Genomic DNA, 56,242 nt, shown 5'->3' on the forward strand with positions numbered 1-56,242 from the left:
GCCTTCGTTCCCGGTCTCGGGGCCGAAGGCACACTTTCGGCCAACGCCATCACCTCGGGAACGCCTGAAAATCCGATCGTCGATTTCAAACTCGACTGGAAGGATGCCGCGACCAGCCACACCAAGGCTGCCGGCCTCTCCCGCCTGGCGCTGGCGGCGACGGGAAAATATGCCGGTGACCGGCTCGATTTCGATGCCGACCTCAGCGGCAGCGGCGGCATCGCGCTGAAGGCGGCCGGCAATCTTTCGATCGCCGGCACCTCGATCCGCGCGGTCGACGTGACGGCGAATGCCACCAATGTCCCGGCCGGCATCGCCAACGGCTTTGTGCCCGGTCTTGGCGCCGAAGGCGCTGTCACGGCGACCGCAAAGGCGACCGGCGCACTATCGGCGCCGTCGGTCGATTTCAAGGTCGACTGGAAGAACGCCGCGACGAGCCAGACAAAGGGCGCCGGCCTTTCGCCGTTCACCATCGGCGCATCGGGCAAACTTGCCGGCAACCGGCTGACGATCGATACCAACCTTGCCGGCGACGCCGGCATGTCGCTGAAGGGCGGCGGCAGCGTCGTGATCACAGGCAACCGCGCCCTCGACATGCGCTTCAACGGCAATCTGCCCTTCGCCGTGCTCGGCGCGCCGCTGGCGCAGCAGGGCCTCGTCGCCGACGGCGTCGCCACCGTCAACCTGGAGATCGGCGGGACGGCCGCGGCACCGGTCATCAACGGCACCGTCGCGACCAATGGCGCGAAACTCGTCGACGTCCGGCGCAATCTCGCCGTCAACAATCTCGCGGCGACGATCAGCTTCAACGGCAATCAGGCGGTGATCTCGCGCCTCAGCGGAAGCCTTGGCGGCGGCGGCACGATTTCGGCTAGCGGCACCATCGGCATTCAGCCGGCCGGCGGTTTTCCGGCCGATATTTCGATCAAGCTCGACAAGGCGGTCTATGTCGATGGAACGCTTGTCGTCTCCACCGTCAACGGCACGGTCGTCCTGCGCGGGCCGATCATGAATTCGACGTTGAGCGGCAAGCTTCGGCTGGACAAGACCTCGATCACCGTCCCGGAAAAATTGCCGACCTCCCTCAGGGAAATCGATATCCGTCACAAGAACGCGCCGCGGGCCGTGCTTGCGCAACTGCGCGACGACGGCGAGCGGAAACCCTCCGAGAAATCCTCCACGATCACGCTGGATCTCGAAATCGACGCACCGTCGCATATCTTCGCACGCGGCCGCGGCATCGATGCCGAGCTCGGCGGCAAGGTGACGATCCGCGGCACCGCGGCAGCGCCGATCGTCACCGGCGGCTTCACCATGCGCCGCGGCCGCCTGACCATTCTCAACCGCCGCCTGGATTTCACCGACAAGAGCCGGATCACCTTTGCCGGCGACCTGACGCCGGCGCTCGATATGGAAGCCACCTCAACCTCCGGCTCGACGACGCTCACCGTCGACGTCGCGGGCCTCGCCACCGACCCGGCAATCACCTTTTCCTCTTCGCCGCAGCTGCCGCAGGACGAGGTGCTGGCGCAGTTGATCTTCGGCCAATCGATGTCGAAGCTCTCGCCGGTGCAGATCGCCCAGCTCGCAGACGCCGTCAGCCAGCTGGCCGGCAACCGCTCGACCTCGCTTTTCGAAGGCCTGCGCAACCAGCTCGGCGTCGACGATCTCGACATCAGCACCGATTCCAAGGGCCAGACGAGCGTCAGCGTCGGCCGCTATCTCAACGACCGCACCTATTTCGAATTGCAGCAGGGCGGCGCAGCCGGCGCCAAGGCGATCATCAACCTCGACGTCGGCCGCGGCGTCAAGCTGCGCGGTGCTGCCGGTGGCAATGGTGCCGGCGAAGCGGGCGTCGTCTACGAACGGGAATATTGAGCCGGCTTAATTCAAGAAAAAGACGCGTTTTCCAGGGCTGACCGGTACGGAGGAGTTCCCTTCCCAACCCCTCCCCACAAGGGGGAGGGGCTTAGATGCCGCGCCCGACCTGTTCCACTTCACTGTGTCATCCGCGAAAAGGTTGCTGCTTAGCGCCATACACGGTGCGCCAACTTAGCCCCTCCCCCTTGTGGGGAGGGGTTGGGGAGGGGACTTCATGCAGGCCTTTAAAAGCCAGTCTTGCTCGTCTTCAGCAGAATATTGCTCTCGGTCGAATTGATGCCGTTGATCAGCCGGATGCGGCGCAGCGTTTCGTCGAAGGCGGCAAGATCGCGATCCTCGAGTTCGGCGACGAAATCCCATTTGCCGTTGGTGCTGTGAAGGGCGCGGACTTGCGGCAGGCCGCGCAGCTGATCGGCCACCCTGTCGGCGAGTTTGCCGAGCACCTCGATCATGACGATGGCGCGCACGCCGGCCGACCGCGTCTCATGACCGGTGCGGATGGTGAAACCGACGATGGTGCCGCCGGCGACCAGCCGGTCGATTCGGGCGGCAACCGTGGCCCGTGAGGCGCCCGTCATCGCCGCGAGCGAGGAGACGGAAATCCGGGCATTGTGGCGAAGTGCACTCAGAAGCTCGGTGTCGAGATCGTCCACGATGATCACTTTGTCAAAATAGGTTTATCAATTTGCGCAATCATAATCCATTTCTGACACTTTTCCATCTTTTTGCCGCCAGGCCTTTATCCCACTATCGGCCAAAACAGGCCTAACCGCGGAGCCCTCGCATGAATGCCCAATCGCGATCTGTCACCCTCATCGGCGCGCCGCTGGAAGAAGGCTCCGGCCGCAGGGGCGCTGCCATGGGCCCGGCAGCGCTGCGCATCGCCGGCGTCGACCAGACGCTGATCGAGCTCGGCCATGACGTTGCCGATCTCGGCGATCTCCGGATCGTGCCGGCGATGGACCTGCCGAACCATCCGAAAGCTCATAATCTCAGAATCGTCGGCGCCTTCACCCGTGCGCTCGAAAGCAGCGTCTACGACGTCGCCGCCTCCGGCCGTTTCCCGCTGATACTCGGCGGTGACCACAGCCTTTCCATGGGCAGCGTCTCCGGCATGGCCCGATATGCCGCCGGCAAGGGCCGGCCGCTTTTCGTGCTCTGGCTCGATGCCCATGCCGATTTCAATTCTCCCGCCACCTCGCCCTCCGGCAATATCCACGGCATGCCGGTCGCCTTCTTCTGCGGCGAGGCGGAGTTCGCCGAAATCCTGCCGAAAGACCGTCCCTTCGTCGACCCGAAGCATGTCTTTCAGGTCGGCATCCGTTCGGTCGATGCGCGTGAGCGCGAGGAAATCCACGAGCATGGCGTCAACGTCTTCGATATGCGGGCGATCGACGAACAGGGCATCGGCGCCATCATGCGTGAGATCCTCGAAGCCGTCGCCCGGGCCAACGGCCTGCTGCATGTCAGCCTCGACCTCGATTTCCTCGATCCCGACATTGCCCCGGGCGTCGGCACGACGGTGCCCGGCGGCGCGACCTTCCGCGAGGCGCATCTGGTGATGGAAATGCTGTCCGACAGCGGCCTCGTTTCATCGCTCGATCTCGTCGAACTCAATCCGTTTCTCGATGATCGCGGCAAGAGCGCCCGCGTCCTGGTGGAACTGACGGCAAGCCTCTTCGGCCGCCGTATCTTCGATCGCCCAACCCGCGCCGCATAGACGGCACGCGCCGCCTGGAACTCACTTGTCGGCATCATGATCTAGAGGGGGAAGAACCATGAACACTTCGGAAAAACTGATCGCCACCGAACAGCGGCTCGGCGCCAACAACTACAAGCCGCTCGACGTGGTGCTGACACGTGGCGAAGGTGTTCATGTCTGGGATACCGACGGCAATCGTTATCTCGATTGCCTGTCGGCCTATTCCGCCGTCAACCAGGGCCATTGCCATCCGAAGATCCTTGCCGCCATGGTCGAGCAGGCGGGCAGGCTGACGCTTACCTCCCGCGCCTTTCGCAACGACCAGCTCGCCTACCTCTATGAGGAGCTCGCGGCTCTCACCGGCTCGCACAAGATCCTGCCGATGAACTCAGGCGCCGAGGCGGTGGAGACCGCCATCAAGGCGGTGCGCAAATGGGGATACGAGGTCAAGGGCGTGCCGGAAGGCAAGGCGGAGATCATCGTCTGCGCCGATAATTTCCATGGCCGGACGCTGAGCATCATCAGTTTCTCCACCGATCCCGACGCCCGCACCGGCTTCGGCCCCTACACGCCGGGCTTTCGAACCATTCCCTTCGGCGATGCCGAGGCCTTCGAGGCGGCCATCAACAGCAATACGGTCGCCGCGCTGATCGAGCCGATCCAGGGCGAAGCCGGCGTCATCATCCCGCCGGCCGGCTATTTCACCCGCATCCGCGAGCTTTGCACTGATAACAACGTCACCCTCATCCTCGACGAGATCCAGACCGGTCTCGGCCGCACCGGCAAGCTGCTGGCCGAAGAGCATGAAGGCATCGAGGCCGATGTGACGCTGATCGGCAAGGCACTGTCCGGCGGCTTCTATCCGGTCTCGGCCGTGCTATCGAATTCCGAGGTACTGGGGGTGCTGAAGCCCGGCCAGCACGGCTCCACCTTCGGCGGCAACCCGCTCGCCTGCGCAGTGGCGCGCACCGCGTTGAAAGTGCTGACGGAAGAGGGCATGATCGAGAACGCCGCCGATATGGGCGACTATTTTCTCGAAGGCCTCAGGTCGATCCGGTCGAACATCGTCCGGGACGTGCGCGGCCGCGGCCTGATGATGGCCGTCGAATTGGAACCCGAAGCCGGCGGCGCGCGGCAATATTGCCATGCGCTGAAGGAACGCGGCCTGCTCGCCAAAGATACGCACGACCATACGATTCGCCTCGCTCCGCCACTGGTCATCACGAGGGAGCAGGTGGATTGGGCGGTCTCGCAGATCGAAAAAACGATAGGCTAAAGCAAATCGGGGCTGAAAACCGTCGCAAATCCGGTTCCCGATTTAGATTTGGGCAACACTCTTCCGCTAATGTCGTCATTAACCGTAACGATGCTTGGCCGAGCGCAAAGCCATCGCGTGGTATGAAGGCAAAGCTCGTCCGCGCCAATGGTGGCGCGCCCGCTTCTGCCCTGGCTTACGACAGTTGGGAAGAATTCTATGACCACGATCAATTCCACGAGCTTCAGCGGCGATACGCTCGAAATCATTGCCTTCCGCCTGCATGATCAGGAATTCTGCGTCAAGACCACGACCATCCGCGAAATTCGCGGCTGGGCGCCGTCGACGCCGATCCCGCATGCGCCGGCCGATGTCATCGGCGTCATGAACCTGCGCGGCTCGGTGATCCCGATTATCGATCTTGCCTACAAGCTCGGCATGAAGAGCACGGTCGCCAACGAACGCAGCGCCATTGTCGTCGCCGAAGTTCACAGCATGGTCATCGGCATGCTCGTCGACCGTGTCTCGGATATTCTCACCATCTCCTCCAGCCAGGTCCAGCCGGTGCCTGAGGTGACCGCCTCCTTCGACCGCGCCTATTGCGAAGGCATCATCGCCTCGGAAAATGGCATGATCTGCTTCCTGAACCTCGCCAAGATGTTCAAGGAAAACGAGACGGATGAACTGGCGGCCTGATCGCCATCAAGACAATTCGAAGAGTTGAAAACCGCCCGTCCCGGGCGGTTTTTTGTGCGCCCCAGGTAATCGCGGCGTTCATTATCTCATCCTATTATTAGCGATAGCTTTTATACGTAATATTAACCACGCTCCCTCAATATGGTGACCAGCATACGGATGGTGAGTTTTCGGTACATGGGAGTGATAACCGGCTATCGGTCCTTCCCGGCACCGGCACACCACGTCCGCCCCTCGCTTCTCCGGCCGAAACAGCGAAAGCTGTGCATCTCAAAGGGACAGGAATGTTTGGTCTAGCTTCCGATTCGAAATACATTCTTGACGCCATCTCGAAATCGCAGGCGATCATCGAATTTGACCTCAGCGGCAATATCCTGACGGCGAACGAGAATTTCTGCAACGCGCTGGGATACAGCCTGAGCGAAATCATCGGCAAGCACCACAGCATCTTCTGCGAGCCGGCCTATACCGCAACCGCGGAGTACCGCGAATTCTGGGCGCGGCTCGGACGCGGGCAATATGATGCCGGCGCATACAAGCGTCTTGGCAAGGGCAATCGCGAGATATGGATCCGGGCTTCCTATAATCCTGTTTCAAAAGGTGGAAAGCCGTTCAAGGTCGTGAAATTCGCGTCCGACATCACCGCCACCAAGAAGAAATCGATCGAGGATTCCGGCAAATTGGAAGCGATCTCGCGCTCGCAGGCGGTGATCGAATTCAAACCCAACGGCGAGATCCTGACGGCAAACGAGAACTTCTGCCAGGCCATGGGATATTCCCTGGCCGAGATCACCGGCAAGCATCACAGCATCTTCTGCGATCCGGCCTATACCCGCACCGAGGAGTATGGCAGCTTCTGGCGGCGCCTTGCCAATGGCGAGTTCATCGCCAACGAATTCGTCCGTTTCGGTAAGGGCGGCCGTGAAATCTGGATCCAGGCGGCTTATAACCCGATCGTCGATGCCGACGGCAAAGTCTACAAGGTCGTGAAGTTCGCGACCGATGTCACCCAGCGCATGAGCGCGATTTCCCAGCTTGGCGATGCGCTGCGCCATCTTTCCGAAGGCGATCTGACAAGGACGGTGGACACGCCCTTCGTTCCGTCGATGGAGCAGTTGCGCCACGATTTCAACACCACGATCAACGGTCTTGCCAAGACGATGAAAACGATCGGTGAGAATACCGGCGCAATCGCCGCCGGCTCGCGGGAAATCGGCGCATCGGCCGATTCCTTCTCCACGCGGACGGAACAGCAAGCCGCATCCATCGAAGAAACCGCAGCCGCGCTCGAGGAGATCACCACCACCGTCAACGATTCCAGCCGCCGCGCCCATGAGGCGGGCCGCCTCGTCGCCGTGACGAAGCAGGGCGCCGAGCAATCGGGCGTCGTGGTCCGCAACGCCGTTGCCGCCATGGATCAGATCGAGCAGTCCTCTCGCGAGATCACCAACATCATCGGCGTCATCGACGAAATCGCTTTCCAAACCAATCTGCTGGCGCTGAATGCCGGCGTCGAGGCGGCGCGTGCCGGCGAAGCCGGCAAGGGTTTCGCCGTGGTCGCCCAGGAGGTCAGAGAACTCGCCCAGCGTTCCGCCAAGGCGGCCAAGGAGATCAAGGCACTGATCAATACGTCGAGTGATCTCGTTAAAAACGGCGTCGGCCTCGTCGGCCAGACCGGTAAGGCGCTCGAGGAGATCGTCGCCCAAGTCGGCGATATCGACGGCAATGTCTCCGCCATCGTCGAAGCCTCTCGGGAACAGGCAACCGGCCTCAAGGAAATCAACCAGGCGGTCAATACGCTGGATCAGGCAACCCAGCAGAATGCCGCCATGGTCGAGGAGAGTACCGCCGCCAGCCATAGCCTGGCAAAGGAAGCCGAAACGCTGCGGGTCCTGCTGACACGATTCCGCCTACCCGGTCAGACCCTGACTCAGGCCGGGCCGCAGACCGCCGGCAGGCTGGAAGCAAGGCAGACAGGCTCGCCGGCGCTGCATCTGATTTCGCGGGTCGCCAAGGCCAACGGCGCGACTGCTGCAGCCGCACAGAGCTGGGAAGAGTTTTGATGCCAGCCTTCCGGCACATTGCCATTTTAAGCTGCCGCCGCACGGCGGCACTTGATCTTACTGCCCGGCATACGCGGTAAGGAGCGCCCAAGCAGGCCCATTCGCAAGACAGCTTGCCCCTGCTCCCTTCCTGCATGAACCGATCAATACTACCTGGCCTGATTTGCTTCCGGCTCGGGCTTACGGATCATCGGAGCGGCCTGCAGCACAAGGGCATCCAGGCCGTTTTCCTCCTTTTCGAGAATTTCGAACAATTGCCGCCGCATCCGCGGCTCCCAAAATTTGTTGATATGGGTAGCAACGCCCTGCACGGCTTCATCTGCCGGCTGGCTCTTGAAAAAGGTGGCGATCTGGTTTGCCATATAGACGAGCTTGGCCTTGGTATCATGCGACATCGGCAATGCTTTCGGGCGAGATGCGGTGCGGGTGGGTGAAAATCTCGAAATCCTCGCCGCGCACCAGCGCGACGAGCGTCATGCCGGCCGCCTCGGCCGTGCGGATGGCGAGAGCGGTCGGCGCCGAAATGGCGATCAGCACGGGAGAACCAAGGATCGCCGCCTTCTGGACCATCTCGACCGAGAGCCGGCTGGTGACAGCGAGGGCCCCGCTCCCGCCGCTTTCGCCGGCACGGATGACGGCGCCGCAGAGTTTATCCAGCGCATTGTGCCGGCCGACATCTTCACGCACGGCAAGCAATCCCTTGGCGGGAACGTAGAAGCCGGCGCCATGCACCGCCCGCGTCTCCCGATGCAGCGGCTGCGCCTCGTTCAGCAGCGAAACGGCCCGGACGATGTCGGCATGCGACAGCGCCAGCGGCGATGCCGAGACATCCGGCACCGGCCGCACCGCCTGCTCGATCGATTCGATGCCGCACAGGCCGCAGCCGACCGGCCCCGCCATGCTGCGGCGGCGGGCCCGCAGCCGGTCGGCGACGTCGTCGACAAGGCTCACCTGCACATCGATCCCCTGCTCAGCCGCGACGACCTCGACGCCGGATATCTCCGCCGGCGCTGTGATGATTCCTTCGGTCAGGCTGAATCCGACGGCAAAATCCTCAAGATCATCGGGCGTTGCCATCATCACCGCATGCGAGCTGCCGCCATAGGAAAAGGCAATCGGCACTTCCTCCGGCACGATGCGAGAGCCGGAGTGCATGAGGCCGTTGCGGCGGGCGGTTTCAGGAGCATGGGCGGTGGTCTGGAAGGTCATGATGCAAATCTCTTCTTGCCAAACCACTCCCGCATTTTCACTCCGCTGCCTCGAGCTTGCCGGCGATGCGGCGCGATTGCCGTGCCTGCTCGTCATACTCACGCTGCCATTCGCTCGGTCCGTTGGAGGGCGACACCTGCACCGCTGTCACCTTGTATTCAGGGCAGTTCGTCGCCCAGTCGGAGAAGTCGGTGGTGATGACGTTTGCCTGCGTATTGGGGTGATGGAAGGTCGTATAGACGACCCCCGGCGCAACACGATCGGTAATCAGGGATCTCAGCGTCGTGTCCCCGGAGCGGCTGCCGAGCTTCACCCAGTCGCCGTCGCGAATGCCGCGCTGTTCGGCATCGTGCGGATGGATTTCCAGCCGGTCTTCCGCGTGCCAGACGACATTCTCGGTGCGGCGCGTCTGCGCCCCGACATTGTACTGACTGAGCGTGCGGCCGGTGGTCAGCAGCAGCGGGAAGCGCGGGCCGGTGCGCTCGTCGGTCGCCACATATTCGGTGCGGATGAACTTGCCCTTGCCACGCACGAAACCGTCGACATGCATGATCGGCGAGCCGAGCGGGCTCTGTTCGTTGCAGGGCCACTGCACCGAGCCGATCTTGTCGAGATAATCGTAGGTTACGAGCGCGAAACTCGGGGTCGTCGCGGCGATCTCGTCCATGATCTCCGACGGATGCCTGTAGTTCCAGTCGAGCCCCATCGCCTGGGCAAGTTTCTGCGTCACCTCCCAGTCGCCATAACCGTTGCGCGGCGACATTACCTTGCGCACGCGGTTGATGCGGCGCTCGGCGTTGGTGAAGGTGCCGTCTTTTTCGAGGAAGGTCGAGCCCGGCAGGAAGACATGGGCGTAGTTGGCGGTCTCGTTGAGGAACAGGTCCTGCACGACGACGCATTCCATCGCCGCAAGGCCTGCCGCGACATGTTTCGTATCGGGGTCGGACTGGAGAATGTCCTCGCCCTGGACATACAGACCCTTGAAGGAGCCGTCGACCGCCGCATCCAGCATGTTGGGAATGCGCAGGCCCGGCTCGTTGTTGAGCTTCACGCCCCAGAGCTTTTCGAAAATATCGCGCGTCGCATCGTCGGAAATGTGCCGGTAGCCCGGCAGTTCGTGCGGGAAGGAACCCATGTCGCACGAGCCCTGCACATTGTTCTGGCCGCGCAGCGGGTTCACGCCGACGCCGGGACGGCCGATATTGCCGGTCGCCATCGCCAGATTGGCGATCGCGATAACCGTAGTCGAGCCCTGGCTGTGTTCGGTGACGCCGAGACCGTAATAGATCGCGCCGTTGCCGCCCTTGGCATAGAGCCTTGCCGCGCCGCGCAAATCCGCCGCCGGTACGCCGGTGAAAATCTCGGTCTGTTCGGGGCTGTGCTGCGGCTCGGCGACGAAGCCGGCCCAATCCTCGAACTCCGACCAGTCGCAGCGCTCGCGGATGAATTTCTCGTCAAAAAGCCCTTCGGTGACGATCACATGCGCCAGCGCCGTCATGACAGCGACATTGGTGCCGGGCTGCAGCGGTAGGTGATAGGAGGCCTCGACATGCGGCGAGCGGACGATATCGGTGCGGCGCGGATCGATGACGATGAGCTTGGCGCCCTGGCGCAGCCGCTTCTTCAGCCGCGAGCCGAACACCGGATGGCCGTCGGTCGGATTGGCGCCGATGATAACGACGACGTCGGACTGTTCGACGCTGTCGAAATTCTGCGTGCCGGCCGAGGTGCCGAATGTCTGGCCGAGACCGTAGCCGGTCGGCGAATGGCAGACGCGGGCGCAGGTATCGACATTGTTGTTGCCGAAGCCGGCGCGGATCAGCTTCTGCACCAGGTAGGTTTCTTCATTGGTGCAGCGCGAGGAGGTGATGCCGCCGATCGCCTCGCGGCCATATTGATACTGGATGCGGCGGAACTCCGACGCTACATGCGCGAAGGCCTCGTCCCAGCTCACCTCCCGCCAGGGATCGCTGACCTTTTCGCGGATCATCGGGTTGAGGATGCGGTCCTTGTGGGTGGAATAGCCGTAAGCGAAGCGGCCCTTGACGCAGGAATGGCCGCGATTGGCCTGGCCGTCCTTCCACGGCACCATGCGCACCAGCTCCTCGCCGCGCATTTCCGCCTTGAAGGAACAGCCGACGCCGCAATAGGCGCAGGTGGTGACGGCCGAATGCTCGGGCTGGCCGATCTCTATCACCGACTTCTCCGTCAGCGTCGCCGTCGGGCAGGCCTGGACGCAGGCCCCGCAGGAGACACATTCGGAATCGATGAAGGCTTCATGCGCACCCGATGAAACCTTGGAGCCGAAACCACGCCCCTCGATCGTCAACGCGAAGGTGCCCTGCACCTCCTCGCAGGCGCGCACGCAGCGCGAACAGACGATGCATTTGGAAGGATCAAAGGTGAAATAGGGATTGGACTCGTCCTTCGGCGCCCATTTCAGATTGATCTCGCCATTGTTGCGCGCCCTGACATGATTGTCGCCGTCATAGCCGTAGCGCACGTCGCGCAGGCCGACGGCGCCCGCCATGTCCTGCAATTCGCAATCGCCGTTGGCTGCACAGGTCAGACAGTCGAGCGGGTGGTCGGAAATATAAAGCTCCATCACGCCGCGGCGGATATCCTTCAGCCGTCCTGTCTGCGTATGCACGACCATGTTGGCCGCCACCGGCGTCGTGCAGGAGGCCGGCGTACCGTTGCGGCCCTCGATCTCGACGAGACAGAGCCGGCAGGAGCCGAAGGCGTCGATCATGTCGGTGGCGCAGAGCTTCGGCACCTCGATGCCAGCCTCCATCGAAGCGCGCATGATCGAGGTGCCCTCCGGCACGCTGATCTGCTGCCCATCGATGGTGACCGTCACCATCACCTCGGATGTCGAAGCGGGAGTGCCGTAGTCGATTTCATGGATGAGAGACATGGTCGGCCTCCTGTCTGGAAGTGAAAATGAGCAATTCGGAGGGAGCTGACGGGTAGAAAGCCATCATTCCGCAGCCTCCACCATCGGCGCCGGCGAAAAATCCTCCGGGAAATGCGTCATGGCGCTCATGACCGGATAGGGCGTGAAACCGCCGAGCGCGCAGAGCGAGCCGAATTTCATCGTATTGCAGAGATCGGTGAGCAGCGCCCGGTTCTTCTCCGGCTCGATGCCATGGGCGATCTTGTCGGCCGTCTCGACGCCGCGCGTCGAGCCGATGCGGCAGGGCGTGCACTTGCCGCAGCTTTCGACGGCGCAGAATTCCATGGCGAAACGCGCCTGCTTCAGCATGTCGGCGGTGTCATCGAAGACGACGATGCCGGCATGGCCGATCAGCCCGTCTTTGGCAGCGAAGGCTTCGTAATCGAACGGCGTGTCGAACAGTGCCCGCGGGAAATAGGCCCCGAGCGGCCCACCGACCTGCACGGCCTTGACCGGCCGCCCCGTCGCGCTGCCGCCGCCGATCCTGTCGACGATATCGCCGAGCGAAAGACCGAAGGCCGTTTCGTAAAGACCGCCATATCTGATATTGCCGGCGATCTGCAGCGGGATGGTGCCGCGCGAGCGGCCCATGCCGAAATCGCGATAGAAGGCCGCCCCCTTCTCCATGATCACGGGCACGGAAGCGAGCGAGATCACGTTGTTGATGACGGTCGGACAGTCAAACAGCCCCTTATGCGCCGGCAGCGGCGGCTTGGCGCGCACGACGCCGCGCTTGCCTTCGAGGCTGTTCAGCAGGGCCGTCTCCTCGCCACAGACATAGGCACCGGCGCCGGTGCGCACCTCGATATCGAAAGCGCGGCCCGAGCCGAGCACCGACGGGCCGAGAATCCCTGCCTGGCGCGCGATGCCGACCGCCTCGCTCATCGCAGCGATCGCATGCGGATATTCCGAACGCGTGTAGATGAAGCCCTTCGTGGCGCCGGTGGCAAGTCCTGATATCGCCATGCCCTCGATCAGCACGAAGGGATCACCCTCCATGATCATCCGGTCGGCAAAGGTGCCGCTGTCGCCCTCATCGGCATTGCAGACGATATATTTGCGGTCCCCGGGCGCATCGAGGACGGTCTTCCACTTGATGCCTGTGGGGAAACCCGCGCCGCCGCGGCCGCGCAGGCCGGAATCGGTGACTTCCTTGACGATGTCGCCAGGCGCCATCGAGACGGCGCGGCGAAGACCGGCAAGACCGCCATGCGCTTCGTAATCGGCCAGCGACAGCGGATCGGTGATGCCGCAACGGGCAAAGGTCAGGCGGGTCTGTTCCTTCAGGAACGGGAGGTCTTCAACCTCCCCGAGACAGAGCGGGTGATCGCCGCCATTCGCCATCCCGGCATCGAACAATGCGGGCACGTCCCTCGCCTTCACCGGCCCGTAGCCGATCCGCTTGCCTGCGACCTCGACTTCGACGAGCGGTTCCAGCCAGAACATTCCGCGCGAGCCGTTGCGCACGATCTCGGCATCGAGGCCGCGGGCGGCGATCTCCTGGGCAATCGCCTTTGCCACCTTTTCGGCCCCGAGCGCCAGCGCTGCGGCGTCGCGCGGAACATATATCCTGACCGTCATCGGCGTGCCTCCGCGACGAGTTCCGCCGCCATCTGATCGTCGATCCGGCCATAGACTTCGCCATCGAGCATGGCCGCCGGCGCGCAGGCGCAAAGCCCGAGACAGTAGACCGGCTCCAGCGTCACGCCGCCATCAAGCGTCGTCTGATGAAAATCGATACCGAGCAGCGTTTTAACCCGCTCGGCCATTGCATCGCCGCCCATCGACTGACAGGCTTCGGCGCGACAGAGCTTCAACACATGCCGGCCGGCGGGGTGGTCGCGATAATCGTGATAGAAGGTCACCACGCCATGCACCTCGGCGCGGGAGAGGTTCAATTCCTCCGCAATCACCGGCAGGGCCTCCTGCGGCACATAGCCGAACTCTTCCTGAACCTCGTGCAGAATGGGAAGCAGCGGCCCTTCGAGAAAGCGAAGATCGGCGATGATGGCACGGGTGCGCGCTGTGATATCGCCTTCGGCGATATGAATGGTCATAAGGCAGCCCTCCCAGCCGCTTGCTCGTTTCAGGAATGGCGGACTCCCCAGCCGAGCACCATTCCTCTAACAAGCATCTCAGGGAAGCCGCTGGGGATCAATAAAGCTATTCTGTGGATCGATAGGTTTTTTCTATCACAGCTCTTCATCCCGCACGAGCACCCGCGCTTCGTGCAGCAGGGCCGAGACGAGCGGCGTAAAGGGCTCGCGATAGGGCGCGACAAGGCCGACCAGATGGTGCGCCTCCGGCTCGACGATCGGAATCATCCGGATTTCCACGGGAAATCCAAAGGATTTCGCGACGTTGCGCGGCATAATGCTTGCCCAGCGTCCGGTCCTGACATGCGAAAACAACACGATCATCGAGTTGGATTCGAGCGTCGGATGCACCGTGGCGCCAGCTTCCGTCAGATGCCGGTTGATGATGCGGCGGTTCTGCATGTCGGCCGTCAATAGGCAAAGCCGAAGATCCCCGACCTCCTTCCAGGTCACGTTGTCGCGATCGGACAGCGGGCTGCCCGCAGCCGTGATCAGATGGTAACGCTCGGCATAGAGCGGAACGCTGGTGACACGGCCGAGCGGTTCGTTTTCGAGATAGGTGATGCCGGCATCGATTTCGAGGTTTTCGAGCATGCTCAGCACCTGCAGCGAATTGCGTGAGACGATCGAGAAGGTGACGCCGGGATGCCGCTCCTGAAACGGCGTGGTGATGCGCGACAGCATGGCGAGCGCCGTCGGAATGGCGGCGAGACGGATATGGCCGGAAAGACCGCGGCGCGCCGCGCGCATCTCCTCGCGCATGGTGCGGGCGTCGCCGACGATGCGGCGAGCCCATTCCAGCACGCGCTGCCCCTCCGGCGTCAACCCCTGAAACCGCGAACCGCGCTGCACCAACATGACGCCGAGCTGATCCTCGAGCTGCCGGATGGCCGCGGAGAGCGTCGGCTGCGAGATCCCGCATTCCTCGGCGGCGCGGCCGAAGTGTTTTTCATTGGCAAGGGCGATGAAGAATTCCAGCTTGTCGATCATCCGGTCTCCCGCTGCATCCAGCGTCCGGCCTCATCTTCGACATAGCAGCCGCGCTTCGCAAGGGATGGTCGCTAACAGTTTTCTGCAATCGGAAATAGATCGAACAGCGATTCGAGGAAGGCCAGCACGCTGACATTGCCGATGCTGTAGTAAACCATCCTGCCCTGACGGCGGGTATTGACCAGGCCTTCGAGCCGCAAACGCGCGAGTTGCTGCGAGACCATCGCCTGCTGGATGCCGAGAATATTTTCGATTTCACCGACCGTCCGCTCCTGTTTCGCCAGTATGCAGAGGATCAGAAGTCGGGTGTGATGCGCCAAAGCTTTCAGCAGATCGCTCGCTTCATGGGCTTTTCCAGCGAGTATGTGCAAGTCCTGGCCGGTCATCCCCGGCTCCGGTTTGGGCAACGGCATTCGATATCTCGGAAGGGAGGCGATGTGGTAGATCAGCACAATAGCATATTCCCACAACCGAATTGGTCAATAGTGATGAAATGCCAAAAAAGGTCCAAGTAAATCAGCAGATAAGCTGGCCGCCATTGATCTCGAGGACTTGGCCCGTAATGTATCCGGAGAGAGAAGGAGCCGCCAGGAACAGATAGGCGGGCGCGCAATCCTCCGACGTGCCGAGCCGCTGCAGCGGGATGGATTTCCGGGTCTGCTCGAGCTTTTCCCTGGAGGAATAGCGCTCGTGGAAATCCGTCTCGATCGTTCCCGGCGAGACGCAGTTGACGCGGATGCCGTCCGGGGCAAGCTCGCGGGCAAGCGCCTTGGAATAGGTGGCGACGAACGCCTTCGAGGCCGAATAGATCGAGGAACCGGGGCTGCCGCCGGTCAGCGCCGAGATCGAAACGGTGTTGACGACGGCAGCACCCTCGGCCGCCTTCAATGCCGGCAGCAAAGCGCGCGTCAGCGCCACCACCGATGTCTGGTTGAGCCGGATGACCGCCTCATATTCCGCGTCTGTCAGCGTGGCAGCCGGGAAACGGCCGAGCATCGTGCCGGCATTGTTGACGAGCACATGCACCTTGTCGAAGAAAGCGAGAACATCTTCGGCAAATTGCGCCGCCCCGCCGGCGGCGGAGAAATCGGCATGCAGCAGCAGCGCCCGTCTTTCCGATTCGGCCGTCAGCAGGAAATCCGGCAGGTCCCGCCCCGGCTTGCGCCCGGTATGGACGATGACCTTCGCGCCGCAATCCAGAAACTGCCGAGCGACTTCGAGGCCGATGCCGCGGCCGGCGCCGGTGACGACGACATTGCGATTTTCGAACAGTCTGGGATGAAACACGAAGCCGTCCTCCTCGGTTGCGTCACTCGCCCTTAACATATGAGCACCGCGACCGAAAGAAAGGCAGGCAGCGATCTTTCCGGCAGCTCGGTCTTTCCCGAAGAGACGCGGCCTCTCCCTGAAGCGACTGGTTCTCCCGAAGGCTAGTTTTCGGTCTCCAGCAGCCGCGCACCCGGTCCTTCCTTGCCGAGCCGGTCGCACGGATTGCGCAGCGGACAGCTTTCGATCGACAGACAGCCGCAGCCGATGCAGCCGGCCAGGCGGTCGCGCAACAGGCTCAGCCGACTGATTCGTGCGTCGAGATCGTCCTTCCATCGTGCCGACAGCGTCTGCCAGTCGGCGGCCGTCGGCGTGCGCCCCTGCGGCAGGGACTGGAACGCCGCCTGGATTTCCGCAAGCGGAATGCCGACCCGCTGCGCCACCTTGATGATCCCGAGGCGGCGAAGCACGTCGCGCCCGTAGCGCCGCTGGTTGCCGCGGGAGCGGATGCTCGAGATCAAACCCTTGGTCTCGTAGAAATGCAGCGCCGAGACGGCCAGGCCGCTGCGCTCCGCCACCTCGCCGACTGTCAGGAGCTTGCCGGGCGGCGCTGCCGGAATCCTATCCATCGCCTCTTGACCTCAATATTAGTTGAGGTTTTATAACCCTTGCGCCTGCAATCGTAAAGCCCGATCGGACGCCCGCCGGCGCACGCCGATATCGCCGCCTGAGACAGCAAGCTGCGGTCCCGTTCCCGGCAGGTACGGGCCCACCGAGGAACACCCGGGCGGGACCTCCGCTCGGGTGTTTCCCTTCATAAGATCCATTCCAACCGAGCGGACGGGTTTGCAATTTTGCGGTTGCGGGACGAAAACCCGGGTGATAGTTTCCGCCGAAATACAGGGGAGCTCCGTATTGCCGGGGCTGAGATGCGAGGTGCAAGCCTCTGGACCCTTCAAAGCTGATCTGGGTAATGCCAGCGGAGCGAGGTTCAGATGTTCTCAGACGCAGAAGTGTCACTCTATCCGATGCCGGACAATGTCGTCGGCATCATTCTCGATGCCGTCAAGGCGCTCGATCCCTATCGCGACCGGCTGCGCATCGAGGCCGAAATCAAACGCTGATGACACTGCCACGACCTTTGGATTCGCGCCTTGCCGCGCTCAGCGCCGCCCTGTACCGGGCAATGCCCGCCTTGCTCGCGGGCCTTGCCTTTCTGGCGGCATGGGAACTCTATGTCGGTCTTTCCGGCATCAAGCCCTCCATCTTGCCGGCGCCTTCGCGCATCGTCCTCCAGGGCTGGCTGAACCGCGCGGCGCTGACATCAAACACCTGGCCGACGCTCGGCGCCACGCTTGGCGGTTTTGCCCTGTCGCTGGCCTTCGCCTTCGCCGCTTCGATCCTCATGGACTTTGCGCCTTTCATGCGCCGGGCCTTGCTGCCGATCTTCATCGCCAGCCAGACCCTGCCGCTGGTGGCGATCGCGCCGCTTGTCGTCCTCTGGTTCGGTTTCGGCCTCCTGCCGAAGATACTGCTGGTGGCGCTCGTCACCTTTTTCCCGCTGCTCGTCGCCCTGCTGCAGGGCTATGAATCGACCGACCGCGACATCGCCGAACTCCTGAACTCGATGAAGGCGAGCCGCTGGCGCATCTTCCGCCTGGCGCGGCTTCCCTCCGCGCTGCCCTATTTCTTCGCCGGCTTGAGAATCTCGATCACCTATGCCGTCGTCGGCGCGATCTTTGCCGAATATGCCGGCGCCGCCAGCGGCCTCGGCATCTATATTCTCAACGCCAAGAACAATTTCCGTCCCGATCTCGTGCTTGCCGCCGTCGTCGTCAGCGCCGTGCTGACCCTCTGCCTCTTCGGCCTGACGCTGTTGATAGAGCGCCTCCTGATGCCCTGGCCGCCATCCGGGGAGCGGCGCCGATGAGCGACAAAATGGTTGAACTGCGCAATATCGCGAAATCTTTCGACGGCATGCAGGTGCTGGGCGATATATCGCTGAGCGTCGCAAACGGCGAGTTCGTTTCGATCGTCGGCCCGTCCGGCTCCGGAAAATCGACGGTGCTGCGATTGCTGACGCAGGCGCTTCGGCCCGATTCCGGCAACGTGCTTTTCAACGGCGCGCCGCTGGAGGAAGCGCCGCATTCCTTCGCCTTCATGCCGCAGCGTGATGCGCTGATGCCCTGGCGCCGGATCATCGACAATGCCACCCTCGGCCTCGAGGTAAAGGGCATGAGCCGCCGCGCGGCCCGCGCCGCTGTGGCGCCTTTGTTCGAGAGCTTCGGCCTTGCCGGTTTCGAACACCACTATCCCTCCGAACTATCCGGCGGCATGCGCCAGCGCGCAGCACTGCTGCGCACCGTCGTCCAGACCCAGGATATGTTGCTGCTCGACGAGCCTTTCGGCGCGCTCGACGCGCTGACGCGCACGCAGATCCAGGAATGGCTGCAGGGCATGTGGACCGAACACCGCTGGACGGCGCTGCTGATCACCCACGATGTCCGCGAGGCGGTGTTTCTCTCCGACCGCATCTACGTGCTTTCGGCCCGTCCGGCGCGTATCATCCGCGAATTCCACGTTTCCCTGCCCCGTCCGAGAAGCATTGCCGATCTCGGCTCGCCGGCGGCCCAGGCGATCGAAACCGAAATCCAGCAAACCCTGCTGCATCCGCTTGAACAGGATGATCTTAAGCCGGTCGGCCTGAAATCTGAATCCTGTTCTCATTTAAAGAGTTAGAGCATGATGCCGAGAACTGCTCACGCTTTTCGGCATCATGCTCCAGAGACCTGAGGAGGTCACCATGCTGCTTCTCACCCGTCGCCAGACGATCTTCGCCGCCATCGCGGCAAGCCTTGCCGGCCGCCCGGCCTTCGCCCAGTCGGCGCCCGCAAAGGCCCGCATCGCGCTCGACTGGACGCCGAACACCAACCATATCGGCATCTATGTCGCCAAGGCGAAGGGCTTTTATGCCGCCGCCGGCCTCGATGTCGAAATTCTTTCCTTTACCGACACCAGCGCCGGAACGCTGGTATCGAACGGTGTCGCCGATTTCGGCATCAGCAGCGAGATCGAGGCCATCAGCCAGCGCGCCGCCGGCGGCGACGTGAAGATGGTCTACGGCGTCGTCCAGACCGAAACAGCGCGGCTGATCTTCAAGGGCGGACGCGACGACATCAAGAGCCCCAGGGATCTCGACGGCAAGACCTATGGCGGCTTCGGCGGCACCTGGGAAAGCGCGCTGGTCTCCGCAATGATCCGCAACGATGGCGGCAAAGGCGAGGTCAAGACCGTCACGCTCGGCACCTCCGCCTACGAGGCGCTGGACAATGGCTCGATCGATTTCACCCTGGAAATCTATACCTGGGAAGGCGTTGCCGCCGAATTGGAAAACCGGAAAATCGCCCGCTTCCACTATTCCGACTACGGCATTCCCGACGAGCAGACGACGGTCATCGTCTCCAGCGACACCTATCTCTCGGCCAATCGGGACAATGCCCGCGCTTTCATTCAGGCAACGCAAAAAGGTTATGCCTACTCCGTCGATCATCCCGACGAAGCCTGCGCGCTGCTGATATCCGGGAGCAACGGCGCACTGATGAACACCGAACTGGTGAAAGCCTCGCAGAAGGCCCTGATCGAAGGGCACTTCCTGAAGTCCGAGGCCGGCGTGATCGGCACGCTCGACCCGGCAAAAGCCGATGCCATCGGCGGCTTCCTGCTCGAGAACGGCATTCTGGTCGATGCGAACGGCGCCGCACTCAAGGAGAAGCCGGACTTTTCCACCTATTATACCAACGATCTCTTGGCCTGAGCCCAGCCCTGGCCTTGCCCGCCGCGGCGTTCCGCGGCAAAGTCACCGTGTAGGGCGAGGGACAGGATGCGACAACAAGAGAGACTGGCCGGAGCGGACTTTCTGCGCGCGACGGCTTGTCTGCTGGTGTTCGCCCACCATCTCGCGCTCCGGCTGGATATGCGCAGAATTCCCGACGAATTGGGAACGGCTGCGCAGATCCTCCGTTTCGGCAATTTCGGCGTTGCCATCTTCTTCGTGCTCAGCGGCTTCCTTCTCGCTCATCCCTTCTGGCGCGCGCTCGACGACGGCCGCAACATGCCGAGCCTGCGCCACTACGCGATCCGCAGGGCGGCGCGCATTGCGCCGGGCTTCTGGGTGGCCGCAAGCGTCAGCTTCGCCCTCAGCCTGACGCTGCTTGCCCTGCCGCTGACGCCGGAGCTGACGCTCCGCTACATCTCCGGGCTGCTGTTCATGAGCCAGTGGCATTGGCGCACCTTCTTTCCCGTCGAAGCCGACGGCCCGCTCTGGTCGATTCCCTTCGAGGCCACAAGCTATGTGCTGCTGCCGGTCTGCTTTCTGCTGCTGTTTCGTTTGCCACTCCTTAGGCAGCGTCCGCTGCTTGCCCGCTTCGCCTGGCTTTGCGTGATCGCAGGCGTCCTCCTTGCCCATGTGCTGATCCTCATCCTCTTTCCGCTCGACGACATCGGGCGCGGCTGGCAATACGGCCTCCAGGGCGGGGCGAAGGAGTGGATGCCGCGGTATAATCCGATCGGCTTCTTCACAGTCTTCGCCCTCGGTGCGTTTGCCGCCGGCGTCGAGATGATGATCGCAAGACGGCCCTCCTTCTGGTTCGACGCCGCAGCGCTGCTGGCCCTCGCGGTTGCCGGCTACCGCCTCGTCATATCGCCCGGCGGCACCCCTGAAGCCTACGGCTGGCTCGACATCCCCTATGGCTTTCCGATCTTTCCGCTGGCGATCGCAACGGCGCTCGTTTCGCTCTGCCATTCGCAACACCTCGGCAGGCTGCTCGACAACGCTCCCGTCCGCTCCATCGCCAAGATCTCCTTCGGCATCTATATCTGGCAGGAGATCATCCTGATATCGATCCAGAAGCTCGACCCCGGTTCGTTCGGCGCGTCCACCGAAAATGTCGTCACCGGCTGGCTGCAATCCTGCGGTCTGGCGGCGGCGCTTGTTCTCCTCGTCGCCAGCCTCAGCTACCATCTGCTTGAAAGACCGGCGATCGACGTCGGCAACCGCCTAACACCCCGCCCATCCAATCGGGCTACTCCTTTCAAAGTATAAATTTCCCATCATCTCAACTAGAGGCATTAAGGTTAATCGCTAAATACTCCCATTTTTGGCGTCTTTAGGGTTACTGGATTCTTATTTATACCGATGACAAACGATACATGACCATGTATCTGTCTCCCTGTAGTTCAGTATCGCATCTAAACTTGTGGACCTTGCGTAATGAATGCTTTTACTTCGAAGACGAATTCACGCTTCGATCCGTCTCAGCGTCAGGACAAAACCAAGACCCTGGTTGTCGCGAACTCCAATATTCGCCAGCCGAGCAGCTTTTCGCCGGTTGAAAGAAAGATGGCTATGCGCCTGGGCGTGAAGCGGCTATTCGACATCGCAGCCTCCGTCAGCGCCCTCATCGTGCTGGCGCCGTTTTTTCTGGCGATCGCTCTCTTCATCAAACTCGACGATGGCGGCCCGGTATTTTTCCGCCAGATCCGCTGGGGACTGAACGGCCGCAAGATCGTGGTGTTCAAATTCCGCTCGATGCGCGCCGAAGATTGTGATCCGAGCGGCATTCGGCAGACCGTCAAGGGCGACAGCCGCATGACCGGCATCGGCGCGGTGCTCCGAAGGACCAACATCGACGAACTGCCGCAGCTTTTCAACGTCCTTCTCGGCGATATGTCGCTGGTCGGTCCACGCTGCCATGCGATCAACATGCGCGCAGCCGGTCGGCTCTACGAGGAACTGGTGCCGGACTACCATCAGCGCCACATTATGCGCCCCGGCATCACCGGCCTTGCGCAGACGCGCGGCTGGCGCGGCCCGACGGCGCGACCGCTGCAGGCCCGCGCCCGTATCGCCAGCGATATCTATTACGTCCAGAATTTCAGCTTGCTGCTCGACCTGAACATTCTATTCAAGACGCTTATCATCGAGCTGCGCGGCGGTACCGGCTTCTGAGGCTATCCGGCCTGTCGGCAAAGCGGCTATAGCGGCCGATTACTCGTTTGAAGCCACCAACGGGCACTACCCGCCGGCCCCGAGAGATCAGCAAAATACAAAAAGGCGGCTGTTGAGCCGCCTTTCATTGTTGCAAAAGTGATTGCGATCAATCCTGCTGGACGATGCCGCTCAGATGCGTCAGTTCCATGATGAAATGCTCGAGCTTCGACTTGTGCTCATGCAGTTCGGTATTCTCGAGTTCCGCGCGGGCCGCCTCGATGCGCCGGGTCAGCTCGTCCTTGTGAAGTTCCTCGACCGGCACGGCGGATTCGGCAAGCAATGTGCAGCCGGTCGGCAGAATATCGGCAAAACCGCCGAATACAACGTAATCTTGCTTCTTGCCGGACGCCGAACGCACGCTCACGACACCCGGCTTGACCGTCGTCATCGTTGGCGCGTGGTGCGCCATGACGGTCATTTCGCCCTCAGTCGCGGGGATGACGACCTCGGTCACCATCTCCGACAGCAGCAGACGCTCCGGCGAAACGAGCTCAAAGTTGAAATTGTCAGCCATCAGTGACTTACCTTCTCGGCTATGGCTTTCGCATCTTGCAATTGGGTCCCGCAGAACGGGCAGTGCATTATCGCTTGGTCGAGATAACCGAGGCCTTCCTCGCTCTGAACCAGCCCCACAACCATCATCAGCACGCCATTATCGGCGCGATAGATGGTCGGCGCGGCTGGGTCGGGAAGATCCGCCACGACCCCCTTCAAGGAATCGCAGCAGAATATCTCGTCTAGCGCGTCGCTCATCAAGCAGCTGCGAGCTTCTTGGCCTTTTCGACCGCTTCTTCCATCGAGCCGACCATGTAGAAGGCGGCTTCCGGCAGGTGATCGTATTCGCCGTTGACGAGGCCCTTGAAGCCCTTGATCGTGTCTTCGAGAGCAACCAGCTTACCCGGCGAGCCGGTGAAGACTTCGGCGACGAAGAACGGCTGCGACAGGAAACGCTCGATCTTGCGGGCGCGGGCAACGGCGATCTTGTCCTCTTCCGACAGTTCGTCCATGCCCAGGATGGCGATGATGTCCTGCAGGGCCTTGTAGCGCTGCAGCGTCGACTGGACCTTACGGGCGACTTCGTAATGCTCTTCGCCGACGACCATCGGGTCGAGCATGCGCGAGGTCGAGTCGAGCGGGTCGACGGCCGGGTAGATGCCCTTTTCGGCGATCGAGCGCGACAGAACCGTCGTCGCATCAAGATGCGCGAACGAGGTTGCCGGCGCCGGGTCGGTCAAGTCGTCGGCCGGAACGTAAATGGCCTGGACCGAGGTGATCGAGCCGGTCGTCGTCGTGGTGATGCGTTCCTGCATCTGGCCCATGTCGGTTGCGAGCGTCGGCTGATAGCCGACGGCCGACGGGATGCGGCCGAGCAGCGCCGACACTTCCGAACCTGCCTGGGTGAAGCGGAAAATGTTGTCGACGAAGAACAGAACGTCCTGGCCCTGGTCGCGGAAATGTTCGGCGACCGTCAGGCCGGTCAGAGCAACGCGGGCACGGGCGCCCGGCGGTTCGTTCATCTGGCCGTAAACCAGCGCAGCCTTGGAGCCTTCGCCGCCGCCATGCTTGTTGACGTTCGATTCGATCATTTCATGATAAAGGTCGTTGCCTTCGCGGGTACGTTCACCGACGCCTGCGAAAACCGAATAACCACCATGCGCCTTGGCGACGTTGTTGATCAGTTCCATGATCAGAACGGTCTTGCCGACGCCGGCGCCGCCGAACAGGCCGATCTTGCCGCCGCGTGCATAAGGCGCCAGAAGGTCGACGACCTTGATGCCGGTGACGAGAATCTGCGATTCCGTCGACTGCTCGACATAGGCAGGCGCATCCTGGTGGATGGCGCGCTTATGGGCGGTGACCAGCGGACCGGCTTCGTCGACCGGCTCGCCGATGACGTTCATGATGCGGCCGAGCGTTTCGTTGCCGACCGGAACCATGATCGGAGCGCCGGTATCGCTGACTTCCTGGCCGCGGACCAGACCTTCGCTCGAGTCCATCGCGATGGTGCGGACTTCGTTTTCGCCAAGGTGCTGTGCAACTTCGAGAACCAGGCGGTTGCCGTTGTTGGTGGTTTCCAGCGCGTTCAGGATCTTCGGCAGTTCGCCTTCGAAAGCAACGTCGACGACGGCGCCGATAACCTGGGTGACTCTGCCGACAGAGCCGGTCTTGGGGGTAGCTGCCTCAGCCATTTTCTGACCCTCTTTTCCTAGCTTCAGAGCGCTTCCGCGCCCGAAATGATTTCAATGAGTTCCTTGGTGATCTGCGCCTGACGCTGGCGGTTGTAGCTCAGCGTCAGTTTGTTGATCATCTCACCGGCATTACGCGTCGCATTGTCCATGGCGCTCATCTTCGCGCCCATCTCGCCGGCGACGTTCTCTAGGAGCGCGCGGAAGATCTGGACGGAAATGTTGCGCGGGATCAGATCTTCGAGGATCGACGCCGGATCCGGCTCATATTCATAGACCGCGCCCGCATGCGCCGCATCTTCGGCCTGCACCGCGCCGGTCGAAGCCGGGATGAGCTGCTGCGCCGTCGGGATCTGGCTGATCACCGACTTGAATTCGGAATAGAACAGCGTGCAGACGTCGAACTCGCCGGCGTCATACATCTCGATGATACGCTTGCCGATCTGATCGGCATTCTCGAAGCCGACCCGCTTGACGTCGCGCAATTCCTTGCGCTCGATGATCAGCGAAGCGAATTCGCGGCGAAGAATGTCGTAACCCTTCTTGCCGACGGTGAAGATCTTCACCGTCTTGCCCTCGGCAACCAGCTTGCGCACATGATCACGCGCAAAGCGGGCGATCTGCGAGTTGAAGCCGCCGCAAAGGCCGCGCTCGGCCGTGCAGACCACCAGCAGATGAACCTGGTCCTTGCCGGTGCCGGTCATCAGCGTCGGTGCGCCGTCCGCATCGGTGACGGCCTTGGCGATATTCGCCAGAACCGCACCCATGCGCTGCGAATAAGGCCGGGCGGCCTCGGCCGCCTCCTGCGCACGCCGAAGCTTCGCCGCGGCGACCATTTTCATCGCCTTGGTGATCTTCTGCGTCGCCTTGACGGAGGCGATCCGGTTTTTCAGATCCTTAAGTGAAGGCATCCGTGATCCGTCCTAACTTAGGGCCTGATTACGAGAAAGACTTTGCGAAGCTATCGAGAGCAGCAGTGAGCTTGCCCCTGGTATCGTCGCTGATTGCCTTTTCCGTGCGGATCGCGTCGAGAATGGCGGAGCCTTCCGAACGCAGATAGGAGAGGAAGCCCTGCTCGAACTTGCCGACCGAAGCCACCGGCAGCTTGTCGAGGTAGCCGTTGACGCCGGCGAAGATCACCGCGACCTGCTCTTCCGTCTTCAGCGGCGAGAACTGCGGCTGCTTCAGGAGTTCGGTCAGGCGTGCGCCGCGGTTCAAGAGGCGCTGCGTTGCAGCGTCGAGGTCCGAACCGAACTGGGCGAAGGCGGCCATTTCGCGATACTGGGCGAGTTCGCCCTTGATCGAGCCGGCAACCTGCTTCATCGCCTTGATCTGCGCGGCGGAACCGACGCGCGAGACCGACAGGCCGACGTTCACGGCCGGGCGGATACCCTGGTAGAACAGGTCGGTTTCAAGGAAGATCTGGCCGTCGGTGATCGAGATCACGTTGGTCGGAATGAAGGCCGACACGTCGTTGCCCTGCGTTTCGATGACGGGCAGAGCGGTCAGCGAACCGGCGCCCTTGTCGTCGTTCATCTTCGCAGCACGCTCGAGCAGGCGCGAGTGCAGGTAGAAAACGTCGCCCGGATAGGCTTCGCGGCCCGGCGGGCGGCGCAGCAGCAGCGACATCTGGCGGTAGGATACCGCCTGCTTCGACAGGTCGTCGTAACCGATCAGCGCATGCATGCCGTTATCGCGGAAATATTCGCCCATGGCGCAGCCGGCAAACGGAGCCAGGAACTGCATCGGCGCCGGATCGGAAGCGGTGGCGGCAACGATGATCGAGTACTTCAGTGCGCCGCGCTCTTCGAGCACCTTGACGAACTGGGCAACGGTCGAGCGCTTCTGGCCGACGGCGACGTAGACGCAGTAAAGCTTCTCGCCTTCCGGACCGTTGTCGTGAATGGCCTTCTGGTTGAGGAAGGCATCGAGCAGGATCGCGGTCTTGCCGGTCTGGCGGTCGCCGATGACGAGCTCGCGCTGGCCGCGGCCGACCGGGATCAGCGCATCGATAGCCTTGAGGCCGGTCGACATCGGCTCATGAACCGACTTGCGGGGAATGATGCCGGGAGCCTTGACGTCGACGCGCGAACGGCGCGTCGCGTTGATCGGGCCCTTGCCGTCGATCGGATTGCCGAGTGCGTCGACGACGCGGCCGAGCAGTTCGGGACCAACGGGAACGTCGACGATGGCGCCGGTCCGCTTGACGGTGTCGCCTTCCTTGATGTCGCGGTCGGAGCCGAAAATAACGACGCCGACATTGTCGGATTCAAGGTTCAAAGCCATGCCGCGGATGCCGCCGGGGAACTCGACCATTTCGCCGGCCTGGACATTGTCCAGACCATAGACGCGGGCGATACCGTCACCGACGGAGAGAACCTGGCCGACTTCCGAGACTTCTGCCTCTTTGCCGAAATTTTTGATCTGGTCTTTGAGAATTGCGGAAATTTCCGCGGCGCGGATATCCATCAGCCAACCTCTTTCAATGCGAGCTTAAGAGTGGAGAGTTTGGTACGAAGAGACGTATCAATCTGGCGGGACCCGACCTTTACGATCAGACCACCAAGAATTGACGGATCAACCGTGACAGCAATCGTCACGTCTTTGCCGGTAACGCTCTTGAGTGCCACCTTCAATTCGGTTTCCTGCGCTTGCGAAAGCGCATGCGCCGAGGTGACCTCGGCGGAGATTTCACCGCGATGGTTCGCGGCGATGATGCGGAAGGCCTTGATCATGCCCGGCAGGGCAAACAGGCGGCGATTGCGCGCCACGACCTTCAGGAAATTGGCGAAGAAGCCGCTGATTCCGGCCTTCTCGCTGATAGCGACGATCGCCTTCAGCTGGTCCTCGGCAGAGAAAACCGGGCTTGCTACGAAGCGCTTCAGATCGGCGCTCTCGTCCAGCATCACCTGAAAACGGTCAAGATCGGCGGTTACGCTGTCGATGGCGCCCTGCTCGAGCGCCAGATCGAAAAGCGACGAGGCATAGCGCTCGGCAACACCAGATGTAAGCTGGGACGTGTCTGCCACTGGCACAAATTTCCCTGATTTCAACCCAAAATCCGGCTCTCGGCGGACGCCGAACCTATGATCTTGAATTCGTTTTGATTTCCCCCAGAAATCACAAGAGAAGCCTCTTGCTTCTTCCGAAATTCGGGGTCCGTCTAACATAGGATGTTCGGACTCGCAACACGCGTAATGCCCGAATACGCCTTTCACATGAATTTCTATCCGCAAAATTGCGCAACGGCCTGAAAGCCAGCCGGGGAAGCCGTCGGCCGGCCGCGAGATTCACGTCTGGGTGAAGCCGAAAACATACAGCAGCGGCAGCGCGGCCAAGGCAATCTGCACAACCAGGAGTAAATAGTTGACGATATTACTCCCCTTATCGGACAGGATCGAGATGATACGGGCAAAGGCCGCCATCGCAAAGGCGGCGCCGAGCGCCATGTAGATTGTGGTCTGGGCGAGCATGATCGCCGACAGGCCGAAGCCGAGATAGAAACCGCCCATCGAGCGACCCTCGCCATATCCTTCCGGTCGCCCCTGCTGCGCCTGCAGGCCGAGAAGACGGAAAGTATGGCCGGGTGCAAACATCATGATGAAGCCGGCGAGCGCCGTGAAGGCGGCGGAGCAGAACGCCAGCTGCTCGCCGAGTTCGGTCGGAAAATAGAAATCCATGCATCAGCCCCAAATCACCCGGAAGAATCAGTGTTTTATGACATGGGGCGGAAAAGGAGGAAATGGCGGAGGTGTGTTTTATGGCGGGGGTGTGTTTTAGAGAAAGCTCTGCGGATCGATGTCGAGCTGCACCTGCACCGATCCGCGCTCCTTCGGCGATTGCGACAACATCGCCCGCAAGAAACCCTGCATGTCGGAGTTGCGCCGGCCGTGTACCAAAAGACGGAAGCGGTGGCGGCCGCGCACCAGCGCCAGTGGCGCTTCGGCCGGGCCGAGCACCGAAATGCCGGAGACCTGCGGTGCGGCGTTGCGCATGCCGCGCGCATGGTTTTCGGCATCATGGCGGGTTTCGGCCGAGACGATGATCGAGGCGAGCCTACCGAAGGGCGGCAATATGGCGCGTTCGCGTTCGCTGATCTCGCGCTCGTAGAAGGCGTCGGAATTGCCTGAGACGATCGCCTGCATGACTGGATGCTGCGGCTGATAGGTCTGCAGCAGCCCATGGCTTTTGAGGCCGGTGCGCCCGGCCCGGCCGGTCACCTGCGACAGAAGCTGGAAGGTGCGCTCGGCGGCGCGCGGATCGCCATTGGCAAGGCCGAGATCGGCATCGACGATACCGACCAGTGTCATCAGTGGAAAATTATGCCCCTTGGCGACGAGTTGAGTGCCGATGACGATATCAGCCTCCCCCTTGGCGATCGCCTCCAATTCCAGCCGCAGCCGCTTCACCCCGCCCATGATATCCGAGGAGAGAACGATGGTGCGCGCCTGTGGGAAATGCCGCTCCACCTCCTCGGCAATGCGCTCGACGCCCGGCCCGCAGGCGACGAGATGGTCGAGCGTGCCGCATTCCGGGCAGGCCTCCGGCGTGCGCTCGGCATGGCCGCATTGATGGCATTGCAGCTGCTTGCGAAAACGATGCTCGACCAGCCAGCTCGAACATTGCGGGCATTGGAAACGGTGGCCGCAGACGCGGCAGAGGGTCAGCGGCGCATAACCGCGCCGATTGAGAAAGAGCAGCGCCTGTTCGCGCTTCTCCACCGTCTTGCCGATCGCCCGGATCAGCACCGGCGACAGGAAGCCGCCGCGCTCCGGCGCGTGCCGGCGCATATCGATGAGATGCAGGTCCGGTAACGCCGCGTCGCCGAAACGCGTCGGCAGGTGGACGGTGGTGTAGCGCCCGCTCTGCCCGTTGACCTGGCTTTCGACCGACGGCGTCGCCGACACCAGGACGACGGGAAAATCGCCGATGCGGCCGCGCACCACGGCCATGTCGCGGGCATTGTAGAAAACGCGATCCTCCTGCTTGTAGGCCGGATCGTGCTCCTCGTCGACGATGATCAGGCCGAGATCCTCGAAGGGCAGGAAGAGCGCCGAGCGGGCGCCGGCCACGACGCGGACCTCGCCGGTCACCGCCTGGCGCCAGACCTTTTCGCGCATGCGCGGCGCCAGATCGGAATGCCATTCGGCCGGTTTTGCCCCGAAGCGATCCTGGAAACGCTCCATGAAACTTGCCGTCAGCGCGATCTCCGGCAGCAGGATCAGCACCTGCTTGCCGCGTTTCAACGTTTCGGCGATCGCCTCGAAATAGACCTCGGTCTTGCCCGATCCGGTCACCCCGTCGATCAGCGACACCGAAAATTCGCCCTTGCGGACATCGGAAACGATCTCCGCGGCCGCCTCTTTCTGCGGCCCTTTGAGGCGGGCGGCGGCAAATTCGGGATCCGGCATCGCCACGACCGGCGGCGGCGGCAGGAAGATCGTCTCGAAGATGCCGAGCGTGATCAGTCCGTCGACGACGCTGGTCGAGACCCCCGCCGCATGCGCCAGGCCGCTGCGCGTCCAGGACAAACCGTCGGAGGCGGTGTCAAGCACGCGGGCGCGCGCCGGCGTCATCCGCTCTGGTTCGCCGCCGACGAATTTCAGCCCCTCCACCATCGGCTCCGGCTCGAAGGCGTTCGGCGCCCTCAGCGCCATGCGGGCGACGAGGCCGGGCGGCGAAAGCGTATAGGCCGCCACCCAATCGATGAAATCGCGCATCTCCCGCGAAAGCGGCGGGCAGTCGAAGACATGGCTGATCGGCCGCAGTTTCTTCGGGTCGACGCCATCCTCGCCGCCGTCCCAGACGACGCCGATCACCTGCCGCGGCCCGAGCGGCACCTGCACGACCGAGCCGGGCTCGACCGCCATGCCCTCGGGCACCGAATAGGAATAGGGTTTGGGCGCCGGCATCGGCACCAGCACGGGAACCGTTCGGTTCGCGGGCGGTGCCTCGAAAAGCGCGCCAAAGAGATCGGACGAATCTGTGCTCATCGGGCGAGACCATGCCCGCAAATCGATGCAATTGGAACCGCAAAGACAAGGCGGTGCATCTTACGAGGAGTGCGGATTGCGACGGCTTCGCCAGGATTGCCTATACCCTTAAGAAAGGGTTGCCGGACGAACGATTGGCCGCATAGATTGCCGGAGAGATTCAATTGGAAATGCCGAAGCGTTGTTCTTCGGCCGCTGAATTGGAGAGCACCAATGGCCAGACTGACCGAAGACGCCAAGGGTGTCTATGTGATCGCCGTAACCCCGTTCACAGATGACGGCGCGCTCGATCTCGACAGCATCGACAGCATGGTCGATTTCTACGAAGGCGCCGGCGTCACCGGCCTGACGGTGCTCGGCCAGCTCGGCGAGGCCCCGAAGCTGACCGCAGAGGAATCGCGGAGCGTGGTCGAGCGGGTGCTGAGGCGCCTCGACGGGCGCCTGCCCGTCGTCGTCGGCGTCTCGGCGCCGGGGCTTGCGCCGATGCGCGAACTTGCCGAAGCGGTCATGGGCGAAGGTGCGGCCGGCGTCATGGTCGCGCCGCCCTGGACAGTCAAGACCGATGACCAGGCTTTCGCCTTCTACCAGTCGGTCGGCGAGGCCCTGGGCGATACGCCCTTCGTGCTGCAGGATTATCCGCTCACTACCAATGTGACGATCGCGCCCAAGGTGATCGAACGCATCGTCAACGAGGTGCAAAATTGCGTCATGCTCAAGCACGAGGACTGGCCGGGCCTTGCCAAGATATCGGCGCTCCGTGCCGCCAGCGACAAGGGCGCCATGCGGCGCATCTCCATCCTTTGCGGCAATGGCGGACTGTTCCTGCCCGAAGAGATGGGCCGCGGCGCCGATGGCGCGATGACCGGCTTTTGTTATCCTGAGATGATGGTCGGCGTCGTCGCGGCCTATGCGGCCGGAAATCCCGATCGCGCCCATGACATCTTCGACGCCTATCTGCCGCTCGCCCGCTATGAACAGCAGCAAGGCATCGGGCTTGCCTGCCGCAAATATGTTCTGGCCAAGCGCGGCGTGATCAAATCCGCCAATCTGCGCAAGCCGGGCGCCAAGCTCTCGGCGCTCGACATTGCCGATGTCGAACGACTGCTGGCGCGCCAAGCCGCCCGCCTCGAGGAGATCGGCGTGAAACTTAAAGCGTGAAGGACGCGCCGGAAATATCCCGACCGGCGGAAATGCGGGCGATTTCGAGACAATGTGTATCGCCGTCCGGTCCGCAAGGCTGAAACCCGAGAGCACCCCAGAATTTGACCGCGCCGGGATTGCCCGGATGAACGGTGACGACGCTGCAGAAATCCCGCGCATGATTGAGCAGATTGAGGGCCAGCAGCCGGCCGATGCCGTGCCCCCGCATTTCGGGACTTACGTAGAAACGCCGCATCCGCAACGCTCCGGATAGGGCGGGTTCGACGGTCACACCCCCGACGCCGGCAAGCGCCTCGCCCGCATAAGCGCCAAGCAGCCTCTCACCGTCACCCTCGAACCTGATGTCGCCGGCCGACCATTGGTCGATGAGGCGGGCGATATGGAGATGGCCCTCCCGCCGGGCCTCGCTTTCGAGGTCTGCGACCTCCCGCGGCAACCGATCGCGGATCGTGCGGATATCGACCGTCATGGCAAAACCTAATTTAGACCGCGGCAACGGGAAGCTCGCGAGGCGTTGCTGCGGCCGGAAGGCTGACCGGCAAGAAGGTGGCGTCACCATCCCCCGCCATATCGTACACCGTATGTTTCTCCAGAGCCTTGGTCACCTCGTTGAGGTCGCCGTCCAGATGTTCGACGGGAATAAGATTGCCGATCACGAAATCGAAACGGTCGCCGCGTTTGTTCAAGAGCTCATGAAAGACAGTCATGTCGCGGAGTTCCGTCGACCATTTCGCCAGCCAATAGAACAACCCGGAATTGCGCGCCGTCATGTGGACGGGAAGGATCGGCAGATTGTATTTGCGCGCCAGCCCGACGGCCGAGGTCTTCCATGGGCGTTCATTCAGCCGGCCGTTCGCCCAATAGGCGATGCGGCCTGACGGGAAGAGCACCGTCGCCTTGCCTTCCCTGACCGCGTGGTTGGTCAATTGCAGCGTCTCGCGCGCCTTCAGCTTGCTCTTGTGCTCCTCCCGCCATTCGACGGGAATGATCATCTCGGCAAACCGCGGATTGACGCGGATCGCATCGCGATTGGCGAAGAACATCATGTCCGGCCGGCGCGTCTTCAGCAGATCGAACACGGCAACACCGTCGGCGATGCCTGTGGGGTGGTTGCTGACGAGGATGAAGCCGCCGGCATCGGGAATGCGTTCGCCGTTGGCGATGCCGATATCGAGTTTCAGCACCTCGCTCAGATATTCGAACGATTGGAAACCCGGCATTTTGGCGACGGCATTGGCGAATTCGATGGCCTTGTTGTAGCGCAGCAGCGTGTACAGGAACGGCCGCATGACCGGCCAGAGCGGATTTTTCACGATCCTCTGGCCGCGTTCGGCAATCAGCGTGTCGACGATATGACCCGGCTTTCCCTGTGAAACGAGAGCGATTGCTTCCGCGAGTTGTCCGAAAGCCGTCATGGAATCGCGCCGTGCCATGAAAGATCCTGTCTATGAGCTATAAGCTATCGCAGTACAATATGATCGAAGGATGACAGAGGCTTGGCCGGCATTAGCAATTCCATAACCGTTCCTGGTTCAAATTGGCGGACTTGAAGGCAAATTCAAGGCCAGCGACGTGAACGAACTGCTTGTTATCGCCGACCCGCACCTGATGGCGGAACGCGCCGCGTGGCTCGAAAACCTCGCTCGTGAACGCCGTCTTTCCGAGCATACACTCGACGCCTATGAGCGCGACACCCGCCAGTTCCTGACCTTCCTGACCGGCCATCTCGCCGGCCCGGCGACCCTTAGCGATATCAGGGAATTGCGCCCCGCCGACTTCCGCGCCTTCCTGGCGGCGCGGCGCAAGCAGGGCTCCGGCGCCCGCTCGCTCGGCCGCAATCTCGCCGGCCTTCGTTCGCTGCTGCGCCACTTGGAAAAAAAGGGTCTGGTCAATGCCGCGGGCGCTGCCGCGATCCGCTCGCCGAAACAGCCGAAATCGCTGCCCAAGCCGCTGTCGGACACGCAGGCGATCACCGTCGTCAGCAACGAAGCCCAGCTCCACGACGAACCCTGGATCGCCGCCCGCGATGCGGCCGTCATGACGCTGCTCTACGGCTGCGGCCTGCGCATCTCCGAAGCGCTGGATCTCATTCCCTCCGAGCTGCAGCAGGGCGCCACCGCGCTGCGCATCACCGGCAAGGGCAACAAGACGCGGCTGGTGCCGCTTTTGTCCGTGGTGTTCGACGCGGTCGAGAAATATCGCATGCTCTGCCCCTATCATCTCGAGCCCGGCGAACCGCTGTTTCGCGGCGCCCGCGGCGGCAAATTGCAGCCGGCAATCATCCAGCGCGCCATGCAGAAACTGCGCAGTGCCTTCGGCCTGCCGGAGACGGCGACACCGCATGCGCTGCGCCACTCCTTCGCCACCCACCTGCTTGCCGGCGGCGGCGATCTACGCACCATCCAGGAGCTGCTCGGCCATGCCAGCCTTTCGACGACGCAGGTCTATACCGGCGTCGATGCGTCGCGCCTGCTCGATGTGTATGATCGGGCCCATCCGCGCGCTTAGAAACTTTTCCGCTCAGATTGAACATTCTGCCGGAGCAAGAAAGACTCTAAGCTTTCGTTAACGCATTCTCTTAAAGGAATATGCGCAAGCCGGGCGTAGAGCATGAAACCAAAGGCATGTGACCGGAACAACATCATGACGACATCAATCGGCCGCCGGATTTTTCTCGCAGCACCCGGCAATCTGCTACTCTGGCTGATTGCGGCCTTTCATATGCTGCTTTTGGCCGCCCTGTTCGTCGCCTTCCTGGCTGCACGGCCGGCGGCAGCTGAAGACACGGCTGCCTGCACCGGCCGCAACCTGATGGTCGAGCTGCAGCAGAATGATCCCGCCCGCTACGCCGAGGCGGTCAAGGAAGCCGATGCAACGCCGAACGGCAAGGGCATTTTCTGGAAGATCGAAAAAGCAGGACTTCAGCCTTCATGGCTGCTTGGCAGCATGCATGTCACCGATCCGCGCGTGCTGGCCCTGCCGCCGCGCGCCCAGGCCGCCCACGACGCCGCCAATACGATCATCATCGAATCCGACGAGATCCTCGATGAGCGCAAGGCGACCGCCGCCCTGCTCGCAAGGCCGGAGCTGACGATGTTCACCGACGGCACGACGATCGACAAGCTGCTCTCCCCCGAGGATTACAAACGCCTCGAAACCGGCCTGAAGCAGCGCGGTATTCCGCTCGGTGCCGTCTCCCGCATGCGGCCCTGGATGATTTCGAGCGCCGTCGCCCTGCCGGCCTGCGAAATCGCCCGCAAGGCCAAAGGCGTGCAGTTCCTCGATCAAAAGATCGCCACCGATGCCGTCGCTCAGGGCAAACAGGTCAAGGGGCTGGAAACCCTTGCCGAGCAGATCCAGGCTATGGCCGACCTGCCGATCGAATTCCACCTGAAGTCGCTGATCGAGACGCTGGAGCTCGGCGACAAGATGAGTGACGTCGTCGAGACGATGACCGACCTCTATCTCTCCGGCGATATCGGCATGACCATGCCGATGCTGAAGACCGTGACGCCGGAGAAGCAGGGCGAAGACAGCGACTACGCCGCCTTCGAACAGCGCGTCATCCTCGACCGCAACAAGGTGATGGCCGAGCGCGCCGCCCCCATTCTCGACGGCGGCAACGTCTTCATGGCGGTCGGCGCCCTGCACCTGCCCGGCAAGGCCGGCATCATCGAACTGCTGCGCCAGCAGGGCTTTACCCTGACTGCGGTGAACTAGGCCCGAGCTCGATAGTTAGTCTCGTCGAGATTGACAACCTCAGTTTGCATACGTCATTTGGCGGTATCTACAACCTTTTCTCCTAAGAAGCGTTTTCGATGCTCAGCCACAATATTGTTTTCACCTCAAGAGCAGACTCAACAAGTTTTTCCACGTTCGGGAACGGCGCACTGCTCTTCATGGCTGCGGTGCTGACGATATTTTCCTTTTCGCATGCCTTGGCGGATGACGAACTGGCCTGCTCGGGTCAGAACCTTTTCACCCAGTTGGAGAAGGAAGATCCCGTTCGTTTCAGAAAAGCAGTTGAGAGAGCTGAGACGATACCGAACGGCAATGCGATCTTCTGGAAAATCGAAAAATCAGGTCTTGAGCCTTCCTGGTTGCTCGGCACGATGCATGTGAGCGATCCCCGTGTTTTGGATATGCCGGAAGGATTTTACGATGCCTATGAGACTATCGACACTCTAACCGTCGAGTTAGCGGAGGTCGTAAAGCCGGAAAAACTTGCGATGGAAATCTTGAAGCATCCCGAACTGACGACGCTTCAGGGTGACAAAACGCTCGATCATATCCTGCCCCCCGATGCTACCAGCGACGTCGCTGCCGGTTTGAAGAAAAAGGGAATCAGTATGAACCTGATGGCGAAGATGCGGCCATGGTTCATCTACATGGGGCTGCAGGCAGGAGGTTGCGACGTCAAGCGCAGCGCAAAGGGCTTTAAAGTACTGGACCAGTCTCTTGCTCTCGACGCACTCAATGATGGCATCCGTCTGGTCGGCTTGGAAACGCCGGCCGAGCAATTTGAAGCCATTTCGGATGTCCCGGACAATTTCATGCTTCAAAATCTGCGGGAGCTTCTGGCACTTCCCAATGGCATGGATGACATATCCGAGACGATGATCGATTTATATGATCAAGGCAAAGTCGGAATGATCTTCTCGCTGATGGAGTTCGTTTCGACAGATCAGGCTGCTGCAAAAGCATTCGAGAACCGTGTGATAACGGATCGAAACAAGGTCATGGCGGAACGGGCAAAGCCCTATCTCGACAACGGGCGCACCATGGTTGCCGTCGGAGCGGCGCATCTGCCCGGCAGCGACGGTTTGGTTGAACTGCTGCGCCGGCAGGGGTTTACCGTCACCGCCGTGAACTGAACCGGCAGGCGCTCAGCCGAGCGTCATGCGGCGCAGCACATTGGTTTTCCAATAGAACTGATGGACAAGCGCGCCCGCGACATGTGCCGCGATCAGCGCCCAGAGAAGGACCTTCAGGACATCCGCGTGGAACGATCCCGCAGGATTGATGCCGAAATAGTAGGCGGCGATGCCCGTCAGCGGCATGGCGAAGATCAGAATATAGAGACCGGCATGGGCAAGCCTCGCCGCAAGCCGGAAGATCGCCGGCTCCTGCGCCGCCTCGGCCGGCACGCCGTTGATGAAACGCAGCCCGAGCCTGACGACGGCAAGCAGCAGGATGGCGATGCCGACATAGGCATGGATATTCGCCGACGCAATCTGCTCCGGCGTCGGCACCTGGCCCCTGCGCATCAGCCGGTGCCAGACATTCATTCCATCGGGAAACAGCAGATTGAAGAAAATCAGCAGCGCCACCGCCCAGTGCAGGAGGCGCTGGCTGACACTGTAACCCGTGATGGACGGCTGCTGCATGTCTTGATTTCCACCAGATGCGTAAAACTTTGCCCTGTGGAACAACTAAAACAGCCGCCTGCCTGACGGCAAGCGGCTGAAGGCTTCATTACGAAGATGTAAGCTTTTACATATGGATCGGCTTGAAGAAGGTGGCGAGCGCAGCTTCCTTCACCGCTTCCGACATCGTCGGATGGGCGTGGCAGGTGCGGCCGAGATCTTCCGACGAACCGCCGAATTCCATCAGCACGGCGATCTCGTGGATCATTTCGCCGGCGCCGAAGCCGACGATATGGCCGCCGAGCACCCGGTCGGTTTCCTTGTCGGCGAGGATCTTGACGAAACCGTCGGTCGCCAGCATCGCGCGGGCGCGGCCGTTGGCCGTGAACGGGAACTTGCCGACCTTGTGGGCGATACCCGCCGCCTTCAGCTCTTCCTCGGTCTTGCCGACCGAGGCGATCTCGGGCTGGGTATAGACGACGCTCGGAATGACATCATAGTTCACATGGCCATGCTGTCCGGCGAGGATTTCGGCAAGCGCCACGCCTTCGTCTTCCGCCTTGTGCGCCAGCATCGGACCCTTGACCACATCACCGATCGCATAGATGCCGGCGACATTGGTCTTGAAGTGACCGTCGATCTCGACGCGGCCGCGATTGTCGAGCGCAACACCGGCTTCTTCGAGGCCGAGCCCCGCCGTATAGGGCTTGCGGCCGGTGGCGATCAGTACGACTTCGGCATCAAGCACCACCTTGTCGCCGCCCTTGACCGGCTCGAAGGTGACCTTGGCGCCCTTGTCGCCCTTTTCGACGCCGGTGACCTTGGCGCCGAGATGGAAATCGATGCCCTGCTTGGCGAGCATGCGCTGAAACTGCTTGGAGACTTCGCCGTCCATGCCGCCGAGGATGGTGTCGAGATATTCGACGACGGTGACCTTGGCGCCAAGCCGCGACCAGACCGAGCCGAGCTCGAGCCCGATGACGCCGCCGCCGACGACGATCAGCGTTTCCGGCACCTTTTCGAGCGCGATGCCGCCGGTGGAGGAGATGATGGTCTTTTCATCGATCTCGACCTGCACGCCGGGAATGCCGGCGACGTCGGAGCCGGTGGCGATGACGATGTTCTTGCCTTCGATCTCCTGCACGCTGCCGTCTGCGGCGGTGACAGCAACCTTGCCGGCCGAGACGACCTTGCCGCTGCCCTGGAAGGCATCGATCTTGTTCTTCTTGAACAGAAAGGCGACGCCGTCGACATTCGACTTCACCGTGGCGTCCTTGTGGGCCATCATATTACCGAGGTTGAGCGTCGGCGCCGGAATGTCGATACCGAGCGTGCTCATGCCGTGGCCGGCCTGATGGAACATTTCGGAAGCATGCAGCAGCGCCTTCGACGGAATGCAGCCGACATTCAGGCAGGTGCCGCCATAAGTCGCGCGCTTTTCGACAACGGCGACCTTGAGGCCGAGCTGAGCTGCCTTGACGGCGCAGACGTAGCCGCCCGGGCCGGTTCCGATAATGATCACATCGTAGGACATTGCTTCTTTCCCTTTGGATTTTTCGTTTAGTCGGCCGCGCGCGACAGCGCGAGGCGGAAGCCGAAGCCGACGAGTGCTGCTCCGGTAATGCGGTTGAACCATTTGCCGCTGGCAATGAAGCGGTCACGGATCGCCTTGACCGTGAAGAAATAGGAGACGCCGGCAAACCAGGCGACCAGCGCCGTCGCCATGCCGATGCCGTAGGAGAACTGAATCAGCGCCGGTGTGTCGTGATGGACGAGCGTCGAAAACAACGACAGGAAGAACAGCACCGGCTTCGGGTTCAGCGCATTGGTGATGAAACCCATGCCGAGGCACTTCAGCATCGAGACCGGCTTGCGGTCCTCGGCCGTCACTTCGATCTCCTGCACGCTGAAACCCGGTTCGCGGAACGACTTGATGCCGAGATAGACGAGATAGGCCACACCCGCCCATTTGATCATCGCAAACAGCATCAGCGATTTGGAGACGATCAGGCCGAGGCCGAGGATCGTGTAGCTGATATGAAAGAGCAGCGAGAAGCCCATGCCGAGCCCGGTCATGATGGCGGCGCGCCGCCCATGCACGATGCTCTGGCGCAGAATGACGGCGAAATCGGCGCCCGGCACGACGATGAAGATCGAGAAAACCGCCATCAGGCCGAGAAATTCGAGAATATACTGCATGCTGTTTTCGCCCTGTCTTTTAGCGGCCGCCGCTCACATTGAGGATCGCGCCGGTGATATAGGAAGCCGAAGGTGAAAGAAGATAGAGGACGGCATCCGCCACTTCCTCGGCCGTGCCCGCGCGCTGCAGCGGGATCGACGGCGCCATTTCCCGCGCCCGGTCCGGCAGCCCGCCGGATGCATGGAGATCGGTTTCGATGACGCCGGGCCTGATGGCATTGACGCGAATACCCTCGGCGGCGACTTCGCGCGAAAGCCCCACCGTGAACGTATCGATCGCCGCCTTCGAGGCGGCATAATCGACATACTGCGTCGCCGAGCCAAGGATCGCCGCCATCGATGAGATGTTGACGATCGCTCCTCCCCGCCCGCTGTATCGGCTCGACATACGGCGTATAGCCTCTGCGGCGCAGAGCATGGAGCCGGTGACATTGACGCGCAGCATGCGCTCGATCCGCTCTGCCGACATCTCATCGACCCGCTGCGGATAGTCGACGATGCCGGCATTGTTGACGAGGCCGTCGAGCCGGCCGAAATGCCGGTCGACCGCCGCAAACATCGCGGCGATATCCGCGGCCTTACCGACATCGCCCTCAATCGCCACGGCCTCGCCGCCATCCGCGGCAATCGCCGCAACGACGGCTTCCGCGGCTTGGCGGTTGGCGGCGTAATTCACCGCGACGCGCCAGCCCCGGCGGGCGGCGAGGTGGCAGACGGCAGCGCCAATGCCCCGGCTTCCGCCGGTCACGAGAACGACAGGCCTATCGCTCATGTTGCACACTCCTTGAATGTCAGCACGTCCCATGGCGCCACGGAGGCCTTGCCTTCGCCCCAGGCGCTGGATTCGCGGATGGCAGGGCCAAGGCCGGGGAGCACGAGCCTTTCTGCCGCCGCAGCCCCTTCGGGCTGCAGATTGTCCAGTTCGCCCTTGGCATCCATGCCATAAACGGCGCCCTGCCAGACCGTGCAGGCATTAAGATCGGCGCCGGTCGCATCCCCCTCCGGGCAATTGAACATCAGGATGCCGATGGCGCGCACCGGATCCTCCGACGGCATGACATAGCCTTCCATCACCACCGATGTCGCGAAGGCACTGACCTTGAACTGGTTGCTGGCGGCCGCCGAGGCGGAATTCAACGGCGTAAAGCGCAATTCATAGGCACCGTCGCGATCGACGTAAACGGCCCGCTCCTGCTTGCATGCTGCGCCGAGCGAGGAGGCCGGAACGGCGCAAAACGCGGCGGCTGCGATTGCAGCCACGCCTTTCCCAGCCGTGATCCCGATCCTTCCGCTCATTGCAGCTTCGGCTCCTTCGGCCCGTCGGCATTCTCGACGACGCTGAAATCCGTCAGTAGCACCAGCGCCCGGCCATCCTTATCCAGCCCCCAAAAGACAGGATAAAAACCATCGCCCCAGCCGCTCCAGAATAGCGCGACATTGCCCCTCTTGCCGGCGACCGGCCGGTGCAGCGCGTAAGCGCCCTTGTTGGCATCGAGATCCGCGGCCAGCACGTCATCGTAATAATTGATGTCGGCGTCGGGCTTTTGCGCCTGCGCCTGGGCTTCCCGTTCTCCGATCAGATCGAGAGTATCGGCATCCATGTAACAGCCGAGGCCGGCATCGACGGGGTAGCCGAAGACCTCGCCGTCCTTCAGCGTCGCCACGTCTTGCCCGGGCAGGACCGCAAGCTCCCAGTGATCGGGCCTGCCCTCGGCAAACCGCATGCCGGCGGCGGCGATGCGGCCGAAGGCCTTGTAAAGCGTCACCGGATAGTCGCCCGGCGCCACCGTTCTTGCCAGCGCCGGCCGATCCGGCTGAGCGAGCGGATCGGCCGCGACGATGCGCCCCGAGGGCAGCTCGACATTGCCGATATGGATCACGCCGATCGACCGGGCGGAGAGTTCGGCGTCGCTGAGCGCCACCAGCTCGAAATTGCTGCTTGCCTTGGTAACGTCCCAACCGGCCGCCGCTGCGGAGACCGGGACATGCGCGGCGGCAGCGCAGAGAAGAAGGCGCGCCGCTCGCATGATCCGGTTCTGCATCGAAAGCGCTCCCTTAGAGATCGAGAACCAGACGTTCCGGATCTTCCAGGCTTTCCTTGACGCGCACGAGGAAGGTGACCGCTTCCTTGCCGTCGACGATGCGGTGATCGTAGGACAGTGCCAGATACATCATCGGACGGATGACCACCTGACCGCCGATCGCCACCGGCCGCTCCTGGATCTTGTGCATGCCGAGAATGCCGGACTGCGGCGCGTTGAGGATCGGCGACGACATCAGCGAGCCGTAAACGCCGCCATTGGTGATGGTGAAGGTGCCGCCCTGCATGTCGGCCATGGAGAGCGAGCCGTCACGGGCTGCCTTGGCAAGACGGCCGAGTTCCTTCTCGACTTCGGCGATCGACATCTGGTCGGCATCGCGGATGACGGGAACGACGAGACCCTTGTCGGTGCCGACGGCCATGCCGACATGGCAGTAGTTCTTGTAGATGACGTCGGTGCCGTCGATCTCGGCATTGACAGCCGGCAGTTCCTTCAGCGCATGCGTCACCGCCTTGGTGAAGAAGCCCATGAAGCCGAGCTTGACGCCGTGCTTCTTCTCGAAAATGTCCTTGTACTTGTTGCGTAGGTCCATGACCGCCTTCATGTCCACCTCGTTATAGGTGGTGAGCATGGCGGCGGTGTTCTGCGCGTCCTTGAGGCGCTTGGCGATCGTCTGGCGCAGGCGCGTCATCTTCACGCGCTCTTCGCGCGAGGCATCCTCGACCGTCGACGGGCCGCGCGCGGCGGCGGGCGCTGCCGCCGGTGCGGCTGCCGGAGCGGAAATACCCTTGGCGACGGCAGCGATGACATCGCCCTTCAGCACTTGGCCGCGCTTGCCGCTGCCGTCGACCTGATCGGCGGAAAGGTTGTTTTCGGCCAGCATCTTCGAAGCCGCCGGTGCCGGCGGCATGGTGGAGACGGAGGCGCTCGACGAGGATGCGGCAGCAGCGGCAGCCGGTGCCGGCTGCGCGGGAGCAGCAACGGCTGGCTGGGCAGGCGCGGCAGCCGGTGCGGCGGCAGCGGGCGCGGCAGCAGCGGCAGCACCTTCGGCGATCTGGCCGAGCAGCGCGCCGAGGCCAACGGTCTCGCCGGCGGCGACGACGATTTCCGAAAGCGTGCCGGAAGTCGGCGCCGGAACTTCGATGGTCACCTTGTCGGTTTCAAGCTCGAGAATCGGCTCGTCGGCCTTGATGGCGTCGCCGACCTTCTTGAACCAGGTGCCGACGGTTGCCTCGCTGACGGATTCACCGAGAGTTGGAACGCGGATTTCTGTGGCCATTGTTCAGATCCTGATTTCGTGTGTGTTCGTTTTAAGCGTTTCAGACGGCGGGCGGCCGCAAGATGATCGAGGGCATCGGCAGGATGTCGAAACGGAAACCGAAACCGGCTGCGATGATCGGGTCGCCATCGGCAAGACCCTGTGCCGCCGCCTGATCCTCGACTTCGACAATCGCCATGCCGAAGGCGCCTTCACCCTCGAAGACGGGGCCGACGACGATCGCCGATCCCGCAAGGGCGTGCCGGTGCCAGTATTCGACATGGCGTTTCATCGCCGCCATTTCCTCTCCGGTCCCGTCATGCGGGAAAGTGGGGCGCGGCGGCAGCAGTCTCAGAAAGAAATAAGCCATTGCGCCCCCCTTGTATTAGCCGCCCAATGCATCCTCGAGGAATGCGGCGAGCTGCGACAGATGCTTGGACATCAGGCCCGTCGCCGGCGAGGCGGCGGCCGGACGGCCGGTATAACGGACGCGCTGGTACTTCGCATCGATATGGGCAAGCACCCATTCGAGGAAGGGATCGATGAACGACCACGCGCCCATGTTCTTCGGCTCTTCCTGGCACCAGACCATCTCGGCATTGCGGAAGCGCGACAGCTCGTTGATCAGCGCCTTTGCCGGGAACGGATAGAGCTGTTCGACACGCAGGAGATAGACGTCGTCGATGCCGCGCTTTTCACGCTCTTCGAGGAGATCGTAATAGACCTTGCCGGAGCACATGACGACGCGGCGAATCTTGTTGTCCTTCTGCAGCTTGATCGGGCCATCCTTGATCACCTCGGCATCGTCCCAGAGCAGGCGATGGAAGGCGGATTCACCGGCCATTTCGGCAAGCGTCGAAACCGCCCTCTTGTGGCGCAGCAGCGACTTCGGCGTCATCAGGATCAGCGGCTTGCGGAAGTCGCGCTTCAGCTGCCGGCGCAGGATGTGGAAGTAGTTCGCCGGCGTCGTGACGTTGGCGACCTGCATGTTGTCTTCAGCGCAAAGCTGCAGGAAACGCTCGAGGCGGGCCGAGGAGTGTTCCGGACCCTGGCCCTCATAGCCATGCGGCAGCAGGCAGACGAGGCCCGACATGCGCAGCCACTTGCGTTCGCCCGACGAAATGAACTGGTCGAAGACCACCTGCGCGCCGTTGGCGAAATCGCCGAACTGCGCTTCCCAGAGGGTCAGCGCATTCGGGCGGGCCAGCGAGTAGCCATATTCGAAACCGAGCACGGCCTCTTCCGAAAGCATCGAATTGATGACTTCGTAACGCCCCTGCGTCGGCGAAAGATTGGCGAGCGGGATATAGCGTTCCTCGGTTTCCTGATCGTAGAGAACCGAATGGCGCTGCGAGAAGGTGCCGCGCTCGCAATCCTGGCCGGACAGGCGGATCTTGCTGCCCTCTACGCAGAGCGCTCCGAAGGAGAGCGCTTCGGCCATCGCCCAGTCGATACCCTCGCCGGTGGCGATCATGTTGGCGCGGTTTTCCATGAAGCGCTGGATCGTCCGGTGTGCGGTGAAGCCCGCCGGGATCTCGGACAGCTTGCGGCCGATATCCTTCAGCGTCTTCATCGGCACGGCGGTCTTGCCGCGACGCTGCTCGTCGGCATTGTCGGCCGCGCGCAGGCCGGACCACTCGCCGTCGAGCCAGTCGGCCTTATTCGGCTTGTAGTGCTGGCCGGCCTCGAACTCCTGTTCGAGATGGGCGCGCCAGTCGGCCTTCATCTTCTCGACTTCACCTTCGGTGAGCAGGCCTTCGGCGACGAGGCGCGCCGCATAGAGCTGCAGCACGGTCTTGTGGCCGCGGATCACCTTGTACATCTTCGGCTGCGTGAAGGACGGTTCGTCCCCTTCATTGTGGCCGTAGCGGCGGTAGCAGAACAGGTCGACCACCACCGGCTTGTGGAACTTCATGCGGAATTCGGTCGCCACCTTGGCGGCATAGACCACCGCTTCCGGATCGTCGCCGTTGACGTGGAAGATCGGCGCCTCGATCATCTTGGCGACGTCGGACGGATAGGGCGACGAGCGCGAGAAGGCCGGGTTTGTGGTGAATCCGATCTGGTTGTTGATGATGACGTGCATGGTGCCGGCGACGCGGTGGCCGCGCAGGCCGGAAAGGCCGAGGATTTCGGCAATGACGCCCTGGCCAGCAAAGGCTGCGTCGCCATGGATCAAGAGCGGCAGAACCTTGGCGCGTTCGGACAGCGGAATGATGTCGCCGTCCCAGACGGTAGCGCTCATGTCCTGCTTGGCGCGGGCCTTGCCCATGACGACAGGATCGACGATTTCCAGATGCGAGGGGTTTGCCGTCAGCGACACATGCACCTTGTTGCCGTCGAATTCGCGGTCGGAAGAGGCGCCGAGATGGTACTTGACGTCGCCCGAGCCTTCGACTTCGTCGGGTGCGTAGGAACCGCCCTTGAACTCGTGGAAGATCGCCCGGTGCGGCTTGCCCATGACCTGCGAAAGCACGTTGAGGCGGCCGCGATGGGCCATGCCGAAGACCGCTTCCTTGAGGCCGAGATGACCGCCGCGCTTGAGGATCTGCTCCAAAGCCGGGATCAGCGACTCGCCGCCATCGAGGCCGAAACGCTTGGTGCCCTTGAACTTGACGTCGAGGAACTGCTCGTAGCCTTCGGCTTCGACCAGCTTGGCGAGGATTGCCTTCTTGCCTTCGGCCGAGAAGGCGACACCCTTGTCCGGTCCTTCGATACGCTCCTGGATCCAGGCCTTCTCTTCCGGATTGGAGATGTGCATGAACTCGACGCCGAGCGTCGAGCAATAGGTGCGCTCGAGGATATCGATCATCTCGCGGATGGTCGCATATTCCAGGCCGAGCACGTTGTCGATGAAGATCCGTCGGTCGTAATCGGCGGAGGTGAAGCCGTAATTTTCCGGCGACAATTCGCGATAATCGTCGACCGAAGCGGCGATGCCGAGCGGATCGAGCTTGGCATGCAGGTGGCCGCGCATGCGGTAGGCGCGGATCATCATGATGGCGCGCACAGAATCGCGCGTCGCCTGCAGCACGTCGGCGCCGTCGGCAGGCTTGCCCTGCGCTTCGGCCTTGGCCTTGACCTTGGTTTCGATGACCTTCTCGACGATGCCCCAGTCGCCATCGAGAGCCGACACCAGGTCGCCGCTGGCCTGAAGCGGCCAGTTCTTCTTGCGCCAGGAAGCGCCCTTGGCCGCCCTTTTCACATCGCTGGGATCTTCCTCCAGCGCCTTGAAGAAGGCGCGCCACTGATCGTCGACCGATGCCGGGTCCTCTTCGTAGCGCGCGTGAAGCTGCTCGATATAGGCAGCGTTGGCGCCATCCAGAAACGAGGTGATCTGAAACTGCTCGTTGGCTTCTTGCCGTGCCATGGTGATATGCGGACGCTTCCGTCCGCCTCCTGACTTTGATGAATTTGCCGGCTTGATCGCCGGCTGCCGCATTCCCATTGCCGCCTGTCCGCGGCGCATCTGCCTGTCTCGTGCCGTCAAGACCGGGCGGAAGCGCAGATGCCGCTCCTCCGCCCGGGTATAAGTTGGCTTAGCCTTTGAGGACTTCAACCAGCGTCTTGCCGAGGCGGGCCGGAGACGGCGACACCTTGATGCCTGCCGATTCCATCGCCGCGATCTTCGATTCCGCATCGCCCTTGCCGCCGGATACCACGGCGCCGGCATGGCCCATGGTGCGGCCCTTCGGCGCCGTGCGGCCGGCAATGAAGCCGGCCATCGGCTTCTTGCGGCCCTTCTTGGCCTCGTCCTTGAGGAACTGCGCTGCGTCTTCCTCTGCCGAGCCGCCGATTTCGCCGATCATGATGATCGACTGGGTGGCTGCGTCGGCCAGGAACATTTCCAGCACGTCGATGAACTCGGTGCCCTTGACCGGGTCGCCGCCGATGCCGACCGCCGTCGTCTGGCCGAGGCCTTCGTTGGAGGTCTGGAACACGGCTTCATAGGTCAGCGTGCCCGAGCGGGAGACGATGCCGACCGAACCCTTGCGGAAGATCGAGCCCGGCATGATGCCGATCTTGCATTCTTCCGGCGTCATGATGCCCGGGCAGTTCGGCCCGAGCAGGCGCGACTTGGAGCGGTCGAGGCGAGCCTTGACGCGCACCATATCCATGACCGGGATGCCTTCGGTGATGCAGGTGATGAACGGGATCTCGGCGTCGATCGCCTCGATGATCGCATCGGCAGCACCGGCCGGCGGAACATAGATGACGGTCGCGTCGGCGCCGGTCTTTTCCTTGCCCTCGGCAACGGTCGCGAAGATCGGCAGGCTTTCGCCCTTGGCGCCGGTCCAGGTTTCGCCGCCCTTCTTCGGATGGATGCCGCCGACCATCTGCGTGCCGTAATAGGCCAGCGCCTGTTCGGTGTGGAACGTGCCGGTCTTGCCGGTCAGACCCTGAACGAGGATCTTGGTGTCTTTATTGACGAGAATAGACATTCTTTCAGATCCTTCAAAATTAGCCGTTGATCGCCGCGACGATCTTCTTGGCCGCATCGTCCAAGTCGTCAGCCGCCGTGATCGCCAGACCCGACTCGTTCAGGATCTTCTTGCCGAGCTCGACATTGGTGCCTTCAAGGCGAACGACCAGCGGAACCTTGAGGCCGACTTCCTTGACCGCGGCAATGACGCCCTCGGCGATTACATCGCACTTCATGATGCCGCCGAAGATGTTGACGAGAATGCCTTCGACCTTGGGGTCTGCGGTGATGATCTTGAAAGCCGCCGCAACCTTCTCCTTGCCGGCGCCGCCGCCGACGTCGCAGAAGTTGGCCGGCTCCTTGCCGTAAAGCTTGATGATATCCATCGTCGCCATGGCGAGGCCCGCGCCGTTGACCATGCAGCCGATATTGCCGTCGAGCGCGACATAGGCGAGATCCCACTTCGAGGCCTCGATTTCCTTGGCGTCTTCTTCGGTTTCGTCGCGCAGCGTCTTGACGTCGTCGTGACGGAAGAGCGCATTGCCGTCGAAGGACATTTTGGCGTCGAGAACGCGCAGGCGACCGTCCTTCATGACGATCAGCGGATTGACCTCGAGCAGCGCCATGTCCTTTTCGTTGAAGGCCTTGTAGAGCGCCGGGAAGAGCGACTTGGCGTCTTCGGCGGCCGCACCATCGAGCGCGAGCGCCTTGACGATCGCAGCCACGTCGGCAGCCGTCACGCCGGCTTCCGGATCGATGGCGACCGTCTGGATCTTCTCCGGCGTGTCATGGGCGACAGCTTCAATGTCCATGCCGCCTTCGGTGGAAACCACGAAGGCCACGCGGCCGACCGAACGATCGACCAGCAGCGAGCAATAGAGCTCGCGAGCAATGTCGGCGCCGTCTTCGATGTAGAGGCGGTTGACCTGCTTGCCGGCGTCGCCGGTCTGCGCCGTCACCAGCGTATGCCCGAGCATTTCCTTGGCATGGGCGACCACTTCGTCGATCGACTTGGCGAGACGCACGCCGCCCTTGGCATCGGGGCCCAGTTCCTTGAACTTGCCCTTGCCGCGGCCGCCGGCGTGGATCTGGCTCTTGACCACGTAAAGCGGGCCGGGAAGCGACTTGGCGGCAGCCTCGGCCTCTTCGACCTTGAGAATAGCCACACCCTCGGCAACCGGCGCGCCATAGCCCTTCAGCAGAGCCTTGGCCTGATATTCATGAATGTTCATGGGTCTATCCCTGTTCTATGACTTCAGCGCGTCGACTACTTCAGCGAAGGCGCGATGTTGATGCAGGCTTCGCAGAGACCGGCGACGGCGCCGACGGACTTGTCGAAGGCTTCCTTCTCAGTCTTGTTGAGATCGATCTCGATGATGCGTTCGACGCCGCCGGCGCCGATGACGGTGGGAACGCCGACATACATGTCCTTGACGCCGTACTGGCCGCTGAGGTGAGCGGCGCAGGGCAGAACGCGCTTCTTGTCCTTGAGGTAGGATTCAGCCATCTCGATCGCCGAGGCGGCCGGGGCGTAATAGGCCGAACCGGTCTTCAGCAGGCCGACGATCTCAGCGCCGCCGTCACGGGTGCGCTGGATGATTTCTTCCAAGCGCTCCTTGGTGACCCAGCCCATGGTGACGAGGTCGGTGAGCGGAATGCCGCCGACCGTCGAATAGCGGGCGAGCGGCACCATCGTGTCGCCGTGGCCGCCAAGAACGAAGGCCGTCACGTCCTGGACGGAGACATTGAATTCCTTGGCGAGGAAGAGGCGGAAGCGCGAGGAGTCGAGAACGCCGGCCATGCCGACGACCTTGTTGGCCGGAAGGCCGGAAAACTTCTGCAGCGCCCAGACCATGGCGTCGAGCGGGTTGGTGATGCAGATCACGAAGGCGTTCGGGGCATATTTCTTGATGCCGGCGCCGACCTGTTCCATGACCTTGAGGTTGATGCCGAGCAGATCGTCGCGGCTCATGCCCGGCTTGCGGGCAACGCCTGCGGTGACGATGCAGACATCGGCGCCTTCGATCGCGGAGTAGTCGCTGGCGCCCGTCAGGTTGACGTCGAAGCCTTCGACCGGCGAGGACTGGGAAATATCGAGACCCTTGCCCTGGGGGATGCCGTCGGCAATGTCGAAGAGGACGATGTCGCCCAGTTCCTTCAGGCCGGCGAGGTGCGCCAGCGTGCCACCAATCATGCCAGAACCAATGAGTGCGATCTTGTTACGCGCCATTTCGCTGTTTCCTTTGCGATCAAATTCGTCGAGCGACGCCCAGCAAGGCACCGTCCAATGACGCAATCGCATAGACCCAAAGCCTAAAAATGGCAATCCATTAATTTTGATGCAGCATTTTCAATCGTTTAGATACAAAAATTCTTACGTAAACGTAAGACAGTGTGTCACTGAATTGTTACTCGGCGGCGCGCTTCTCATGATGGAGCGCAAGATATTCGGCACTGCGCATCTCGAACAGACGTGACGCGGTGCGGTCGAATTCGAAGCCTTCGGCGCCCCGGCGGTGCACCAAAAGTTCCTCCGGCATGGCGGCGGCGGAAATGTAAAGCCGCACGGCGTGATCGTAGAACGTGTCGACGAGAATGATGAAGCGCTTGATCTGGTTGCGCTTTTCCGGCCCCAGCAAGGGAACGTGATCGACAAACACCATATCGAAGCGCTCGGCGATGGCGAGGAAGTCGGCAGCACCGAGCGGCTTCTCGCAAAGATCGGCGAAGGAGAACCGCGCCATCCGATCGACGGCGAGCGGCACATGGATATGGCGCCCCTTCATCGGAATATCCAGCGGCAGCGCCTTGCGCCCATGCAGCGCCTGCGTCCAGGAGGCCTCCATCGCCATGTCATTGTGCTCGTTGATCGGCACCAGATAGACCGGCTGGCTATTCAGCTTCTCCATCCGGTAGTCCGTCGGCGAATCCAGGGTGACGACATCGACATGCTGCTTGAGAAGCGCGACGAAGGGCAGGAACAGGCTGCGATTGAGACCATCCGTATAAAGATTGTCGGGCTCGACATTCGAGGTCGCGACCAGCACGCATCCGCGCGCGAAAAGCTCGGAGAACAGCCGCGACAGGATCATCGCATCGGCGATATCGGTGACCGTGAATTCGTCGAAGCAGAGCAGCTCCGCTTCCTCGTAGAGGGCTGCGGCAACCGGCGGCATCGGATCGGCCTGTTTCGTCTCGCCGTTCTTGAGCTTCAGCCGGTGCGCCGCGATACGGTTGTGCACATCCGCCATGAATTCGTGGAAATGCGCCCGGCGCTTCTTCCTGCACGGCGCCATCAAGAAGAACATGTCCATCAGCATGGTCTTGCCGCGCCCGACGCTGCCATGGATGTAAAGCCCCTTGATGCCAACGGCGGACTTTTTCTTCGCGGCAAACAGCCAGCCAAGCGCGCTCGATTTTGCCGCCGGTCGCCGCTGCTTCAGCCCGGCCAGCACCCGATCGAGGCTCTTTGCCACGTCCATCTGGGCGGAATCGACCTGAAGCGCGCCCGAGGCAGTCAGCGCTTTAAGCTGTTCGCAGACGCTGAGCGCGTAGTCCGGCATGGGTTGCATGAGGGCATATCCGCCTGTCAGTCATCGGCGGAGGCCCGCCGGATCGTTTACCGCGCCGGTTGGCTTACCCCGCCGGTTCCTTTACCGGCTGAGGCTGATCTGCTGGCCGGTGCTGGTCTGGCCCTCGAAGCGGTTGTCGGCCGTCTTGTAGACGCTGCCGAGCTGATTGCCCGAGCGGTCCTTGAGCAGCACCTGCTTGCCGGCAACCTCCCAGGAACCCATCGCCGTCAGCTCGCCGACGCAGCCGCGTGTGCCGCCGCGCGAACCGCTGCCGAGATTGGTCAGCGTCAGGAACATGTCGCAGCTGCCATTGACGCGCCAGCTTCCGACCATCGATTCCTTGGTCACATCGAGCGCGTTCGCGGCCATTGCACCGGGCTGCGCGCCCGGCATCGGTGCCGTCGACGCCGGCGCCGCTGGAAACTGCGAGTTGTTGACCGGCGGAAGCTGCCCGCCCTGCACCGAGGGAACCGGCTGCGCCGTCAACGGCGCCGGCCCGGCATTCGGGCTGGAGCTGTAATCATATGCCGTACGCTGACAACCGGCTAGCGCGAGAGCCACCACCAGACCTGTCATCGCATATCGCAACTGCATCATCATACTCCTGAGTTCGGCTAGCGCCGCAGAGAAACGGGCGTGAGACAAGTCCGACTATCGTAACTCGCTTTGGTTAATCAAGTCGGACTGCATAAATTGCCCGTGACAACAACTAACCGAAAAACGATACAGTTCAACTGTCCCGCTGCAAAACTTCCTGCACATAGAATTTGTCAGCAAGGTGTTGCGCGTGCTGATCTCTGTCCGGATCCTTGTCGAACTCCCGCAATATCTCGGAATAACGCTCGAACGAGTTCTTCAGAAAGGATTGCACGAGCATCGGCGGCAGCCCCTCCCCCATTTCGCGCGTCTGTTTCTTGACATGCACCAGATCGAGTATCGCCGTTCGAAGGTCGGGAGCGATCGAGATCGCCTCGAGGCATTCCAGCATATTCATCGGTGGCAGCACGCGAAACGAGCGCTGCCGCATCCATTCGAGCGCGATGGCCGGACGCACGGCATAAAGAAACTTCTTCAGCTTGATCGCCCCCTCGCCCTGGCTCTGAAAATGCTGCCGCATGAGCCCGACATAATGGGCGGCGACCTTTTCCGGCACCATGACGAGATCGAGCAGCGCGGCGAGACGCGAGCGAAAACCCACTTCCTCTTCATAAGCGATCGGCGATTTCAGCCATTCGACCACCACCGCGTTTCCCTTCAGCGCAAGCAGCAGCGCCTTTCGCAGATCCCAGCCACCAGTGTCGATGTCGCCAATGATCGGAAATTCGATGACATCGCGCACAGACCTAAGGGCGAGATGATGCTCGACCGGACGGATATAGACGAAGCGGCAGTCATAATCGCTATCGGGCGAAGGAAATCCCCAGGCGCGGCTGCCGCTTTCGATTGCAAAACTGATACGGATACCCTGCTCGCGCACCGAGGCGAGCCGTGACCTGATCTCTTTGACGGCTTCGGGATCGAAGCCGTCTATTCCGCCGTCGGCATGCATGTGCTGATCAGACCCGGCGCTCGACCATCATCTTCTTGATTTCGGCGATCGCCTTGGCCGGGTTGAGGCCCTTCGGGCAGGTCTGCGCGCAGTTCATGATCGTGTGGCAGCGGTAAAGGCGGAATGGGTCCTCGAGATTGTCGAGACGTTCGCCGGTCGCCTCATCTCTGGAATCGATCAGCCAGCGATAGGCCTGCAGCAAAACGGCCGGGCCGAGATAGCGGTCGCCGTTCCACCAGTAGCTCGGACAGGAGGTCGAGCAGCAGGCGCAGAGGATGCATTCATAGAGGCCGTCGAGCTTCTGCCGGTCCTCGTGGCTCTGCTTCCACTCCTTGGCGGGCGCCGGCGACACCGTCTTCAGCCAGGGTTCGATCGAACGATGCTGGGCGTAGAAGTTGGTGAGATCCGGCACCAGATCCTTGACGACAGGCAAATGCGGCAGCGGATAGATCTTCACCGCGCCGGTGATATCGTCGAGTCCCTTGGTGCAGGCGAGCGTGTTGGTGCCGTCGATATTCATCGCGCAGGAGCCGCAGATGCCCTCGCGACAGGAACGGCGCAGCGTCAGCGTCGGGTCGATCTTGTTCTTGATGTAGAGCAGGCCGTCGAGCACCATCGGGCCGCAATCGTCGACATCGATATAGAAGGTATCGATCGACGGGTTCTGCCCGTCATCCGGGCTCCAGCGATAGACGCGGAATTCGCGGGTGTTCGTCGCACCCGCCGGCTTCGGCCAGACCTTGCCTTCGCGCATCTGAGAATTCTTGGGGAGAGCGAGTTCAACCATATCCGGTTCCTCTTGAGATCAGTACACGCGAGCTTTCGGCTCGATCTTGTACGGATCGATGCCTTCGGCGATCAGCTGGGTGTGGACCGGGCGGTAGTCGAGCTTGACGTCGCCTGCTTCGCCGACCCAGGCAAGCGTGTGCTTGCGCCAGTTGACGTCGTCGCGGCCGGCGAATGCACCCTCGGTATAATCCTCGCGGGCATGCGAACCGCGGCTTTCCTTGCGGGCTTCGGCGCCATAGATCGTCGTGATGGCGTTGGCCATCAGGTTCTGCAGCTCCAGCGTCTCCACAAGATCCGAGTTCCAGATCATCGAGCGGTCGGTGACCTTGATATCGCGCATTTCCTGCCAGATCGCCGAGATGCGCCGGCAACCGGATTCCAGCGATTCCTGCGTGCGGAAGACGGCCGCGTCTTCCTGCATGGCGCGCTGCATCTTCTCGCGCAGTTCCGCCGTCGGCGTGCCGCCGCTGGCGTGACGCAGCCCATCGAAACGGTCCATGATCTTGTCGCAGGCCGCGACATTGAGATGCGGGATCGGCGCTGCGCGGTCGATCACCTCGCCAGCACGGATCGCCGCCGCACGGCCGAAGACCACGAGGTCGATCAGCGAGTTGGAGCCGAGGCGGTTGGCGCCGTGCACCGAGGCGCAGCCTGCTTCGCCGACGGCCATCAGCCCGGGGATGATCCGTTCCGGATTGGCGCTGTCGGCGTTCAGCACTTCGCCCCAATAATTGGTGGGAATGCCGCCCATATTGTAATGGACGGTGGGCAGAACCGGGATCGGCTCGCGGGTGACATCGACGCCGGCGAAAATCTTGGCGCTCTCGGAAATGCCCGGCAGCCGCTCGTGCAGCACGGCCGGATCGAGATGGTCGAGATGCAGGAAGATGTGGTCCTTGTTCTTGCCGACGCCGCGGCCTTCGCGGATCTCCAGCGTCATGCAGCGCGAGACGACGTCGCGCGAGGCAAGGTCCTTGGCCGACGGCGCGTAACGCTCCATGAAGCGCTCGCCCTCGGAATTGACGAGGTAGCCGCCTTCGCCCCGCGCACCTTCGGTGATCAGACAGCCCGAACCATAGATGCCGGTCGGGTGGAACTGGACGAATTCCATGTCCTGCAGCGGCAGGCCGGCGCGTGCCACCATGCCGCCGCCGTCGCCGGTGCAGGTATGGGCCGAGGTTGCCGAGAAATAGGCGCGGCCGTAGCCGCCGGTCGCCAGCACCACCATCTTGGCGGCGAAGCGATGGATGGTGCCGTCATCGAGGCACCAGGCGACGACGCCGGTGCAGCGGCTGCCGTCTTCCGACATGATCAAATCGAGCGCGAAATACTCGATGAAGAATTCGGCGTTGTGGCGCAGCGACTGGCCGTAGAGCGTATGCAGGATGGCGTGGCCGGTACGGTCGGCAACGGCGCAGGTGCGCTGCACCGGCGGGCCTTCGCCGTAATTCTGCATATGGCCGCCGAACGGGCGCTGGTAGATCTTGCCTTCTTCGTTGCGCGAGAACGGCACGCCGTAATGCTCGAGCTCATAGACCGCCTTCGGCGCTTCCATGGTCAGATACTGCATGGCGTCGACGTCGCCAAGCCAGTCGGACCCCTTGACGGTGTCGTAGAGGTGCCACTGCCAGCTGTCGGGCGTCATGTTGCGCAGCGAGGCGGCAATGCCGCCCTGCGCCGCGACCGTGTGCGAGCGGGTCGGGAACACTTTGGTGATGCAGGCCGTGCGGAAACCCTGCTCGGCCATCCCCAGCGTGGCGCGCAAGCCGGCGCCGCCGGCGCCGACGACGATCACGTCGTAGGAGTGATCGACATATTTGTAGGCCTTGCCGTTCTGGGCGGGTGAAGTCGGTGCCATAGCGCGCTTATCCTACGAATGCGATTTTCAGAATGGCGAAGAGACAGAGGCCGGCGATCAGGATCGCGAAGAAGGTGTTCAGCATTAGGAGAGCGATCTTGCCGAACTCGCCGTGCACGTAATCCTCGATGATGACCTGCATGCCGAGCTTCATATGGATGACGCCTGAGATCACCATCAGCCCCATGACGACCGCGACGAAGGGGTTCGACAGCGCGCGAACCACATCCGCATAGGGCGCGCCGGCATAGGCGATCATGAAGAAGAGGAAGAACAGGATGAGCGGAACATTGGCGACGGCCGTCAGACGCTGGCGCCAGAAATGATCCGTGCCGTCCTTGGCGGAGCCGAGCCCGCGAACCTTGCCGAGGGGGGTGCGCATATCCATGAGAGGACCTTCAGAAGCGAATGAGGAAGCCGATCACCCAGACCAGCACGGTCAGACAGAGCGACCCGACGATGTTGGCGATGGCGAGCTTGGTCGAGAATTCTTTCCCGAAGCCGTAGCCGAGATCCCACATGAAGTGGCGGAAGCCGCCGAGCATGTGGTGCAGCAGCGCCCAGGTATAGCCGAGCAGCACGAGCTTGCCGAGAAGGCTGCCGAGCACCCAGTTGGCCCAGTCATAAGAGCCCTGGCCGCTTGCCGCCGCGATCAGCCACCAGGCAACCAGCAGCGTGCCGACATAGAGCGCACCGCCGGTAATGCGGTGGACGATGGACATGACCATGGTGGGAATAGGTTTGTAAATTTGCAAATGCGGCGACAGGGGCCGGTTATTTGTCACGTTCGCCATCAGAACCTCGCGGCGGCTTCTCTGCGCTCCCGGATTTCGGAGCATGCTCAGTCAACCACACGAATGACGAATTCTCTGTGTGCGTTGCATCAATTGCGACGTTTAATCACCGGAAACGCCGACGACAAGCACAATCGCTGTCTTGCCTTAATTTAATCGATTGGGGTTACCACGAAATTTGCAGGCTAACGAAACTGGTGTTTTCGGCTCAATAATTTTGCCCTTCTCCCGAGCCGCATGGACAAACTGCTGCTTTTGGCGCAATCTGGCGTTAACGATTTGTTAACGATCGGAATTCCGGAGGCCGGCGCCCATGTTTCGCAGTCTATCCGCAGTCACTCTGCTTGCCCTGTCTGCACTTGCCGTCTTCCCCGCCACCGCCGGCGAGCGCCGTTTTGATCATCGCTTCGCCGATCAACGCGTCGTTGGCCATCGCCACGCCTTTCACAACGGGTTGTTTCTCGGCCGACATATGGGCTGGCGCGATCGCGGCATCCGTTTCGACAGCGCCTATGGCCGCGGGCACCACAGAGAGCGGATGCCGTTCTTGAAGCAGTTTTCGTCGGCGGCGACCAATCGCGTCGCTCGCGGCGGCCTGATCATCATCGCACCCCAGCCGCCGGGTGGCGACAGCGGCGACAGCTATGCCGGCTCTTATGCCTATCAGGTCGATGGCGGGACTTATGTCGGCGGCAACGGATACGGATATTATTCGGCGGCACGGCCCGAGCCGACGGCCCCGAAGGCAAAGGTCATCGACGTCGCCGTCCAGGATGACCCCTGCGCCTACGAGGCCAATGTCTGCGTCATCCGGCCTTAAAGCGTGATGCCGAAAGTGCGGAATTCTATAGCAATGCCGCCAGAGAGCAGCTTTCGCCCTTACCGCTTA

Annotated in this window: 54 protein-coding genes, 1 pseudogene and 1 riboswitch (1 of these 56 cut by a window edge); of the genes and pseudogenes, 16 read left to right on the forward strand and 39 right to left on the reverse strand. The window is 62.1% G+C overall.

Annotated elements, in window-relative coordinates:
- Positions 1 to 1,878 carry the 3' end of a translocation/assembly module TamB domain-containing protein gene (locus tag AMK05_RS20725; RefSeq protein WP_064840938.1) on the forward strand. 4,224 nt of this gene lie to the left of the window's left edge, so 1,878 of the gene's 6,102 nt are visible here — the last part of the coding sequence; its start codon lies beyond the left edge, outside the window; its stop codon occupies positions 1,876 to 1,878.
- Positions 1,879 to 2,105: 227 nt separating this feature from the next.
- Here AMK05_RS20725 and AMK05_RS20730 read toward each other — a convergent pair whose 3' ends face one another.
- Complete coding sequence (locus AMK05_RS20730; RefSeq protein ID WP_171899811.1) at positions 2,106 to 2,543, reverse strand: Lrp/AsnC family transcriptional regulator; 438 nt, start codon at positions 2,541 to 2,543, stop codon at positions 2,106 to 2,108.
- Positions 2,544 to 2,665: 122 nt separating this feature from the next.
- Between AMK05_RS20730 and rocF the strand changes: the two genes are divergently transcribed.
- From rocF to AMK05_RS20750, 4 genes are all read left to right on the forward strand, one after another.
- Positions 2,666 to 3,601 (forward strand): arginase, encoded by a 936-nt coding sequence (rocF, locus tag AMK05_RS20735; RefSeq protein ID WP_064840939.1) that lies wholly within the window; start codon positions 2,666 to 2,668, stop codon positions 3,599 to 3,601.
- Between the two features lie 58 nt (positions 3,602 to 3,659).
- Positions 3,660 to 4,859 carry an ornithine--oxo-acid transaminase gene (gene rocD, locus AMK05_RS20740; protein ID WP_064840940.1) on the forward strand — a complete coding sequence of 400 codons (1,200 nt, stop codon included), beginning with the start codon at positions 3,660 to 3,662 and terminating at the stop codon, positions 4,857 to 4,859.
- A 198-nt stretch (positions 4,860 to 5,057) separates the two neighbouring features.
- Positions 5,058 to 5,534 (forward strand): chemotaxis protein CheW, encoded by a 477-nt coding sequence (locus AMK05_RS20745; RefSeq protein WP_003567163.1) that lies wholly within the window; start codon positions 5,058 to 5,060, stop codon positions 5,532 to 5,534.
- A gap of 284 nt (positions 5,535 to 5,818) precedes the next feature.
- Positions 5,819 to 7,597 (forward strand): methyl-accepting chemotaxis protein, encoded by a 1,779-nt coding sequence (locus tag AMK05_RS20750; protein WP_064840941.1) that lies wholly within the window; start codon positions 5,819 to 5,821, stop codon positions 7,595 to 7,597.
- Between the two features lie 149 nt (positions 7,598 to 7,746).
- Here the strand turns inward: AMK05_RS20750 and AMK05_RS20755 are convergent, their stop codons facing one another.
- The 9 genes from AMK05_RS20755 to soxR form a co-directional block, all read right to left on the reverse strand.
- A complete protein-coding gene (locus AMK05_RS20755) occupies positions 7,747 to 7,992 on the reverse strand; it encodes a formate dehydrogenase subunit delta (RefSeq protein WP_064840942.1) in 246 nt (81 codons plus the stop codon).
- The gene (gene fdhD, locus AMK05_RS20760; RefSeq protein ID WP_064840943.1) at positions 7,982 to 8,806 is read right to left on the reverse strand and encodes a formate dehydrogenase accessory sulfurtransferase FdhD; all 825 of its coding nucleotides are present in this window, start codon (positions 8,804 to 8,806) and stop codon (positions 7,982 to 7,984) included. The genes AMK05_RS20755 and fdhD overlap by 11 nt, the downstream gene beginning before the upstream one ends.
- Positions 8,807 to 8,843: 37 nt before the next feature.
- Positions 8,844 to 11,723 (reverse strand): formate dehydrogenase subunit alpha, encoded by a 2,880-nt coding sequence (gene fdhF, locus AMK05_RS20765; RefSeq protein ID WP_064840944.1) that lies wholly within the window; start codon positions 11,721 to 11,723, stop codon positions 8,844 to 8,846.
- Positions 11,724 to 11,786: 63 nt separating this feature from the next.
- Complete coding sequence (locus AMK05_RS20770; RefSeq protein ID WP_064840945.1) at positions 11,787 to 13,343, reverse strand: formate dehydrogenase beta subunit; 1,557 nt, start codon at positions 13,341 to 13,343, stop codon at positions 11,787 to 11,789.
- The gene (locus AMK05_RS20775; RefSeq protein WP_064840946.1) at positions 13,340 to 13,819 is read right to left on the reverse strand and encodes a formate dehydrogenase subunit gamma; all 480 of its coding nucleotides are present in this window, start codon (positions 13,817 to 13,819) and stop codon (positions 13,340 to 13,342) included. Before AMK05_RS20775 ends, AMK05_RS20770 begins: the two co-directional genes overlap by 4 nt.
- 135 nt (positions 13,820 to 13,954) lie before the next feature.
- A complete protein-coding gene (locus AMK05_RS20780) occupies positions 13,955 to 14,848 on the reverse strand; it encodes a LysR family transcriptional regulator (protein ID WP_003582744.1) in 894 nt (297 codons plus the stop codon).
- 71 nt (positions 14,849 to 14,919) lie between these two features.
- Positions 14,920 to 15,261, reverse strand: coding sequence for an ArsR/SmtB family transcription factor (locus AMK05_RS20785; protein WP_064840947.1), 342 nt, complete (start codon positions 15,259 to 15,261; stop codon positions 14,920 to 14,922).
- 103 nt (positions 15,262 to 15,364) lie between these two features.
- A complete protein-coding gene (locus AMK05_RS20790) occupies positions 15,365 to 16,135 on the reverse strand; it encodes an SDR family NAD(P)-dependent oxidoreductase (RefSeq protein WP_064840948.1) in 771 nt (256 codons plus the stop codon).
- A gap of 143 nt (positions 16,136 to 16,278) precedes the next feature.
- Positions 16,279 to 16,743, reverse strand: coding sequence for a redox-sensitive transcriptional activator SoxR (gene soxR / locus AMK05_RS20795; RefSeq protein ID WP_064840949.1), 465 nt, complete (start codon positions 16,741 to 16,743; stop codon positions 16,279 to 16,281).
- Positions 16,744 to 17,005: 262 nt separating this feature from the next.
- Positions 17,006 to 17,119, forward strand: a riboswitch (TPP riboswitch).
- Here soxR and AMK05_RS34705 point away from each other — a divergent pair.
- The 6 genes and pseudogenes from AMK05_RS34705 to AMK05_RS20820 all read left to right on the forward strand — a co-directional run.
- Positions 17,110 to 17,226, forward strand: a pseudogene (locus AMK05_RS34705) (YkoF family thiamine/hydroxymethylpyrimidine-binding protein); the annotation flags it as partial. Its footprint overlaps the riboswitch before it by 10 nt.
- Before the next feature lie 11 nt (positions 17,227 to 17,237).
- Positions 17,238 to 18,044 carry an ABC transporter permease gene (locus AMK05_RS20800; RefSeq protein WP_064840950.1) on the forward strand — a complete coding sequence of 269 codons (807 nt, stop codon included), beginning with the start codon at positions 17,238 to 17,240 and terminating at the stop codon, positions 18,042 to 18,044.
- A complete protein-coding gene (locus tag AMK05_RS20805) occupies positions 18,041 to 18,853 on the forward strand; it encodes an ABC transporter ATP-binding protein (protein WP_064840951.1) in 813 nt (270 codons plus the stop codon). The genes AMK05_RS20800 and AMK05_RS20805 overlap by 4 nt, the downstream gene beginning before the upstream one ends.
- Before the next feature lie 64 nt (positions 18,854 to 18,917).
- Positions 18,918 to 19,928 carry an ABC transporter substrate-binding protein gene (locus AMK05_RS20810; RefSeq protein WP_064840952.1) on the forward strand — a complete coding sequence of 337 codons (1,011 nt, stop codon included), beginning with the start codon at positions 18,918 to 18,920 and terminating at the stop codon, positions 19,926 to 19,928.
- Positions 19,929 to 19,994: 66 nt separating this feature from the next.
- Positions 19,995 to 21,215: an acyltransferase family protein gene (locus AMK05_RS20815; RefSeq protein WP_064840953.1), complete on the forward strand. Its 1,221-nt coding sequence runs from the start codon at positions 19,995 to 19,997 to the stop codon at positions 21,213 to 21,215.
- A gap of 168 nt (positions 21,216 to 21,383) precedes the next feature.
- On the forward strand, positions 21,384 to 22,121 hold the full coding sequence (locus AMK05_RS20820) for a sugar transferase (protein WP_064840954.1): 738 nt from the start codon (positions 21,384 to 21,386) through the stop codon (positions 22,119 to 22,121).
- Between the two features lie 148 nt (positions 22,122 to 22,269).
- On the opposite strand, the gene AMK05_RS20825 is transcribed toward AMK05_RS20820, so the two are convergent.
- From AMK05_RS20825 to AMK05_RS20860, 8 genes are all read right to left on the reverse strand, one after another.
- Positions 22,270 to 22,677 carry a F0F1 ATP synthase subunit epsilon gene (locus AMK05_RS20825; RefSeq protein ID WP_064840955.1) on the reverse strand — a complete coding sequence of 136 codons (408 nt, stop codon included), beginning with the start codon at positions 22,675 to 22,677 and terminating at the stop codon, positions 22,270 to 22,272.
- Positions 22,677 to 22,916, reverse strand: a complete 240-nt coding sequence (locus AMK05_RS20830) for a hypothetical protein (protein ID WP_064840956.1) — start codon at positions 22,914 to 22,916, stop codon at positions 22,677 to 22,679. Before AMK05_RS20830 ends, AMK05_RS20825 begins: the two co-directional genes overlap by 1 nt.
- A complete protein-coding gene (gene atpD, locus AMK05_RS20835) occupies positions 22,916 to 24,352 on the reverse strand; it encodes a F0F1 ATP synthase subunit beta (protein WP_064840957.1) in 1,437 nt (478 codons plus the stop codon). The genes AMK05_RS20830 and atpD overlap by 1 nt, the downstream gene beginning before the upstream one ends.
- 23 nt (positions 24,353 to 24,375) lie before the next feature.
- Positions 24,376 to 25,260 carry a F0F1 ATP synthase subunit gamma gene (locus AMK05_RS20840; protein ID WP_064840958.1) on the reverse strand — a complete coding sequence of 295 codons (885 nt, stop codon included), beginning with the start codon at positions 25,258 to 25,260 and terminating at the stop codon, positions 24,376 to 24,378.
- Between the two features lie 28 nt (positions 25,261 to 25,288).
- A complete protein-coding gene (atpA, locus tag AMK05_RS20845) occupies positions 25,289 to 26,818 on the reverse strand; it encodes a F0F1 ATP synthase subunit alpha (RefSeq protein WP_064840959.1) in 1,530 nt (509 codons plus the stop codon).
- Positions 26,818 to 27,384: a F0F1 ATP synthase subunit delta gene (locus AMK05_RS20850; protein ID WP_171899837.1), complete on the reverse strand. Its 567-nt coding sequence runs from the start codon at positions 27,382 to 27,384 to the stop codon at positions 26,818 to 26,820. The genes atpA and AMK05_RS20850 overlap by 1 nt, the downstream gene beginning before the upstream one ends.
- A gap of 255 nt (positions 27,385 to 27,639) precedes the next feature.
- Entirely contained in the window at positions 27,640 to 28,029 is a 390-nt protein-coding gene (locus AMK05_RS20855; protein WP_064840961.1) for an AGROH133_08824 family phage infection protein, read from the reverse strand.
- Between the two features lie 96 nt (positions 28,030 to 28,125).
- Positions 28,126 to 30,342 carry a primosomal protein N' gene (locus tag AMK05_RS20860; RefSeq protein WP_064840962.1) on the reverse strand — a complete coding sequence of 739 codons (2,217 nt, stop codon included), beginning with the start codon at positions 30,340 to 30,342 and terminating at the stop codon, positions 28,126 to 28,128.
- A gap of 213 nt (positions 30,343 to 30,555) precedes the next feature.
- On the opposite strand from AMK05_RS20860, the gene AMK05_RS20865 reads away from it, so the two are divergent.
- Positions 30,556 to 31,500: a dihydrodipicolinate synthase family protein gene (locus AMK05_RS20865; protein ID WP_064840963.1), complete on the forward strand. Its 945-nt coding sequence runs from the start codon at positions 30,556 to 30,558 to the stop codon at positions 31,498 to 31,500.
- Here the strand turns inward: AMK05_RS20865 and AMK05_RS20870 are convergent.
- Positions 31,490 to 31,972: a GNAT family N-acetyltransferase gene (locus AMK05_RS20870; RefSeq protein WP_064840964.1), complete on the reverse strand. Its 483-nt coding sequence runs from the start codon at positions 31,970 to 31,972 to the stop codon at positions 31,490 to 31,492. The two genes, AMK05_RS20865 and AMK05_RS20870, sit on opposite strands and share 11 nt — an antisense overlap.
- A gap of 13 nt (positions 31,973 to 31,985) precedes the next feature.
- Complete coding sequence (locus AMK05_RS20875; RefSeq protein WP_064840965.1) at positions 31,986 to 32,936, reverse strand: GNAT family N-acetyltransferase; 951 nt, start codon at positions 32,934 to 32,936, stop codon at positions 31,986 to 31,988.
- Between the two features lie 139 nt (positions 32,937 to 33,075).
- Here AMK05_RS20875 and AMK05_RS20880 point away from each other — a divergent pair, with 139 nt between their 5' ends.
- The 3 genes from AMK05_RS20880 to AMK05_RS20890 all read left to right on the forward strand — a co-directional run bounded on the left by AMK05_RS20880 (position 33,076) and on the right by AMK05_RS20890 (position 36,377).
- Positions 33,076 to 34,011, forward strand: coding sequence for a tyrosine recombinase XerC (locus AMK05_RS20880; RefSeq protein ID WP_064840966.1), 936 nt, complete (start codon positions 33,076 to 33,078; stop codon positions 34,009 to 34,011).
- 135 nt (positions 34,012 to 34,146) lie between these two features.
- Positions 34,147 to 35,223, forward strand: a complete 1,077-nt coding sequence (locus tag AMK05_RS20885) for a TraB/GumN family protein (RefSeq protein ID WP_064840967.1) — start codon at positions 34,147 to 34,149, stop codon at positions 35,221 to 35,223.
- 98 nt (positions 35,224 to 35,321) lie between these two features.
- On the forward strand, positions 35,322 to 36,377 hold the full coding sequence (locus AMK05_RS20890) for a TraB/GumN family protein (RefSeq protein ID WP_064840968.1): 1,056 nt from the start codon (positions 35,322 to 35,324) through the stop codon (positions 36,375 to 36,377).
- Between the two features lie 12 nt (positions 36,378 to 36,389).
- On the opposite strand, the gene AMK05_RS20895 is transcribed toward AMK05_RS20890, so the two are convergent.
- The 19 genes from AMK05_RS20895 to sdhC all read right to left on the reverse strand — a co-directional run bounded on the left by AMK05_RS20895 (position 36,390) and on the right by sdhC (position 55,353).
- Entirely contained in the window at positions 36,390 to 36,890 is a 501-nt protein-coding gene (locus AMK05_RS20895) for a cytochrome b (protein WP_064840969.1), read from the reverse strand.
- A 106-nt stretch (positions 36,891 to 36,996) separates the two neighbouring features.
- Positions 36,997 to 38,403: a dihydrolipoyl dehydrogenase gene (lpdA, locus tag AMK05_RS20900; protein WP_064840970.1), complete on the reverse strand. Its 1,407-nt coding sequence runs from the start codon at positions 38,401 to 38,403 to the stop codon at positions 36,997 to 36,999.
- Positions 38,404 to 38,429: 26 nt separating this feature from the next.
- Positions 38,430 to 39,068 carry a LysE family translocator gene (locus AMK05_RS20905; RefSeq protein WP_064840971.1) on the reverse strand — a complete coding sequence of 213 codons (639 nt, stop codon included), beginning with the start codon at positions 39,066 to 39,068 and terminating at the stop codon, positions 38,430 to 38,432.
- Between the two features lie 19 nt (positions 39,069 to 39,087).
- On the reverse strand, positions 39,088 to 39,840 hold the full coding sequence (locus AMK05_RS20910) for an SDR family oxidoreductase (RefSeq protein WP_064840972.1): 753 nt from the start codon (positions 39,838 to 39,840) through the stop codon (positions 39,088 to 39,090).
- On the reverse strand, positions 39,837 to 40,364 hold the full coding sequence (locus AMK05_RS20915) for a hypothetical protein (RefSeq protein ID WP_064840973.1): 528 nt from the start codon (positions 40,362 to 40,364) through the stop codon (positions 39,837 to 39,839). The genes AMK05_RS20910 and AMK05_RS20915 overlap by 4 nt, the downstream gene beginning before the upstream one ends.
- Complete coding sequence (locus AMK05_RS20920) at positions 40,361 to 41,110, reverse strand: DUF4241 domain-containing protein (RefSeq protein WP_064840974.1); 750 nt, start codon at positions 41,108 to 41,110, stop codon at positions 40,361 to 40,363. The genes AMK05_RS20915 and AMK05_RS20920 overlap by 4 nt, the downstream gene beginning before the upstream one ends.
- Positions 41,111 to 41,123: 13 nt before the next feature.
- Positions 41,124 to 42,389: a 2-oxoglutarate dehydrogenase complex dihydrolipoyllysine-residue succinyltransferase gene (odhB, locus tag AMK05_RS20925; RefSeq protein ID WP_064840975.1), complete on the reverse strand. Its 1,266-nt coding sequence runs from the start codon at positions 42,387 to 42,389 to the stop codon at positions 41,124 to 41,126.
- Positions 42,390 to 42,429: 40 nt separating this feature from the next.
- Positions 42,430 to 42,738, reverse strand: coding sequence for a YciI family protein (locus tag AMK05_RS20930; RefSeq protein WP_064840976.1), 309 nt, complete (start codon positions 42,736 to 42,738; stop codon positions 42,430 to 42,432).
- Between the two features lie 15 nt (positions 42,739 to 42,753).
- Entirely contained in the window at positions 42,754 to 45,738 is a 2,985-nt protein-coding gene (locus AMK05_RS20935; RefSeq protein ID WP_064841475.1) for a 2-oxoglutarate dehydrogenase E1 component, read from the reverse strand.
- Between the two features lie 169 nt (positions 45,739 to 45,907).
- Positions 45,908 to 46,810, reverse strand: a complete 903-nt coding sequence (gene sucD, locus AMK05_RS20940; RefSeq protein WP_064840977.1) for a succinate--CoA ligase subunit alpha — start codon at positions 46,808 to 46,810, stop codon at positions 45,908 to 45,910.
- 19 nt (positions 46,811 to 46,829) lie between these two features.
- A complete protein-coding gene (sucC, locus tag AMK05_RS20945; RefSeq protein WP_064840978.1) occupies positions 46,830 to 48,023 on the reverse strand; it encodes an ADP-forming succinate--CoA ligase subunit beta in 1,194 nt (397 codons plus the stop codon).
- A gap of 35 nt (positions 48,024 to 48,058) precedes the next feature.
- Positions 48,059 to 49,021, reverse strand: coding sequence for a malate dehydrogenase (mdh, locus tag AMK05_RS20950; protein ID WP_049733453.1), 963 nt, complete (start codon positions 49,019 to 49,021; stop codon positions 48,059 to 48,061).
- A gap of 178 nt (positions 49,022 to 49,199) precedes the next feature.
- Positions 49,200 to 50,363, reverse strand: coding sequence for a cell division protein ZapE (zapE, locus tag AMK05_RS20955; protein ID WP_064840979.1), 1,164 nt, complete (start codon positions 50,361 to 50,363; stop codon positions 49,200 to 49,202).
- An 81-nt stretch (positions 50,364 to 50,444) separates the two neighbouring features.
- Complete coding sequence (locus AMK05_RS20960; protein WP_064840980.1) at positions 50,445 to 50,957, reverse strand: protease inhibitor Inh/omp19 family protein; 513 nt, start codon at positions 50,955 to 50,957, stop codon at positions 50,445 to 50,447.
- Positions 50,958 to 51,093: 136 nt separating this feature from the next.
- Entirely contained in the window at positions 51,094 to 51,912 is an 819-nt protein-coding gene (locus AMK05_RS20965; protein ID WP_064840981.1) for a nucleotidyltransferase domain-containing protein, read from the reverse strand.
- A 7-nt stretch (positions 51,913 to 51,919) separates the two neighbouring features.
- Complete coding sequence (locus AMK05_RS20970; protein WP_049733450.1) at positions 51,920 to 52,699, reverse strand: succinate dehydrogenase iron-sulfur subunit; 780 nt, start codon at positions 52,697 to 52,699, stop codon at positions 51,920 to 51,922.
- Positions 52,700 to 52,717: 18 nt separating this feature from the next.
- Positions 52,718 to 54,559 carry a succinate dehydrogenase flavoprotein subunit gene (gene sdhA, locus AMK05_RS20975; RefSeq protein WP_049733449.1) on the reverse strand — a complete coding sequence of 614 codons (1,842 nt, stop codon included), beginning with the start codon at positions 54,557 to 54,559 and terminating at the stop codon, positions 52,718 to 52,720.
- A 7-nt stretch (positions 54,560 to 54,566) separates the two neighbouring features.
- Positions 54,567 to 54,947 (reverse strand): succinate dehydrogenase, hydrophobic membrane anchor protein, encoded by a 381-nt coding sequence (gene sdhD, locus AMK05_RS20980; protein ID WP_003567272.1) that lies wholly within the window; start codon positions 54,945 to 54,947, stop codon positions 54,567 to 54,569.
- A gap of 10 nt (positions 54,948 to 54,957) precedes the next feature.
- Positions 54,958 to 55,353 (reverse strand): succinate dehydrogenase, cytochrome b556 subunit, encoded by a 396-nt coding sequence (gene sdhC / locus AMK05_RS20985; RefSeq protein WP_064841476.1) that lies wholly within the window; start codon positions 55,351 to 55,353, stop codon positions 54,958 to 54,960.
- 313 nt (positions 55,354 to 55,666) lie between these two features.
- On the opposite strand from sdhC, the gene AMK05_RS20990 reads away from it, so the two are divergent.
- A complete protein-coding gene (locus tag AMK05_RS20990; protein ID WP_064840982.1) occupies positions 55,667 to 56,173 on the forward strand; it encodes a hypothetical protein in 507 nt (168 codons plus the stop codon).
- The last annotated feature ends 69 nt before the right edge of the window (positions 56,174 to 56,242 follow it).

This window comes from Rhizobium sp. N324, from assembly GCF_001664485.1.
Lineage (GTDB): Bacteria > Pseudomonadota > Alphaproteobacteria > Rhizobiales > Rhizobiaceae > Rhizobium.

Excerpts from the sequence above, each read along its gene's own strand:
- rocF (WP_064840939.1), top strand. The coding sequence starts at position 2,666 with ATGAATGCCCAATCGCGATCTGTCACCCTCATCGGCGCGCCGCTGGAA.
- rocD (WP_064840940.1), top strand. The coding sequence starts at position 3,660 with ATGAACACTTCGGAAAAACTGATCGCCACCGAACAGCGGCTCGGCGCC.
- AMK05_RS20745 (WP_003567163.1), top strand. The coding sequence starts at position 5,058 with ATGACCACGATCAATTCCACGAGCTTCAGCGGCGATACGCTCGAAATC.
- AMK05_RS20750 (WP_064840941.1), top strand. The coding sequence starts at position 5,819 with ATGTTTGGTCTAGCTTCCGATTCGAAATACATTCTTGACGCCATCTCG.
- AMK05_RS20755 (WP_064840942.1), bottom strand. The coding sequence starts at position 7,992 with ATGTCGCATGATACCAAGGCCAAGCTCGTCTATATGGCAAACCAGATC.
- fdhD (WP_064840943.1), bottom strand. The coding sequence starts at position 8,806 with ATGACCTTCCAGACCACCGCCCATGCTCCTGAAACCGCCCGCCGCAAC.
- fdhF (WP_064840944.1), bottom strand. The coding sequence starts at position 11,723 with ATGTCTCTCATCCATGAAATCGACTACGGCACTCCCGCTTCGACATCC.
- AMK05_RS20770 (WP_064840945.1), bottom strand. The coding sequence starts at position 13,343 with ATGACGGTCAGGATATATGTTCCGCGCGACGCCGCAGCGCTGGCGCTC.
- AMK05_RS20775 (WP_064840946.1), bottom strand. The coding sequence starts at position 13,819 with ATGACCATTCATATCGCCGAAGGCGATATCACAGCGCGCACCCGTGCC.
- AMK05_RS20780 (WP_003582744.1), bottom strand. The coding sequence starts at position 14,848 with ATGATCGACAAGCTGGAATTCTTCATCGCCCTTGCCAATGAAAAACAC.
- AMK05_RS20785 (WP_064840947.1), bottom strand. The coding sequence starts at position 15,261 with ATGCCGTTGCCCAAACCGGAGCCGGGGATGACCGGCCAGGACTTGCAC.
- soxR (WP_064840949.1), bottom strand. The coding sequence starts at position 16,743 with ATGGATAGGATTCCGGCAGCGCCGCCCGGCAAGCTCCTGACAGTCGGC.
- AMK05_RS20800 (WP_064840950.1), top strand. The coding sequence starts at position 17,238 with ATGACACTGCCACGACCTTTGGATTCGCGCCTTGCCGCGCTCAGCGCC.
- AMK05_RS20805 (WP_064840951.1), top strand. The coding sequence starts at position 18,041 with ATGAGCGACAAAATGGTTGAACTGCGCAATATCGCGAAATCTTTCGAC.
- AMK05_RS20810 (WP_064840952.1), top strand. The coding sequence starts at position 18,918 with ATGCTGCTTCTCACCCGTCGCCAGACGATCTTCGCCGCCATCGCGGCA.
- AMK05_RS20815 (WP_064840953.1), top strand. The coding sequence starts at position 19,995 with ATGCGACAACAAGAGAGACTGGCCGGAGCGGACTTTCTGCGCGCGACG.
- AMK05_RS20820 (WP_064840954.1), top strand. The coding sequence starts at position 21,384 with ATGAATGCTTTTACTTCGAAGACGAATTCACGCTTCGATCCGTCTCAG.
- AMK05_RS20825 (WP_064840955.1), bottom strand. The coding sequence starts at position 22,677 with ATGGCTGACAATTTCAACTTTGAGCTCGTTTCGCCGGAGCGTCTGCTG.
- AMK05_RS20830 (WP_064840956.1), bottom strand. The coding sequence starts at position 22,916 with ATGAGCGACGCGCTAGACGAGATATTCTGCTGCGATTCCTTGAAGGGG.
- atpD (WP_064840957.1), bottom strand. The coding sequence starts at position 24,352 with ATGGCTGAGGCAGCTACCCCCAAGACCGGCTCTGTCGGCAGAGTCACC.
- AMK05_RS20840 (WP_064840958.1), bottom strand. The coding sequence starts at position 25,260 with ATGCCTTCACTTAAGGATCTGAAAAACCGGATCGCCTCCGTCAAGGCG.
- atpA (WP_064840959.1), bottom strand. The coding sequence starts at position 26,818 with ATGGATATCCGCGCCGCGGAAATTTCCGCAATTCTCAAAGACCAGATC.
- AMK05_RS20855 (WP_064840961.1), bottom strand. The coding sequence starts at position 28,029 with ATGGATTTCTATTTTCCGACCGAACTCGGCGAGCAGCTGGCGTTCTGC.
- AMK05_RS20860 (WP_064840962.1), bottom strand. The coding sequence starts at position 30,342 with ATGAGCACAGATTCGTCCGATCTCTTTGGCGCGCTTTTCGAGGCACCG.
- AMK05_RS20865 (WP_064840963.1), top strand. The coding sequence starts at position 30,556 with ATGGCCAGACTGACCGAAGACGCCAAGGGTGTCTATGTGATCGCCGTA.
- AMK05_RS20870 (WP_064840964.1), bottom strand. The coding sequence starts at position 31,972 with ATGACGGTCGATATCCGCACGATCCGCGATCGGTTGCCGCGGGAGGTC.
- AMK05_RS20875 (WP_064840965.1), bottom strand. The coding sequence starts at position 32,936 with ATGGCACGGCGCGATTCCATGACGGCTTTCGGACAACTCGCGGAAGCA.
- AMK05_RS20885 (WP_064840967.1), top strand. The coding sequence starts at position 34,147 with ATGACGACATCAATCGGCCGCCGGATTTTTCTCGCAGCACCCGGCAAT.
- AMK05_RS20890 (WP_064840968.1), top strand. The coding sequence starts at position 35,322 with ATGCTCAGCCACAATATTGTTTTCACCTCAAGAGCAGACTCAACAAGT.
- AMK05_RS20895 (WP_064840969.1), bottom strand. The coding sequence starts at position 36,890 with ATGCAGCAGCCGTCCATCACGGGTTACAGTGTCAGCCAGCGCCTCCTG.
- lpdA (WP_064840970.1), bottom strand. The coding sequence starts at position 38,403 with ATGTCCTACGATGTGATCATTATCGGAACCGGCCCGGGCGGCTACGTC.
- AMK05_RS20905 (WP_064840971.1), bottom strand. The coding sequence starts at position 39,068 with ATGCAGTATATTCTCGAATTTCTCGGCCTGATGGCGGTTTTCTCGATC.
- AMK05_RS20910 (WP_064840972.1), bottom strand. The coding sequence starts at position 39,840 with ATGAGCGATAGGCCTGTCGTTCTCGTGACCGGCGGAAGCCGGGGCATT.
- AMK05_RS20915 (WP_064840973.1), bottom strand. The coding sequence starts at position 40,364 with ATGAGCGGAAGGATCGGGATCACGGCTGGGAAAGGCGTGGCTGCAATC.
- AMK05_RS20920 (WP_064840974.1), bottom strand. The coding sequence starts at position 41,110 with ATGCAGAACCGGATCATGCGAGCGGCGCGCCTTCTTCTCTGCGCTGCC.
- odhB (WP_064840975.1), bottom strand. The coding sequence starts at position 42,389 with ATGGCCACAGAAATCCGCGTTCCAACTCTCGGTGAATCCGTCAGCGAG.
- AMK05_RS20930 (WP_064840976.1), bottom strand. The coding sequence starts at position 42,738 with ATGGCTTATTTCTTTCTGAGACTGCTGCCGCCGCGCCCCACTTTCCCG.
- AMK05_RS20935 (WP_064841475.1), bottom strand. The coding sequence starts at position 45,738 with ATGGCACGGCAAGAAGCCAACGAGCAGTTTCAGATCACCTCGTTTCTG.
- sucD (WP_064840977.1), bottom strand. The coding sequence starts at position 46,810 with ATGTCTATTCTCGTCAATAAAGACACCAAGATCCTCGTTCAGGGTCTG.
- sucC (WP_064840978.1), bottom strand. The coding sequence starts at position 48,023 with ATGAACATTCATGAATATCAGGCCAAGGCTCTGCTGAAGGGCTATGGC.
- mdh (WP_049733453.1), bottom strand. The coding sequence starts at position 49,021 with ATGGCGCGTAACAAGATCGCACTCATTGGTTCTGGCATGATTGGTGGC.
- zapE (WP_064840979.1), bottom strand. The coding sequence starts at position 50,363 with ATGCAACCCATGCCGGACTACGCGCTCAGCGTCTGCGAACAGCTTAAA.
- AMK05_RS20960 (WP_064840980.1), bottom strand. The coding sequence starts at position 50,957 with ATGCAGTTGCGATATGCGATGACAGGTCTGGTGGTGGCTCTCGCGCTA.
- AMK05_RS20965 (WP_064840981.1), bottom strand. The coding sequence starts at position 51,912 with ATGCATGCCGACGGCGGAATAGACGGCTTCGATCCCGAAGCCGTCAAA.
- AMK05_RS20970 (WP_049733450.1), bottom strand. The coding sequence starts at position 52,699 with ATGGTTGAACTCGCTCTCCCCAAGAATTCTCAGATGCGCGAAGGCAAG.
- sdhA (WP_049733449.1), bottom strand. The coding sequence starts at position 54,559 with ATGGCACCGACTTCACCCGCCCAGAACGGCAAGGCCTACAAATATGTC.
- sdhD (WP_003567272.1), bottom strand. The coding sequence starts at position 54,947 with ATGGATATGCGCACCCCCCTCGGCAAGGTTCGCGGGCTCGGCTCCGCC.
- sdhC (WP_064841476.1), bottom strand. The coding sequence starts at position 55,353 with ATGGCGAACGTGACAAATAACCGGCCCCTGTCGCCGCATTTGCAAATT.
- AMK05_RS20990 (WP_064840982.1), top strand. The coding sequence starts at position 55,667 with ATGTTTCGCAGTCTATCCGCAGTCACTCTGCTTGCCCTGTCTGCACTT.